This window comes from Kribbella sp. NPDC003557, assembly GCF_040610805.1.
Taxonomy (GTDB): Bacteria; Actinomycetota; Actinomycetes; order Propionibacteriales; family Kribbellaceae; genus Kribbella.
Genome location: NZ_JBEXMY010000002.1, coordinates 114,588 through 171,196 on the forward strand (window position 1 = coordinate 114,588; position 56,609 = coordinate 171,196).

Consider the following 56,609-nt stretch of genomic DNA (forward strand, 5'->3'; position numbering starts at 1 on the left):
CGCCGCCATGCCCAGAGCCGACAACCCGAACAGGCCGCCGACGATGTAGCTCATCTTGCCGCCACCGCCGAGCGTGGAGTACATCAACGCCATCGCGGCACCGCCCGCGAGCATCGGCACCATCATCACGTACTGCGACAGCTGCCGACCGGCAGGCACCGGCAACGCCGGCGGCGGGTCCAGCGTGACGTCGCCGGTGGGCAGCGCCGGCCCGTCGCGCCGTGGCGGCCTGCTGACGATGACTGTCGACATGCTCCAGGACGTTAGGTGGCGCCGGCGCCGTGGAGCGGGGTGCGGCCACTAGCTGACTGGCCGCAAGCTGCAAGCCCGCGTCCCGTGCCGGTTGCCGCGTGTCACGGTGACGGACGTGAGCATTCGCGGACTGGTCAGGGTCACCATCGACGCACCCGAACGCCGCATCGACCTGGCGCTTCCCGAGCGGTCGACGGTGGCCGAGGTGCTGCCCGGCATCCTGCGGCACGCCGGTGACGACCTCGCCGATCTCGGCGCCCTGCAGGGCGGCTGGATCCTGCGCCGGCCCGACGGCGAGGCGCTGGAGACGCACCGGGATCTCGCCGGGCAGGAGGTCCGTGACGGCGAGGTCCTGCACCTCGCACCGGCACACCAGCACTGGCCGGAGCTGGAGTACGACGACCTGGTGGACGCGATCGCCACCGACGCACGGGCCGGCGGCCGGGCATGGAGCGCAGGTGCGACCCGCTGGTGCGGACTGATCGCCGGAGCGACCGCCTCGCTGACCGCGCTCGCCATCCAGTTGCGTGGCGGGCAGTCCTGGGACGACGTCGCGTCCTTCGCTCTCGTCGTCGCAGGAGTGTTGATGGCGGTCGGCGTCGTCCTGTCGCGAGCTGTTGGTGATGCGGCCGCCGCTGCGTTGACCGGCGCGATGTCGCTGGTGTTCGCGTTCACCGGTGGAGCATTGTTGCCTGGCGCAACGGTCCTTGGCGCTCCGCAGCTGACCGCGGGCGGCGCCGTACTGCTGCTGTTCGGCGTGATCGGGTATGTCGGGATCGCGCGGCACACGGCTGTCTTCGTCGCTTCGGTGACCGCCGGCGCGCTCGCGGTGGCAGCAGGATGGTTGGGCGGCGGGCTGGACGGCACACGATCCGCCGCAGTCGTCGGAGCTTTCGCGGTCGCGTTGATACCGGTCGCTTCTCCGCTCGCGATGCGGCTCGGCCGGCTACCCAAGCCCGTACTGCCCACCAGCACGGCGGATCTGCTCGCGGATGCTCCCCAGCCGCCACGACGGCTGGTGTATGCCGCCGTACTGCGGTCAGCCGCGATCTACACGGGCATCCTCGCCGGGCTGGGCGTCGGACTGGCCGGATGCCTGTCAGTACTGGCCCACTCGACGTCCACGCCGGCCCGCATCCTGGTGATGCTTGTCGTGGGGACCTGCTTGTTGCGGGCGCGGCTGCTGCCGGTGGTGGCGCATCGGCTCAGTCTCATCGGCGCCGGCCTCTTCGGCCTCGGCTGGCTGCTGGTGCTGACGCCGTACTCGTTGCTGCTCTTCGCAGCCGTCGCAGCGTTTCTCGGGCTCTGGTACGCGCGGCACAAACCAGGGGCTTACCTGGGCCGGTACGCCGAACTCGCAGAGCTGGTCCTGGTGCTGTTGATCGTGCCGGTGGTGCTGTGGGTGCTCGGCCTGTACGCGTACGTGCGCGGGCTGGGTGGGTGACCGATGGCGTCCAAGCGGGATCAGCTGCAGTCGCACCAGTTCGTCCAGCAGCGCATGACACATGCCTTGCTGTTGCGGGAGACCGATCCGGAGTTCCCGCCGTTCCGCCGCGGCATCGTCGCGATGCTGGTCGGTATCGGGCTCGCGGTCCTCGTACTGGCGGCGGTGGGCGTCTACGGCCAACTGGCGCCTGGCGGTAAGACCTCGTGGAAGAGCGGTGACCGGGTCATCGTCGAGAAGGAGACCGGGACTCGGTACGTGTACCGCGACGGCGTGCTCTACCCCGCAGCCAACTACGTGTCGGCGTTGCTGCTCGCCAACAAGTACAGCGCGCCACTCATGGTCTCCGCGAAGTCCCTGCTCGGCGTACCGCGCGGACAGCGAGTGGGTATCCCGGACGCGCCGGACTCCTTGCCGGCCAAGAGTCGGCTGCTCGAGAGTGGCTGGTCGTTGTGTGCCCGGCCGGAGGTCGACTCGTCGGGCAGTCCGATCGTGCGGTCGGTCCTGCTCGTGGGGACCGAGCAGTCTGGCGCAGCGGCAGAGTCATTGCTGGTTGTCGGGCCTGATGGCCGGAGGTACCTGATCTGGCGCGGCTACCGGCACCTGATCCAGCAGCAGGCAACAGTCGCTGCGGCGCTCGCACTGAACAACGAGGCGTGGCTACGGGTCCCGTCCGTGTGGCTGGACCTGGTTCCGTCCGGTCCGCCGCTGGGACCGATCTCTGTCCCGGGAGCGGGTACTCCGTCGTCGCTGCTCCGTCCAGGGCGGATCGGCACGCTGTACGTCGTACAGACCTCCACGGGGCAGGGACAGTACTACTTGTTGCAGCGGGACCGGCTGGTGGCGATCAGCTCACTGCAGTACGACGTGCAGCGCACTGCGCCGGGGACTCGCAAGGCGTACCCGGGGTCGGTGCCGGAGGCTGTCGCGCTCGACCCGGCCGTACTGGCTCAGGTCTCGGGTGGGATGGGTACGCCGACGACGGACTCGGCGCTGCCGGCGACACGGCCGACGTTCGCGCGCCCTGAGTCGTCCGGGGATTCGGTGTGTGCGGTCTTCGGAAGTGGTGAGTTCCGCCCGCGCTTCACGCTGGCCGGATCGTTGCCCGCCGCAGGAGACGCCGGGGTGACCACTGGGCGTGGGGCGGGTGGGCTGCCGCTGGCTGACGTGGTCGTCGTACCGCCCGGGCACGGGGCCGTCGTGGAGTCGATGGCGTCGCCCGGTCAGGCGGCCGGGTCCGGGGCGCTGTCGTTCGTGAGCGATCTCGGGCGGCGCTACCAGTTGGCGAGCCGCGACGTACTAGGTGTTCTCGGCTACGACGGGCCGCCTGTCGTACGGCTGCCCGCCGAGCTGGTCAGCAGGCTGCCTGCCGGTCACGCGCTGGATCCAGAGGCGGCGCAGTACCCGATCGGCCCGTAGCTGACGTCCGGTGACCTGATGCGGTCGGGCCGCCGGGATCCCTGATGTGGTGCAGAAGACGAACCCGAGGAGGAAGTATGGACATCGGCACGCTGACCGTGGTGCCCGACGAGCTGCGCCAGTTCGCGACGCTCGCGCCCCTGTCGACCGTCACCCCGGTCTCCGGAACGGTCCAGGCGACACCGCCGCTGGCCGGCCCGATGCCGGAGAGCGCGACGGTCGAGGCACATGTGCGTTTCTGCGTCGAGAACACCGGCCAGGTCACGTTGCAGGCGACCAGCGGGATTGCCTCGCTGATCGACTCGGCGCTGTCGATCGCCGGCCTCTTCGAGTCGACCGACCTCGCGAGCGCGACCGCGCACAAGGCGCTCGCCGATGAGTTGCCGACGGCAACGGATTGACGGGGCGATCATGGGTGCGTACTTCGGGATGGAACTGAACGCGATGGCGTCGATGCTGTACGGGCAGCGCGCCGAGCCGTGGCACGCGGGCGCCGACATGTGGGGCTCCGCCTGTCAGCAGCTGCTCGCGACACACGGCGACCTCGGTGCCGCCAACAGCGTCATCGGCACCTGGCCGCAGAGCATCGGCTCGCTGTCGCAGGTGGCATTCAACGGGCAGGTCGTCGGCAGCCTCGCCTCGCTCGGCGAGTGGGCTGCGTACACCGGTGCGATGTCGGCCGCGCTGCGGCTCGGCGGTACGGCGCTGAACGCGGCGCAGGCGGTGATGCCGGCGCTGCAGAGCGGGTACGACACGGCGGTCGCGCTCAGCGGCGTACCGATCATCGGCCCGTTCGCGGCGCAGGTCGCAGTCGGTCTGCAGCAGGTCGGCGCCGGGATGATGGAGGCGGTCGGGGTTGTCATGCAGGCACCCACCGCCGTACCGCAGCCCACGCAGGGCTGGCAGGGTCCTGGTGAGGGTGGAGCGATGCCGTCGTCACCGGTGACCGCCGCGTCCGTCACGGAGGTGCTGGACGCCACGGACAAGCTGTTCGACGTGATGACGAAGGGCACCAGTCTCGTCCAGACCATCACAGGTCTCGCGCAGTCCGGAAGCCTGGGTGACGCACAGGATGCGCTGGACAAGCTGCCCGGCTACGAGAACCTGCCCGGCACGCTGATCCACCCGGACCTGCCGACGCTGGCGGGCGGGACGACGACGCTCCCGACGCCGATCGCCGACCCGTCGATCGGCGTCCCGCTCAACCCGGCCGGGTCGCCCGGCGGGATCCCGGCCGCAGTCCTGGCCGGCACGCTAGGCGCGACAACAAGCTCCCTACGCAGTACGCCGCTCACCGCTACCGCTGGTGCCCGAATCACACCCGGCAACGAGCCCGCACTAGCCGGCACCACCGCCCGCGCCGCAGCAACAACCCCCAAACCGACCCCGGCGATCGCACCCCCCATGTCCACCCCCTCCGGCGGCACCTCCAACGACCTCCGCAACAACACCCGCAAACGCCCCCGGCAGGACGACTCCGCCAGCCAAACCGGAGTCCAACCCAACCTCCAAGGCCGCACCGCCCACCCCTCCCCCACCCAATTCACCCTTCCCCCCACCCACCACCGCCCCTCCGGTCCCCTCCTCGACGACGAGCTCTTCACCCCACTCTCATGACCCCACCCCCCACCACCCCAACCCCCAGCTCACCCGCCGTCCCAACCACGCCGCACCCCGCCCCGCCCTCTGCTACCACCCCAGTCCCCCCACCCCACCCAGCCGCCCCGCCGGCCCTAGCCGGCTCACCCATCCCAGCCGGCACGCCCAGCCCAGCCGGCACACCCACATCGCCGGGCGAGGTGACCCCATCCGGCACGGTCGCCTCGTCCGGCGCAACCGCCGGACCCCGCGCAGCAGCTCAGTCCGGCAAGTTCGCGCCACAGGGCCCCGTCACCCCGCCGGGCACGGTGACCTGGTCCGGCGCTGCCGGCTCACCCGGTACAGCCATCCCGTCCGGCACAACCCCAGCGCCCGGACCCGTCACCCTGCCCGGCGCAGCCGCGTTCCCCGGCACCGTCACCTCGCCCGACACGGCCGCCGCGGCCGGCATGGCTCTCGCGTCCAGCCCGGTCACCTGGCCCGGCACAGCCCCCGGCACAGCCCCCGGCCCGGTCGCCCTGCCCGCGGCAGCCGCCTCGTCCGCCACAGTCACCTCGCCCGGTACGGGCACCTTGGCTGGCACGGCCGTCCTGTCCGGCACACCCTCCGCGCCCGGCCCGGTCGCCCTGCCCGGCGCAGCCGTCTCGTCCGGGAGTGCCACCTCGCCCGGTACGGGCACCTCGGCAGGCACAGCCCTCGCGTCCGGCGCAGTCGCCTCGGCCGGCGCAGCCGGGGCGGTGGGGGCGGGCGGGCGGTCGTACCGGTCTGGGTTTGCGTCGCCGGGGGCTGGACAAGCCGGGGGGCCGGTGTCGGCTGGTCCTACCGGGCCGGCTCAGCAGCAGGTGGTGCCGCCTGTGGTGGGGGCGGTGCGGTTGCGGGTTCGGGTGGCGCAGGTGGTTTGTTGGCAGGTGGTGCTTGGGGTGGTGGCTGGGTTGGTGGGGCGGGGGCTGGGGGCGGAGGTAGTCGCCGGGGTGGTGCTGGTTGGCGTTGGTGGTGTGACGGCGATCGGGTGGCGTGGGTTGTGGTGTTTCGAGTGGGTCTGGCTGGCTCTCGGCTACCTTCTGCGCGGGCCGCGGTTCGTGGCGGTCGAGGGGTATCGCGGGCGGCTCGAGCTCGGCGACTTCGACGCCGGTACGATCGTCCGCCCCGACGGCGTGACAGTCCTGCTCGAAACCGACCTACCACCGGACGCGGCACCCGTCGACCTGATGGAGGACCGGACGGGCCTGCGCATCAAGCTGATCCGCCGCCCCGGTCGCGCCTGGATCGCCCTCACCGCGGTCCGGTCCGTCGACCGTCGCGACGACGCCGAGCTGAACCTCCTCCTGTCCAACACAGTCCGGCGGCTGACCAAGCGCCTCCGCCGCCAGGGCCTCCGCGCTGAGCCGCTGGACCCGGACGACCTCACCGGCCTCCTCACCTCCCTGACCCCGAAACAGGTCTCCGAGGAGTGGGACGCCCTCGACCTCGGCACCGGCCGCTACCGCCTGTACGCCGTACCTGCGCACCTCGCTCTACAGCAGGCAGGAGCCACCACCGTCACCACCTCGACCGACCGCGACCACGCCCTGGTCGTAGCCCGCGCCGACGCCCCACAGAGCCCGGCCGCCGTCCACCAGACCGGCCGGCAACGGGCCGCCTTCCTGGCCGCACTCCCGTGATCAAGCCTGGCTGGAGCCCCGCTGGACAGCCGCTGTATCGGCTGTACCAGGCGTGGACATCCGCAAGATCCCCGCTGGACGGGCCCTCGCGATGGTTCTGGTGTTCAGACCGAGTCCCAGCGACTCACCGAATCGAGCGAGGTGTCCCGTGTACCAGTCAGAGCCCTCCGAAGGCGCTTCGTACCCCCGTGCGGCTCGTTACCCGCGAGCCGTGAAGTCCGCACCGCAGGTCCGCACCACCGGGCTGCGGCTCGCCCATCTGGGCGTCGACGCGACCGCCGAGCGCATGTACCTCGTGGTCCTCGAGCGGCCCTCCTGGACCCCGGCCGAGCTCGGCGAGCGACTCGGGCTGGACGAGACCGCGATCCGCGAGGTGATCCAGCACCTGAGCGGTCTCGGCCTGCTCGCCCGGGACAGTGCGGGCGATGTGGTGCGGCCGCTCAACCCCCGGCTCAGCCTCACCGCCCTGCTCGCCGAACGGGAGGCCGACCTGGCGCGCGTCACCCGCGACCTGGAACGCAGCAGGGTCGCCGCGGCCGAGATCGCCGGCGAGTTCGCCCGCCGCCACCCGGCGCCGCTCGGTGACGGCAACAGCGCGCTGGACTGGGCCGGCAGTCCGGCCGCCGCACAGCGCACCATCGAGGGTCTGCTGAAGGCGGCCGCCGGCGAGGTGCTGGTCAGTACGCCGGCCACAGCAGCGCTGTCCGACCCGATCGCCGGTCTCCGCGAGCTGGGCACGGCCGTCCTGGCTCCGCCTGTCCGCTACCGCATCCTTGTTCCGGACGCCGCCCGCACGGACCCCATGCTGTCGCGACGGCTGCAGCAGCTCAGCCGCAACGGGGCCCAGGTCCGTACGGCGCCGACCGTCCCGCTCTGCGCCCTGATCGTCGACGCGGCGACCGTCGCGCTGCCGGCCGACCGGACCGGTCGTGGAGCCGTCAGCATCCTCCGGCTGGCCGCTGCCGTAGGTGCTGTGACCGAGCTGTTCGAACGGGTTTGGCACACCGCCACCCCGCTGCGCCAGCCGACCGGTCTGGGCGACGCATCCGGGCTGACGGTCCGCGAACGCGAGGTCCTCTCGCTGCTCGGCGACGGCGGCACCGACGCGTCAGCTGCCGCGCAGCTTGGTGTGTCGGTCCGCACCGTCCGCCGGATGGTCTCGGAGATGATGGCGCGCCTCGGCGCCCAGAGCAGGTTCCAGGCCGGAGTGAAGGCGGCCGACCGCGGCTGGGTGGGCACGCGATGAGCCGCACGCTCCTGGTCGCGCCGGACCGCCCGGGCGCCTACCCGACGATCGGTGCCGCAGTACTGGACGCTCCGGACGGCGCCGTCGTCTCGATCGCTCCCGGCGTCTACCGAGAGACCATCGACCTGGCCGACCGCTCGCTGACCCTGACCGCCGACGCAGGTGAGGTGGTCATCGACGCCACAACCGCACAGAGCCCTGTACTGCGCTCCGCGGCCGGACGCCTCGTACTGCGCGAGCTGACCATCCGCGGCAGCGACGCACCCGCCGTAGAGCTGAACGGCGGGACCCTGCGCGCCGAACGCTGCAGACTCGCAACCGCCTTCGGCCCCGTCGCGCTTGTCACCGGCCCGGCCGAGGTGTCGCTGTCGCACTGCCAGATCGACGGCGGCGAACACGGCCTGGTCCTCGAGGACTGCACCGCGCAGATCGAGCACACCAAGATCGCCGGTGCCTCCGCGGACGGCGTCATCGTCCGCCTCGGCGCCGCCGTCGTACTCCGCGACTGCCAGGTCAGCGACTGCGGACGGCGCGGCATCTACGCGTACCAGCACGGCCGGCCGACCATCGAGAGCTGTGAGGTCACCGGTACCGCAGAGGCCGGCGTACTGATCGCTTACGAGTCCACCGCGGCACTGCGGCACACGCTCGTCCGTGACACCGCCGGATCGGCTGTGGTGTTCGGACGCCGCTGCCGGGGCGAGGTGCTGTCCTGCCGTTGGGAGAACACCGCGGAGCCGGCTCTCGACATCGCGGAGCCTGACCTGGTCTCCGTGACCGCTGCCGTGCAGGCCGAGGCGCGGGCGACCACGGACGAGCCTGCCGTCGCCGACGTGGAGTCGCTGCTCGCGGAGCTGGACGCCATGGTCGGTCTGGCCGGCGTGAAGGACGAGGTGCGCAGTCTGATCGACGAGATCCAGGTCAACGAGTGGCGGCGGAAGGCGGGCCTACCAGTGGGGAGTCTGAGCCACCACCTGGTGTTCGCTGGTGCACCCGGTACCGGCAAGACCACGGTGGCGCGCATCTACGGCAAGCTGCTCGCGGCACTCGGCGTCCTGCCGAAGGGGCAGTTCAGCGAAGTGGCCAGGCGCGATCTGGTCGGGCAGTACCTCGGCCACACCGCGGAGAAGACCACGGTCGTGTTCCAGGAGGCGAACGGCGGCGTGCTGTTCATCGACGAGGCGTACGCGCTCTCCCGGGCCGGCGCCGAGAACGACAGCTTCGGGCAGGAGGCGATCGACACCCTGGTCAAGCTGATGGAGGACCATCGCGACGAGGCCGCGGTCATCGTCGCCGGGTACAGCGCCGAGATGCTCCGCTTCCTGGACGCGAACCCCGGACTGGCTTCCCGGTTCTCGAAGACCATCGACTTCGAGAACTACTCGGCCGACGACCTGACGCTCATCGTGCAGCGGATGGTCGCCGCGAACGAGTACGACCTGGACGACGACGCGACGCCGATCCTGCAACGACACTTCGCGGTCGCCTCGCAGGCTGCGAACTTCGGCAACGCCCGCGACGCCCGCCGGCTGTTCGACCGGGTCCGGAAGGCGCAGTCCCAGCGTCTGCGCCGGCTGGGCGGCATGCCGAGCATCAGCGACCTGCGCATGTTGCAGGTCGAGGACGTGACCGCGGCCGTGTCATGACACCGTGTCCAGCACGACGACGGACTCCGAGAGCAGTGTGGACAGCCCGTCGAGGACGGTGCCGAGCTGATCGGCCGGTACGCCGGGCTCGCCCGCGACCTGCTCGCCGATGGTCGCGAGTACTTCGCAGTGCGCCCAGAGCGACGGCGCAACCCAGCCCCACTGCCACAACTCGTACGTCGTGGGGTCTACCGTCGCCAGCGGCTCCAACCCCGGCACGCCGATCGCGAAGCGGCCGGGGTCGTCGGGACGGTTGCCCAGCCCGACGAACAGCGGCCGTAACCGGTGCTGCTGCGCGAACGCGATCGTGTCGTCGGCCCGAGCCAGTACGCCGCGACGCAGCAGGACTTCTACGTGCTGATCCGCGTCGTCAATGTGGGCGGCTTCGCACGCAGCCAACAGGTCCGTCACGTCGGCCGAGCGGTGCGCCAGGTCCCAGACACGGAGCTCTGCTTCGCTCAGGAGCTCCGTCGTGCGGCCGACGCGGACGACGTGCCGCACCGGGTCGCCTGCGACGTGCGGCCCGGCGGCATGGCCGATCGGAAAGAGCAAGGCACTCACGCTCGGCCCTCAGGTACGGCGATGTCGAGACAGGCGGCGCTCAACGCCAGCAGCGGGTGCAGCGCGGTCAGTACGGCGCTCACATCCGCATCGCGCTCTGTGCACGCGGCCAGAAGACTGGGAGACAGGTGACACCACAACCACACGTCGTAGAGGGTCCGGGTCATCCCGACGAACGGTTGATTGGCTGTCCCTGCCGTGAACATCGTGGTGGCCTCAGCAGAGCTCCCGCGGCCGATGTGCAGCGGGAGCAACCGGTGGGACGCCGCAAAGTCCGACGGGACGTCCACGTCGACCTCGGCGAGCAGGCGCCTGCTCAGCAAGCTCTCGATCAGCACGTCGGAGTCCTGGATCCTCCTGCCGGCCAGGAGCGCAACCATGCGGGCCCGGTTCCAAGGGCCGCCCTCGTCAGCGAGACCGTGAGCGAGCGCCCAGACCGCGAACTCCTCGTCGTCCAGCTCGACGATCTCCCAACCGAGGCGTACTTGCTGGACATGGATGCCCCCGGCGTCGGCGTAGTACGTCCCGAGGCACTGGCCGATCGGGAACATCCGCGTGCTCATACCGTTCACGCTCCCAGCCGCACCGCGGTCCGCGGCGCGCCTTGCAGCATGTGGCCAGTGTCTGGCCGCAGCCGCCGCAAGGCCTCGGACGACCTGGTCGCACGGGAAGATGGGAGACGTGACAGACATGGCAGGACCTGACTCCGTCCCGGCGCTCCCGGGGTGCACGGACGTGGTCCTGGTCCGCTCCGGGATCCCGAGGGTGTACCGATGCCTGCGGCAAGGAACAGCGGCCGGTGCGTTGGTGTATCCGGTCCGCGTCGATACAAGTACTGCCGCAGCGTTCGGCAAGCAGGCCAAGGCTTTGCAGGGCGTGGACCATCCTCACGTGGCGCCGGTCGTCGAGTCGGGTGTCGTCGACGGCTTCCCGTACCTGATCAGCATCGCCGACACCGGGACGCTCGCGGAGCAACTACGCAGTCAACTGCTCTCTCCCGCTGAGCTCGCCGTGCTCGGTCGCCAACTCGCAGAAGGCCTGGCCGCGCTGCACGGCGCAGGGCTGGTTCACGGCGGCCTCACGCCAGGTGCGGTGGTTCTGCTGCCGGATGGGCGTCCGCAGCTGTCTGCACTCACCCTTGGACTCGGCCAGCACACCGGCCACGCCGCCCTGAACTCACCGAGCCAGCTGTACGTCGCCCCGGAGACGCTGCGGGACGGGACGCTGACTGCGTCGTCCGACCTGTACGCATTGGGTGCCGTGCTGCACGCAACAATCAGCGGGAAGCCGCCTCTGGCCGCACGGATGGGTGAGACGGCCGGGGAGCACATCCTGCGTGTGCTGAACGAGCCGCCGGAGCGTCTCGACGTCCTGCCGGACGCGTTCGCGGAGGTAATCGCGCGGCTGCTGGAGAAGGACCCGGCGAAGCGCCTGGTGTCTGCGGAGGTCGTCGCTGCGGCCCTTGCGGCGTTGGCGACGCCGCCGATGCCTTCCGTGCGTCCGGTGACTGCCACACCGGCTCCTGCGGCCCCGAAAGCGCCTGTTCCTTCGGGTCCCAAGGCGGCACCTCTACCACGGCCGGCCGTGATGTCCCGAGCCCTTCTTCGCTCGTGGCCCACGGCCCAACAGCCGGCCACCACCCCCACGCCACCTCCTCCAGCGCCCCCAGCAGCGCCGGTACAGCCGGTTGCATCGCCGGCCGCTCCTGCGCCGACAACCGCAAGCGCACCGGGCGCTCCTGCTCCGACGACCCCCGGCGCACCGACCGCCCCAACTCCACAAGGACACTCAGCGCCCGCGTCGGTCGCGAGCAAGCGACGCAACTGGCTCCTTGTCGCAGCGAGTGTTGTCGCGGCAGCCGCGGTCATCACGACCTTCGCCGTGGTCAACCGCAGGGGCCAGACCGACACACCTCCGCTCAGCGCTCCGACCCCGACGACCGTCTCCACACCCGCGTTCGCGGTCACGCTGAATCCGCCCGCCGACCACAGCACGTACGTCGACCTCAGCTGGAGCGGACCGCCCGACGTCAACTACGTGGTCGTCGTCGCCCAGGCCGGCAAGCGCGCCGACACCAAGCTGGTCTACAAGCGGACCAAGGACCGCGTGGCGGTCGTGCCCGGGATCCAGTACTGCTTCGCGGTGCAGGCCACCGACGGCGTCAACCAGATCGAGACCGACCCGCGCCCGATCCGCGACGCCCAGTGCGAGCGCTGATCACCCGATCAGGCTGCGTACGCTGAACGTCGTACGGACCCGCTCCGACAACCGTCCCTCGGCCAGTCCGCGCTGAGCCTTGCGTACGGCGGACCACGCGAACTCCCGGTCCGGGTCGGAGTCCTGCCCCGACCACAGCGCCCGGTCCAGGCACCCTGCCAGCAGCGTCATCGCCTGCGACACAGGCCCGTCCGAGTCACGCGCCAGATCGCGCGCCGTCGCGGCCGGGGTCACCCGCAGGCCGTGGTCCCGCAGCAGATCACGGGCCTCGGCCCACGCTCCGAGCGTGCCAAGCCGCCTGCGCCGGCTCCGCCGTACCGCCTTCGCCAGGGGCACACCGACGATCCACAACACCAGCAACGCTCCGACCGCGGCGGCGACCACGATCAGCACACCCCAGCCCGGCCAGTGGTACGTCGTCTTCGGCTCGGGCACCGGCAGCGTCGGCTCGGACTGGTGTTCGCGCTCGATCTCCTTGGTGGACGGCAACTGCTTCCGCACCGTCTCCGCAGCACCGGCCAGTCCGCCGCCCGCTTTGGACACAGCCGTTCCGGTCGGGTCGAGCGCCACCCACCCGACGCCGGTCACCGCGACCTCGGGCCAGGCGAGGACGTCGCGGTTCCGGATCACGGACGTGCCGTCCGGGCTCGGCGTGTCCGGCTGCTTGAAGCCCACCACGAGCCGCGCCGGCAGCCCGAGCAGCCGCGCCATCACGACGTACGCCGCGGCGAACTGCTCCGATGTGCCGCGCTTGCTGCGCAGCAGGAAGTGGTTGAGCTGCGGATACCCGTGCCCGGTGGGGAGGTTGTCGCCCGTGGCCAGCTTGTAGTTCGTCCGCAGGTACTTCTCGAGCACCAACGCCAGCTGGAACGACGGGCGTACGTCGCCGGCGATGCTGCGCGCCAGCTCGTCGATCCCGGCCGGCACCTCACCGAGGTCGGCGCCGCTGCCCGCGTCCGGGTCGATGCCGGACGACGCGAGCCGCTCCGCGTCGACTGTCGGCTCGGCCCAGCTGACCCGGTACTGCGACGGCCGCTGCTGCTCGGCCAGCAGCGCACCGGACGCGGGATCGACCAGCAGGGGCACGTCGTCTACGACCGACACCGTCCGCGCTTGGCTCGGCAGCCACGGCAGCGACCAGTCCGCGAGCGCGACATCCGCGGACTGCCGTCGTACCGGCACTGTCACGCGGGGGTCAAGCGACAGCTCCCGCCCGAGCCGCTGGAACTTCGGGGCGGCCGTCCAGGTCACACCGTCGAAGTTGTCCAGGGCAATCACCGGCCAGCGGTCCACCGGGCCGTCAGCGCGCGCAGTGAACACCACGGTGTCCGGGGAGCGCAGCCGCGCGGCAACCTCGGTCAGTGGATTGCTGAGCACAGTCGGCGAGTCAGGCGGACTCGGCTTGGCCAGGTGAACCGCAGCTGACGTCGGCAGCGCTAGCCCGAGAGTGGTGGCACCAACTGCCATCGCAGCGAGCGCAGCGACCAGACGGACCCAGGCAGCACGCTCACTCGGCCACTGCAGCAGAACCAAGGCAAAGCAACCAGCGAGCGCCAGTCCGACCAGTACTGCGTCCAGTCCGGTCACTGTCACATATGCCTGCGACAGACCGGCAACTACCACCGCCGGGAGCAGCGCCAGCAGCCGAGAGCGTTGCAGAACGCGCACACCGACCAGGCAGGCAAGCAGAACGAGCGCTGGGACGAAGGCGACCAAGTCCGGCGACGGGCTCGCCGGCCACGTCGACTCGAGCGTGCGGCGCCAACCGGACGTCACGGCCTCCCACAACGACAGCGGCCGGCCCGCAGCACCAGGTATGACGGCCAGCAGTGCGACGACGCCGCCGGCAAGCGTCAGCGGTACGCGTCCGCGAGCCAGCCGCGGTCGCCGCAGAATCGCTTCCTCGACCAGGAACGCGACAACGGCGACCGCCAGCATCGGCCACAGCACAGCCGACGTCCCGAACAGAGGCGCGAACAACAGGCCGGCCACCACACCGGCAGCGAGCACACCGAGGACCGGTAGACGTCGGCTCATACCGGGACCGAGTTCCAAGCGTCGACCGCGGTCTGTGCTGCCTCGGCGCGGATGACATGAACGCCCGCGCCGGTGTGCACCGACGGCTCGTCGTGTGTCAGGTCGATGCAGACGACAGGGCGGTAGCTCGCGCTGAGATTCGGCACCTCGGCCAGACCCGCAGTGTCGCCGGTCAGGACGACCAGTGCGCCACCGTCACGCGCAACAGGCAGGGCCTCGAGCAAGTTGGTCGTAGTGGTCGACTGCACCACCGTCGCAAGCTCGTCGAGCAGATCGCTGACGGACTGTACGTCGTGGTCCGTGCCGCACTGCGTGGTCAGCCGAAGCCGCTGGCCGGACTGTGCGGCAACCACCAGGATCGACGCCGCGACCGACACAGCGGTGTCGAACTGGTCCGCCGTCAACGCGGTCGACCGTGTGTCCAGCAAGACCTGCAGCCGTGGCTGATCCGGGTCGACGTACTCACGCACCATCAACCGGCCCGCACGTGCGGACGCCTTCCAGTGCACGTGGCGGACCTCGTCGCCCGGCACATACTCGCGCAACCGGCGCAGGTCGATCGAGCCACGCAGCGGGCCGGCCGACACCGGCCCCTCGAAGTGATGGCGTTGCCGGATACCAGCAGCCGTACGAGCGGCATACCGCTTCGGGTGAACGAGGAGCGTAGCCGTGTCACCGATCGACACCTGGCAAGAGACCAGCCCGAAAGGGTCGGACCGGCGCAGCAGCAACGGCCCTACGGGCAGCGGTCCCCGCCGGGCGGTCGGCAGCTCGTAGTGGTACGTCGCGACGCCGTTGGGCGCCAGGGCTGTGACCGCCACCTCGGACTGGTGCGCACCAGCGGTGTCCGCCGCGACGAAGGCCGGCTGGCGGCGTGTGGACTCGTTGCGCACCATCAGCCGCGCCAATGCGGGCTGCCCGCACTCGACGCGGTCCGGGTACAGCACACGCTCCACAGTGACCTTGGGTCGGCGTACGACGGTCAGCACGCTGACAAGTACCGCCGCGAGCCCTGCACCGGCGAGGACTCGCAGCATCGGGTAGCCGAGCAGCTGACCCGCCACCAGCAAGGCGACGGAGCCGGCCATCACTCCCCAGGCTCGTAGCGTGAGCCTGGTTCTCATGGAACGACGCCAAGAGCCCGCTTGAGGTCACGCCGTACCGGGTTGCCGGGCGCCGGGGTGTCTTCGAGTACGTCGTCCACAACGCTCTCGGCCGTACGGCGGGCCAATGCGGCCTCCGCGGTCAGCACCAGGCGATGCGCGAGTACCGGATGCGCGATGCCCTTCACGTCGTCCGGTGTCACGAACGTCCGTCCGTCCGTCGCCGCGATCGCCCGGGCCGCGCGGATCAGGGCGATGCTGCCGCGCGGGCTCGCGCCGTACCGCACCGCGCTGTGCAGGCGGGTCGCCGCGGCGAGACGGACGGCGTACGCCATCACCGCCTCGTCGACGTACACCGACCGGACCGAGGCGATGACAGCGCTCAGCGTCTCCGGGTCGATCACCGGCTCCAGGTCGTCCGGGGTCGGTCCGGCGCCGTCCAGCGCGACGATCTCCACCTCGGCGTCCAGGTCCGGGTAGCCCATCTCGATCCGGAGCAGGAACCGGTCCAGCTGGGCCTCGGGCAGCCGGTACGTGCCCTCCATCTCGATCGGGTTCTGCGTGGCCAGCACCATGAACGGGTCCGGCACGCGATGGGTTTCCGCGTCGACCGTGACCTGCCGCTCGGCCATCACTTCGAGCAGCGCGGACTGGGTCTTCGGCGTACCGCGGTTGACCTCGTCGGCGAGAACGACGTTCGCGAACACGCCGCCGGGATGGAACACGAACCGGCCCTGCCCCTGGTCGTACACCACCACGCCGGTGATGTCGCCGGGCAGCAGGTCGGGTGTGAACTGGATCCGGCTCCAGCGGCCGCCGATGCTGCGCGCCAGGCTGCGGGCCAGGCTGGTCTTGCCCAGTCCCGGCAGGTCCTCGATGAGCAGGTGCCCGCCGGCGAACAGGGTCGCGACCGCCAGCCGGACGACCTGCGGCTTACCGCGGATCACCCGCTGGATGTTCGTGGCGATCAACTCGTACGCCTGCTGCGGTTCCATCCCACGCTCCGAGTCCCGCATCACCACTGCGCATCCTTCCGTCGCCGCGACGTCCGTCGTACCCGTGCGGCCGGCGTACTGGCCGGAGGCAGCGCCGGGGCTCCGGCGGCCGGAGCAGCCGTGGTGGAACCGGCTGCACCCGTGGCCGTCGGACTGCTGCTGTTGTTGCGCTCTCGCGTGATCGCCTTGACCGTGAACGTCAGCTGCAGAGCAGTAAGGCCGGTGTAGCGAGTGCTGGTCGTTGTCACGGTCCGGTCCGCCTGGCCGGTTGCGGAGACGACGTAGTGCACCAGCTGACCGCCGTTGAGGTTCGGCGCAGTCCAGGTGAGCGACACCGAGCCCCTGCCCGGAGTGGCAGTCACCTTCGGGGCTGCGGCCGGAGCGTACGGGTAGACCGTGCGCGTGGCAGCAGAACGCGGTGAGGTGCCTGCACTGTTCTTGGCGGTCACCCGATAGCTCACGCCCTTGCCGAGCGCCGGCTTCAGTGTCGTCGACGTCATGTACGTCGGCACCTGCGTCGTCGACCCGTCCGAGCCAAGCACCGTGTAGCCGGACAACGTGTAGTCGGAGGTGCTGGGCGACGTCCAGGACACCGTGACGGAGCCGTCAGCCTTGGTGGCCGCAGTGACCTTCGTCGGGGCGTCCGGCGGCGAGGCGGTCCCGCCGATCGACACCACCTTCGTGTCCACAGCCGGTCCGGTCCCGACACGGTTGGTCGCAGCCACCGTGAAGATGTAGCCACCGCCGTTCAGCAACTGGCTGAAGCTGTGGCTGCGGGAGCTGCCTCCGACGGTAACCGAGCCCGACGCCGGCAGACCGACGACAAAGGTGCCGGGTGCGACCCGGAAGCTCACCTTGTAGCCGGTGATCGCGGCGCCGTTCGCACGAGCCGCCTTCCAGCTGACAGTCGCCTTGCCCTGGCCCGACTTGGCGGTGACCGACCCGGGCGCTCCCGGCGCGGCCGGCGGCGGGGCGGTCGGCTTGTTGGTCGGCTTGACGGTCGGTTTCACCGTCGGCTTCACCGGCGGCGGTGTGGTCGGCTCCGTGGTCCGGGTCGGCTTGGTCTCCTTGGGCTCGACCGTCTCGGTCCGGCGGGGCTTGTCCGGCCCGACAGTGACATGGATCGGCGGCAGGATCGGCCGCCGCGTCGGCGGTGTGGAGGTCGGTGTCGAAGTCGGGGTCGAGGTCGGCGTGCTGCTGGGTGTCGGAGTGCTCGGGCTCGGGGTCGGCTTCTCGCTGGCGGACGGCGACACCGGCTTGTTGCCGCCGTCGACGTCGACCTCGCTCACGGTCCCGTCGCCGTCGACCACGGTCACGACCTCGCCGGTCTCGTCGTCGATGTAGATGCGGCCGTCCTGCCCGGCAGTCACCCGCGGGCCGTGCTTGTGATCGCCCTTCTTCTTGCTGAGCTCGTGCGTGTGCAGCGGCTTGCCGTCCGGCGCGAACGTCCGTACGACACGCTTGTCGGCGTCGAGTACCGCGACAGCGGCACCGGTCGCGGCGACCGCGTCGTACTTGCCCGGCGGCAGGCTGATGCTCTCGGCCGCCTTGGTGCCGGCAGCGTCGACAAGCAGCAGCCGCTGCCCGGCCAGGATCGGGATGCGGCCGTTGACGTCGGACTGCGCCACGACGGAGTTGACCGGAAGTGCGCCAGGGACGTCCATCGGCGCCGCGCGGCCTGCCGTGTCACCGGTCAGCGGCGTCAGGGTCCGCTTGGACAGGTTGGCGAAGGCAGGCTTACCGGCCACGCTCAGCAGCGCACCTGCGTCACCGGTCTGTGCCGGCAGCTCACAGGCCAGCGTTGTCGACGCCGGGGCCAGCCGGCAGAAGTGCTCGGCGTTCCGCAGCCAGAGCGCGCCGTCGGCAGTGGCGATCGCGCTGGACACCACGCTGCCCACGGTGATCGTCTGCTGCTGGTCGCCGAGCCGGACGATCTGCCCGTGCTGCCGGTACACCAGGTACGGCCCGCTCTGCGCCTCGATACCGATCGGTTCCTCAGGAATCCCGATCCGGACCGTGCTCTTCACGGTCAGGTCGGACTTGCCGAACACGATCACGCCATCCGCGCGGACGACGTACCCGTTGGTGCTGCCCTGGACGACCTGACTGCCCGCCCCTGCCTGGACGCCGCGGACCTCGGCGTCGACGCTCTTGCCGCCGCCGTCGACCCGGAAGACCGCGCCGACAGTCGCGTTGTAGACCCAGTGACCGGCCTGCTGGAAGGCGACCGCCGGAGTTCCGCGGCCGAGCGCGGACAGACCGACGAACGTCCCGAGGATCAACGCCGCGACCGTCCACCAGGCAACCGGCCGACGGATGGCACGGGCAATACGAGTCATGCGGCTACGGTGCCTTTCATCTGTCCAGCTGCGGTACAGCGGCGATACATCCGGCCATGAGTCGTCCGGAAGCGGTCGTCACGAGGCCACCGGGGAGCGTGCCGGGTTCTCGGGCTCGCCCAGGTCCGCCAAGGCCGCGCGGGCCTCCACGGCGGTCGGCGACTCCGGCAGCAGCCGCAGCGCGCGCCGCAGGTACTCCGCGGCCTGCTGCCTGGCCCCGGTGCTCGCCTCGGCCAGAGCCAGATTCACCAGCACAGTGCCCTCGGCGTCCCGGTCGTCGTGCACAGAGGCGATCCCCAGAGCGGCCGTGAACTCGGCTCGCGCGTCGTAAACCCGACCGGTCCGCGTCAGCGCGATGCCGAGGATGTTGCGGGTGATGAGTTCGCCGTACCAGTCCTTGCCGGCGCGGGTCGCGGCTGCGACGTCAGCGACCAGCGGGGCCCAGCCCGGCACGTCTCCACCGGTCTCGATGAACTGGTGCACCGCACTGGTCAGCAGCCACGCGTTCGACACGTCATCAGCGGCCAGCAGTTGACTGATCGCCATGGTGAACTCGGCGTGCCGCGTGGTGAACCAGTGTCGTGCTGCGGCGGCATGCTGGCCGTTCAGTGCACCCGCGGCTTCCAGCACCGTCCGCACGTACGCATCAGGTCCGGGCGGCTCGGCCTTCGGCTCCTCGGGTACGTCGGTCAACAGTTGCTGCTGTAGTCCACGCAGCTCGGGGCCCGGCTCGGTGCCCAGCTCGTCCACCAGTGCGGACCGTGCCTTCTGGTACGCCGCCAGCGCGTCAGCCCGGCGCCCAGCGTTCCGGTACGCGACGAGCAGCCGTACCCAGTTCGTCTCCCGCAGCGGGTCCTCGGTCGTCAAACTCCTGCACAGGGCGATCGCGTCGGCGAACCGTGACGTACCGATCAACGCGTCGGCCAGCCGCTCCCGGACAGACCAGTGCAGCTCGGCCAGCCGCGCCACCTCGGGCTGGTGCCCGTCAGTGACCAGCCCCTCGTACGGCGTACCTCGCCAGAGCGCTTGTGCAGACTCCAGGTGCTTCACGGCCGCGGCTGCGTCGCCCGCATCCAAAGACTCGTCCCCTGCGGTCAGCAAAGCCTGCAACCGGTCGGAGTCCAGCTCGCCGGCCTCCACCCGGATCCGGTACGCCTTGGACCGACTCTCGATCCGCTGGCCGTCCGCACCGAGCGGGGGCAGCGTTCTCCGGAGCTGCCAGATGTACGTCCCGATGTTGCGCTCTGCCGACACCGGAGGCGTCTTGCCGGCCCAGACCGTGTCGATCATCTCGCCCACAGCGACCCAGGTGTTGGCCTTCACCAACAGCAGCGCCAGCAGCGCCCGGGGCTTGTCGGCACGGATATAGCTGACCGCATCGGTGCCATCGATCTCCACCGGCCCCAGCACCCGGAACAACACCGCCGCACCACCTCCACCTGCGCTGGACTCACACCGAACCACTCCGACGCAACGACCCACGAGGCGGTTCCGTACCCACCGCCCTCGTTTCGCTACAGAAGGTAGTTACCCGCCCCCACCCCGCGCCACCCCCATGAAACCGGAATCGAAGGGTCAGCCGCGTCATCACGCAATGCGATTTCCTGGGTACCAGAGGTGTGTAAAGCTCATCCGACAGGCATAGGACGATCGACTCAGACAGGAGTGGCGACGATGGCGCAGAGGTGGTGGACAGCCGCCCTGGCCTGCTGCGCCACGCTCCTACCGGCGTCGTGCGGCACCCCCGGCTCGCCCACCCCGACGACCACCGTCACGTCCGTGACGACCCAGACCGCCTCCCCGTCCGTCCAGACCGGCGTAGTGCCCAACGTGGTCGGCCTCAACCACCAGCTAGCCCAGGACACCATGCAAGCCGCAGGCTTCTACTACCTCGCCGAAGAAGACGCCACCGGCCAAGGCCGAGCCCTCCTCAACGACCGCAACTGGGTAGTAGTCACCCAATCTCCCACCGCAGGCACCAGCGCGCCCCCGGACACCAAAATCACCCTCCGCTCCAAGAAGATCGGCGAGTAACACCCGCCGCACGCCGGGGGCACGGCGCAGCGTCAGGTTCCGCGGGTGACGGGGATGATTCCGGCGTCGACTGCCGCGGCGAGGCGTTGGTGGTCCTCGTCGTTGGTGTCGGCATACGTGAGAGCGAAATCGGCGATGGCCTCGTCGAAGGTCTCGGCGGATCCGAGGTAGCCGGCGATGGCGATCTCGTCACCTCCTCGGCCGTGGGCGCGGGCAAGCGTCCAGCCGCACATGCCGCCGTAGATGCCGAGACCACCGGGAGTGAGTTTGGAGGGGTCGATGGCGCCCTTCATGTCCCACAGTTGGCGCACGTAGTAGTCGAAGCCCCGGGGTCCGGTGGTCCAGCCCAGGAAGATGTCGGGCAAGGATTGCAGGAGCCGTTGCCCGACGACGACGCGCTCACCGTGGTGTGGGAACTCGCTGGCGCCGAGGTGCGGCTCGAGGACGCTGGCCTCGGCTTGTTTGACCTGGATGAACAGGAGGTCGTGCGGGCCTTTACCGCGGAGCAGTACGACGTAGCAGCGAGTGCCGACGCTGCCGACACCGACGACCTTGCGCGCGATGTCGACCATGTCGAACTGGTCGAACAGGTCGCGGCGGTGGTCGTCGAGGCTGAGCCGGTAACTGTCGACGGATTCCTGGATGCCGTTGGCGACTCGCTCCGCGTCGGGGCCGGTCAACAGTTCGCGGACCGGGACAAGGAGTGGCGGGTGGCTGGCCAGTCGTACCCCGGCCCTGCTGTGCTCACAGAGCTTGGCGAACGCCCGCAGGTTGTCGTGCGCCTTGGCCTTGGCGAAGACCTTGTGCAGCCGGGCGGGCGTCAGGTTGGGCGCGGTGGTCCCGAACTCCTTCTCCAAACGTTTGATGATGCCGGTCACCTGGGCGGCCGACAGGTGCAGATACCACAACTCGAGGGTCGCCAGGTCGGCGAAGGCCAGCATGGCTTCGCGGTACTCACGGACCGTCTCGCGCGCCGCCTCGCGTTGCTGGTCGAGCGTGAAGCCGTTCTGCCGGGCGGCGACGGCAACGCTGGCGGCGAGGCGTTTCACGTCCCATTCCCACGGCCCTGGCAGGGTTTCGTCGAAGTCGTTGACGTCGAAGACGAGGTCGCGTTCCGGTGTACCGAACAGGCCGAAGTTGACCAGGTGCGCGTCGCCGCAGGCCTGGACGGTGATGCCGCTGGTCGGCGTACCGGCCAGGTCGTTGGCCATGATCGCCGGGGCGCCGCGGAAGAACGCGAAGGGCGAGGCCAGCATTCGGCCGTAGCGCACCGGGACCAGATCCGGTTCCCGGCTGGCGGCCTGTGCATGCAGCACGTCGAGCGGGTCCGGCCGGTCCGGTGAGGGCTCCCACCGTGCATGCGCACGGCGCGGCACTCTGGCGCGAGCAGCCTTGCCTTGAGCCTTCCGCTCCCGTTCTCCGGGAGCCAGGACATCCTGCTTCCCCCTGACCATGACTTCAGACTCCGCGAGCCGCGGGTTGATGTGCAAGACAAGGCCTGCAGCCGGCCGAAGGTCAATCGTTCGAGTCGTGAGCGTACTGGGTTCCTCCCGTTACACAGGTGGCTTCGGGGCGAGGAGCAGTAGCACGCACGCGAACACAAGGATGACCCCGCCGACGCCGACCAGACCGATGCGCGCCGCACGGACCCGGAAGTGGCCACTGATGCCCGTCAGGAACAGGACCGTCGCCAGGTAGACCGTGGTCCGCACGTAGTTGTCGGAGTTGTTGCCGGCCGCCTGCCCGGCGGCGTAGTGGCTGTCCGCGCTGGCGTCGAGCCGGTGCGCCTCGTTCAGCTCAGGCTGGTGGTACTGCGGCATGTAGGTCGGACCCTTGGGTGCGTTCGGGTTGGTGAACGGGTCCGTCTTCAGCCAGGCGTTGAACGCGGTCAGAAACACCGGGCGGAACCGGTACTGGGCCACCCGCATCGCCTCCTCGTTGCGCCCGATGTAGGCGACGTACCAGGCGTTGAAGCTCAACGAGTCGAAGTTCCTCAGGTCCGCGGCCTCGTAGGCTGCTCGGTTCGCCTGCGTCCTTGCTGCCGACGCCTGAGCAAGTTGGAGAGAGGATTCGGTGCCCCATCTCGCCGCCGCGAAGCCGGACCAGGCCGCGAGCACCGCCACGACGGCAAGCAGGATCGCCTCAATGATGGTCAGCAGTCGGTCCCGCTCAGAGAGGTGACCTTCCTTCGCCCGCGCGCGGTGCTCGGAGATCTCCTTTCCGACTTCGTTCGGCGACAAGCCCTCCGGCATCGCGTCCCCCCTCAGCCAGCTCAAGACCGGCAGCGCGGAGACATCCGCGCCGACCGAGGTCCGCTGTCTGCCTTTGTCCAGAGTTTTGCCGATCCAGCAGACCCTGACAAGGTCAGGCTTCGTTGAGGGTGTGACCTCCGCGCGACGAGGGTTAGAGTCCGCACATGGGGGGCTGGTACCAGACCCATATCGCCGGAACGGGGCGGTCGGCGGCACTGTGGGTCCTGATCGGATTCTTGCTGACGTACGGCGTGGCACGGTGGATCACCCGGCGTATCCGCGCTCGCGCCACGGGCCAGGTCGACCACGGCAAGCCCGTACTACATGACCTGCAGCTCGGCGGAGTACACATTCACCACCAGATCTGGGGGATGCTGCTCGTCCTGCTCACCGGCCTGCTGGAGTTCCGCTTCAACCCGGCTTCGCCGTGGCAGGAGGTGCTCGCCGCACTGTTCGGCGCCGGAGCGGCACTGATGCTGGACGAGTTCGCGCTGTCTCTGTACCTGAAGGACGTCTACTGGACCAAGGACGGCCGCAAGTCGATCGACGCGGTCATGATCGCCGCCGTCGCCGGCCTGGCACTCCTCCTCGGCACCTCGCCGATCGGGGTAGACGCACAGGAAGTCCACACCGAGGGACTCACCGCCGTCTCGATAACCCTCGCTATCAACCTGGTCTTCACAATGATCTGCCTACTGAAAGGCAAACTCGTCACCGGCCTACTAGGCCTCCCCATCCCCCTCCTAGCCCTGATCGGAGCAACCCGCCTGGCCAAGCCATCATCCTTCTGGGCCCGCCGCTGGTACTCCACCCCCAAGCTAACCAAAGCCCAAACCCGCTTCGGCCCCCACTACCAGGCCCGCCGCGACCGCCTACGAGACGCCTTCTCAGGCGGCCGAAAACCCTGGACAACACCCCCGCCCACCCCGAACAAGCCCACCAAAGAACCAAAAACCGAACCACCCGAAAACCCAGACCACTGACGACCTCACCCGGCGCACCCCCGCCATCCATCAACCGAGGCTATACACACGATCAGTAGGCCCCGTGGGACTCGAACCCACAACCCGCGGATTCCCCCAGCTTGGTTCCTGACGGTGCCCTTCACGTCCTCAACTTGCTGCGTGACCTGCGGATACGCCTGATCGGGCACGCCGTCCTTTCCTGACAGTTCCGGTCGATCCCCGTCAAAAACCATGGGGTAACTCATGGGTCGCGGCACTGACTCTTCCGGTCGCTGCAGAGGCCAACTCCCCCAATGTTTCAGCGCCGCTGGCTAAGGCTGAAAACGGAGGGCGAACGCCGTCTATGCTGCTGCGGTGGTAGTCAAAGCTCGGCTCAATGGCGATGCCTTCGACCTGGAGACTCTCGCGAACCTGTTCCGACTGGGCGATCCCTCGGTTGGCAAGGACGAGGTGGGGTACTACGTCGCGTCGGCGGCCTTCGACGCCGTGCTGCCCGACGCCGTGCGACTGGCTGAGATGTCCGAGTCCGTCTTGCGCCGCATGAATGGGATCGCTCGCGCTCTAAACGACAACTTCCACCCCGTGAGGTTGGCCGACAGGTTCACAGACCACGATGGTTCACATCACGTCGTGGTCCGGCCCGAGTCCATCATGGTGCGGACGAAGGTAAGTGAAGTCGTGCTGAACGTCGACGGTGAGACCCAACTGCCGCCGCCCTCACCTCTCCCGGGCTACATGAAGGCCGCGGATGCGCAGCCGGACGTCGCCGAAGTGCTTGCTCTCATGGGCAAGGACGTCGCCGCTCTCGATTGGTTCGATCTGTACAAGGTGTATGAGATCGTGCGCTCTAACGTCGGCAGCGAATCTGACCTAGTCGCGAAGAACTGGGTGCCCGCCAGGGATCTGAAGGCGTTCACAGCTTCCGCCAACCTTCCGACAGTTAGCGGTGATGCCGCCCGCCACGCCCGAACGGCGGCCGGCATACCAAAGCACACGATGGACGTGCGCCAGGCGCGCGCTTTGATCAACTTCCTCGTGGTCGCGTGGCTGCAATCGCTCTGAGCCGCGAGTTCGAACAGCTGGGACAGCAAGAAGTTCGGTTGTCCCAGGACGTATGCGCAGGTGGAGGGATTCCTGGGACAGTGGGACACCTGGGACAACCCGCAGGTTCAGGCCATCTGGCTGGCGTTCGAAATGTGCCTCGTCGATCTTTGTCGCTGACTGCTGCGGTCGACATCGCATGCCATTCGACCGGTCTCAACGGAAGACCGCAACCTGATCCCGTATCGCCGGCGCAGGGCCATCACCGATCCGGGAAGAGGAAGGAACTCGGTCGTACTACACGGACGGCTGGCGACGCCGGCGCATCAGTAGAGCCCGCCGCCTCGATCCAGAGTTCATGAACCCGAGCCGCAAGCTCGTCAACTTCGCGAATGGTGCGCGCACCTAACGACTTGCTCCGAGCCCAATCGACGGACCGCCAGCCACCGTCCGATGTCCGCCTAGATGCGTTCGCCAGTGGCTTTGTAGCCACCTGGAGGTGATACTCCAGGGCTAAACCGATGTGACTTGCATCGATCCGTTTGATCAGATCTGCGGCCTCTGCCAAGTGAGACCACGCGATAACGACGATGCGCTCCCATAATTCGGGCGGAAACGTGTTCGCAAGATGATGGCTCTCCCCTACAGGCAAATCCCTCAAGCGTCGAGACGCGTCACCTGTCTGGCCGACATAGAGCAATCCCCAGTCCAGCCAAATACCGTAGACGGCTGGACCGAGGCGCAGCTTCCCGGGCAACTCGGCAGCAAGCGACTCTCCCACACGGTGGGCGAAGCGCCAACGCCTTTCCCGCCAGGCCGTCGCGGCACCCGGAGAGCTCGTCAGAACCCGAAGGCCAGCCAACCATGTTGCATAGGCATGATCTCGATCCTCCACAAACCGGACAGTACCGGCCGACTGATGGCGCACCTTTGGTCGACCAGGGCTAGAGAGTCTCGGACCTCCATCTCGCCGCTTCCGCCACCCAACACCAGGTGTCGTCGCCTCGTCATGGCAGTTCAGCGGGAGAAGACCCCTCGCCCGGCGTGAAGCTGCTGCATCCCTGCCACCGGCAGGCGGGTCTCGCGTCACAAGAAGTCGGTCTGCCTATAGGTTGAGGGGTATCAGGAGGCTGAACCAACAAGGGGCTGGCATGGTCACGGGTCGCCGCAAGTTCACAGTCGACGCTCGGCTCTTACGTGAGCTCGGCGAGCGGCTGGTTGGCCGCCCGCACATAGCCCTGGCCGAGTTGATCAAGAACGCCTACGACGCGGACGCGCGAACGGTCGAGATTGCGTTTGACCCAAGTCGCATCGTTGTGACCGATGACGGCCATGGTATGTCCCCGGACGATTTCGACAGCAAGTGGATGCGCGTTGGGACGACGCACAAGGAACGTACGAGGACGTCGCCAGCGCTCCATCGATCAATGACCGGATCGAAGGGGGTGGGGCGCCTGGCAGTGCAACTGCTCGCTCGCAAAACCCACCTTTCGAGCGTGGGGTTGATTGATCCAGAGGGGAATAGCCTGTCCAATCCGTTGCACAAGAGCGTCGGGTTACACGAACAGATCGATGCCTCGATAAACTGGGATGAGGCGGTAGAGTCCGGCGATCTCACGTCCGTAGAAGTGCCGGTTGAAATCGCGGCACCACGGGCAACCTTCGCAGCGGGTTCCCCACATGGAACGCGTGTTGAGCTCACAGACCTGGTGCATCGTTGGGACGCAGTGGCATTCAGGCGACTTGCTCAGGAGATTTGGAGCCTGCAGCCTCCATTTGAGGTCGCCGAGGACGACCCGAATGCATTCAATATCGTCTTTACTACTCGATTTCAGAAGGTCTATGAGCGCTTCAACCGCCAAATGAACGCGGTGCTCGACATTTGGAGTGCTCGAATTACTGGCGAACTCCGATCTGAAGGTTCACCAACAGTGGATCCGACCGATCCGCGAGCCGACCTACCTCCGACACTGCCGACGAGGCGGACAGAAGAAAGTCTCGACGATGAGGAAACAACTGAATTAGGAGAAGTACAGGTTGATGACGAAGGTGCGGATCAGACCGAGGGCGCGCCACACCGTCAGTTTCCACCTCATCCGACCATGTGGCTCGACGTCACCGTAGAGCTAAGAGGGCAAGAGCCTCGCAAGACGACGTGGCGTGTGCCTGAATGCCAAATCAGCGAAGTCTCGTTCGATATCAAAGTATTTGACCTTGTGAACCGTCAGCCAGAAGGAGTCAAAGTCGGGACAGCTCGAGAGTATCTCGAACGATTCGGTGGCGTAGGTATATACGACGAAACATTCCGGCTCCCGTACTACGGTGCCGACCACGATTGGCTCGACCTGGAACGCAGTCATGCCGCGCGACTCTCGACATCGCAGCTTGTGCCCGCGAGCCTGCAAGTGGACCGCGGTCTCCAAGATCTGCCCACGAATCGCCGGCTTTTTGGGCATGCGAATGTCTCTACCACTCGGGAAGCACAAGTCCATTCGTCGCAGTCGGGTCTTGACCCCGACGCTCTAGCTATTCAGGTGACCCGTGACCGACTGGTCGACAACGCGGCTTATGAACGTCTGCGGGTCATGATTCGCGCTGCCCTGGACTTCTATGCGATGGAGCAAGCGCGCACCCGGCTAACCAAGGCCCGGAGTAGACGGATGGGTTCCGGGCGGCCCCCGTCCAGTTCCTTCGCGGAAATTAGAAGTGCAATTCGCGACGCGAAACCAGCACTTCCGGCATCGACTTTTCAGGACTTGGATCGGGCCGTCGCGCTTGCTGTTGAGGAGGCCGAGGCACTTGAGGAGATTAGCCGTGAGCACGCGGCGCTTCTCGGCGCACTTGCGACCGCTGGGATGACAGCCCTGGCCTACGAGCACGAAATCAGCAAGCAGATCCGGACCATCGAGGACCTTGCGACCGATCTCGCGGGTGTGCTGGACGCTATTCCGCTGACGGCCAGGGCCACGGTCGGATCTGCTGTATCAGAGATGCGAGACTGGGTCGACCGCGCCCATGGGATCCGGAACATTCTGGCTGGCCTCATGGATGAAGAGACTCGCATCGCGAAGGACCGATTCAAAGCGCGCACTCTCGCGAGGAAGGTTGCCGATCAGGTTCGGGTTTTGTCTGCCGGAATCCCGATTAAGACCGACGACGTTCCGGCAGATCTGCGATTGCCGAGAGCAGCCCTACCTGCATGGTCTGCGGTATTTCAAAATCTCTACCTAAATGCGTTCAATGCACTGATTCAGTGTGATGGAGAACCAATCGTGAATGTCGATGGCGGCGGGAGCGATGCTAAAGGCTGGGTACGAGTTCAAGATAATGGGAGTGGTGTCGATCTAGCCGATTCAGACCGCTTGTGGGAACCATTCGAACGTGGCGCAAAGCTACCGCCTGAAGTTGCAGCGCTTGGTCTCGGCGGAACGGGCTTGGGGCTTACGATTGTAAGAATGATCACCGATGAACTAGGGGCTCACGTGGCATTTACGCAGCCCGAGCCGGGATATGCGACAGCAGTCACCATCTCCTGGGAAGGACGGAAATGACGCCTCAGCCGATCATCCTCATCTGCGATGATAATCCCGAACGCGCAAAGCGGTGGACAGACGCCGTGACTTCGATGCCCGGAACGGACCGATTCGATGTCAAGACATTATCGGGACAAGAATTGGCCGATGCCGTTGAAGGCTTGAATAGACGAAGGGAAGCTTTGCGGCCGGACGAGGATGGCAATGGTCCTGACGCCGCGGAGGCAAGGCGCATCCTGGCGGGCATCTCCGACGCAGCCGTCTTCGATACCGCCGCAATCGCACTTATCGATTATGACCTGACACCAGATTCGATAACATTAGGCAAACTCGAAGAAAAGACCGCTGAGCATGTGTTAGATCGACTTCGAAATCGCTCAGGCGAGTCGATCGCTTATCTTGCCCGCTGTTACTCTGACGCCGGCTTCCTCGTTGTTATTAATCAGCGTTTCAAAGAAGCCACTTTTGACATCACAATGCAGCGCTTTTCAGATTCGTATGCCGACCTCAATATCAGCCAGGCGGACCTACGTTCGAAGGCCCTGTGGTCTGGCGTCAGTGACATACCAGGAGAATTTCACCCGTGGTCGTGGCCGGTCCTCTGCAAGGCGGATCTGCTGTGGCGGGCCCGACTTGCAGCTACCGAACTTTCTGCGCCGGTGTTGGAGTCCCTGAACCTGAATGGCGAGCGATTCAGTGCGCGTCAGTTGGATCTCCTCGGCGAAGTCCTTGATGTCGAAGACGTGAAAGAAGTCACCTTCGATCACCTCGTCGACACATCGCTAGGCCTCACAGTCAAGGATGGGCAGCCGGATCCTGAATGCCGTAGGGCTATCGCAGCGTCAGTCGCTTCGAGATGGCTTGAGCAGACCGTTCTCCCAGGTCAAAACGCACTTGCAGATCTCGCTCATCTGGTCATCCGTCACCCTCAGCTCGGCGGCTCAGCCGCGCGCGCGGCTGAGGAATGGAACAGGTTCGCGACCAAGCAAAGCAGAGCAGAGATAGTGGCGAACGGTGGTGCCGCGGCGGAAGCCGTCGAGCTCTTGCAGTCGATTGAGCCGGCCGCCGAACAATACCTGTCGAGACCGGCTTGGTCGGCCACGAAGGTTAGAGGTCTGGCGGCGGGCCTTCCCGAGCCCGATGAGTGGCCCGATTTGGCATTCTGCGAGGACACGTCGAGATTTATTCCACTTGATAGCGCACAAGAGGTCGAGACCGACGTTCCAGGCCCGTATGCTCGACGGTTCGTCGAGGCGGTGGAAGGCGTGAGGTACGACCCACTGCGGCGCATGCTGTGAGCGCCTCGCAGACCGTTGGGAGCAACATCTCAGCCATCTCGTCCATAGTCGACGCCTGGACTGCATATGAGGGTGCAACGGTTCCTCAAGGTCCACTCACTCGACGTCTCGACGGATTTCCGCGTATCGGCACGAACGGCGTAAATAGATGTAAAGCGCGTCTTGAAAAGGTGAACTGGCTCGCGGTCGACGATGGGTTCGTAGTCGGCGCCCCGATTGTTGTCGCGGAGCCAGCACTTGTTCCCGTGGCGTTGATCCTGATGCGGAAGCCAGGCGACACGCTGGAGATCTCTATCCGGGTTGCCACGTACTTCGTGCGCTCCGGCGAGGTGGACGTCCACGGCTGGCGCTTCGACATGGGCGACCCAATGCCGAAGTCTGGACCTGAGAAGAAGCCTTCGCCGCGCGCTCACTACTTTCCACACGCTCAACGCATCGCAGGCTGGAGCATGAATGCGCCGGCTGGCCTTGGGTATGAAGACTTCTACGCGCACGCGAATGCTGTTGCCGATGAGTCGCTAGAGGTTGAGGGGGGAAGCGAGGACGGCGATATCAACGAGACCCGGCCCGCGTTTCCGCTGAGGAGCCGGTCATCGCCCGGACTGCTGGTCTGCGCGCTTGCTGCGCTCTACGGATCTTCGGTGACCAGGGAGATACTTGAGGCTGCTCCGAGTCTTCCAAGTTGGCTCCTGGAAGAAAGTCGCCACATCATCGGCATCTAGCGTGCGTCTGCATCGGTGCCGTGCGTCGGAGGTTCGCCTGACCAAGGTACGTCGCGAGTGAAGCGTTGAGGAGCGGCGGGCCGGGCGGCATGGCGGCGAAAACTGTCGGAGTCCGCCCGGTAGGCTTCCCGATGTCGGGATGCGGCGGACGAGGGGAGCGACGCGTGAGCGGTGCAGGGACGGTCGTTGGACTGTTCGCAGGCATCGGTGGGGTCGAGCTCGGGTTGCACAAACATGGGTGGTCAACTGAGCTCCTCTGCGAGATCGATCCCGGTGCTCAGGCTGTTCTGAAGGCGCACTTCCCAGACATTGCCCAAACTCCCGATGTCACGAAGCTGCGGGCCTTGCCCCAGAACACTGAGCTGGTCGCCGCGGGCTTCCCCTGTCAGGACCTGAGCCAAGCGGGACGAACGGTCGGTATCGGTGGCGAGCGCTCGGGTCTGGTTGATCACGTGTTCCGATTGATCACGCGGAAGCGCGGTCCGCGGTGGCTGCTCCTGGAGAACGTCCCGTTCATGCTGCAGCTAGACCGTGGACGCGGTATGCATCACCTAGTGACCGAGTTGGAATCGTTGGGTTACGCGTGGGCTTACCGCGTCGTAGACGCCCGTTCATTCGGGCTGCCACAGCGGCGCCTCCGGGTCCTGATGCTGGCATCACGCACGGAAGATCCGCGTGAAGTTCTCTTCAATCAGGATGTTGGCGAGCCTCCGAGTGACGACCCCGATCGCCGAGCATGTGGCTTCTACTGGACCGAGGGCGTGCGCGGCCTGGGCTGGGCTGTAGATGCAGTGCCGACCATCAAGGGTGGGTCCTCGATCGGGATTGCTAGTCCGCCGGCCATTCGATTGACAGGCGGTCGGGGAATCGTCACTCCTGGGATCACGGATGCCGAGAGGCTGCAAGGCTTCGCAGCCAACTGGACGCTGCCAGCGTTGGAGGTTCCGGGTGCTCGAGTGGGCCACCGTTGGAAGCTTGTGGGGAACGCAGTAAGCACATTGATGTCAGATTGGGTCGGAGCCCAGCTCGCGAATCCACAGCCTTACAGCGGGTCGGCGGATCGGCCACTCACGCCAGGTGAGGCCTGGCCGGTCGCGGCATGGGGCAAGGATGGCGTCGCCTACGAGGCGAACCTAACTCGGTGGCCGCAGCAGATGCCCTATGAGCACCTCGAAGAGTTCATCCGTGAACCGAATCAGCTGTCTGCACGGGCAACGGCTGGCTTCCTGCGGCGTGCGCGGGCAAGCACGCTTAGGTTTATCCCCGGATTCCTGGACGACGTCGAGAAGCACTTGTTCCAAATGGGCGGCGATCCTAGGCAGGTCGTCGCGTGAGGGGTCCTGAGATCATCGCTCGGACTCTCAGCGTCCCGAGCGTGGGCGACAAGTTCGGACATACCTGGCAATATCACTCTCGCTCGGACAGGCACTCAAAAGTTGCCTGTTGGGCCGTTCTTTTTGACTTGCTTCAAGCAAGCAGCCTTCTTCAACGACATGTCCGTGATGGCAAGGTCGCATTCGGTATCAATCGACAGCTGAACGACTGGGAGACCGGAAAGAAGAAGGACCTCGACCTCGTCATCGCTCGGACACCTGGGCCCGGAGGGCAACGCGTTGGACACGCGTTCGATCTGACTGACTTAGGCGTCAAGTACGGCATCGAGCTTGTCGATGAAGAGCGACGTACACTCGCTGGCCTTCCCACGGGGCAAGCCAGTACAGCTGGAGCAACCGTCCTAGTCGCTCTTGAGGCAAAGGCCTGCATGACAGCTCACATCAAGGCACTCCCGCGCCTCTACGACGAGCTTTCCTCAAGTCACGCCACAGTGCACGGTGACAACCCCAATGCGCTCGCTGTGGGGTTCGTAATGGTGAACGTCGCCGAGACCTTCGTGAGCCCGGATCTTCACCGGCGCGAGATCACACATGACGCTCCGGCCGTGCCATCGGTTCACAACCAGCCTCACGTCACCGAACGCACAGTCGAGAGACTTCGCGAGATACGTCGACGGCCGGGGCCGGGGTCGGGACGGGCTGGCTTCGATGCGCTAGGCATCATGCTTGTCTCAATGCTGAACGATGGGAGCCCGGTCCACGTCGTTACCTCCGCTCCCGCGCCGGCTCCTAGCAGCGAGTTTAACTACGCACAAATGATTGGTCGGGCGGCGCATCTCTACGACTCCAGCTTCGGTAACGTCTGACCCACGCTTTGTGATGAGCCGTCATGCGCACGGCCTACCTGCCGGTACGCCGATGCTGGACCACTTATGTTCCGACCTCATTTGAGGTGGTTAAGAACCCACTCCCAGCGGAAGTCCACCGCAACGTGATGGCCTGTGCCGGATTCCACGGCTCGGAGCGAAGTTATCGCTCCATCATGGGGGTCGGAGATAACAACTCCCGCGTAACGCAGCACTGCGAGAGATGCGAGCCAAGCGGGATGACCAGCTAGGTCAGACTTCGCGAACGGCACCGCTACAGTTCGCGTCCGCGACCCGAGCGCAGCACAGAGAACCGTCAGTGGGTAGGTGTGCGCGTTGCCGTTCGCCCAGGCATTGAGCGTGTTGAAGGTTGCAGGCACCACAGCTACTGCATCGGGCCTCGGTGCGCGCTTCGACTCGTTAGGGGCGCGATTGCCGGTGATGATGGGCGCATCTCCGAGGTCTTGGTCAGCTAGCCAGGGCATAGCGGCGTCGGTGGGGATGACAAACGGCTCCCAGCCGTGCTCGCGAGCTACTCGTACGCCATCGCCGGCGCGGGAGGCCAAGGGAGCGCCGCAGACGACTATGAAGAGGGTCTTGCTGGTCAATCGAGGACTCCTGCTCGGGTCGCGATGGCGGTTAGGGCTGGGGTGGGTTTGCGGGAGCGGCGGAGGAGTTCTCGGACGAGCTCGCGGGCGATGGTGTGGTAGCGGATCGCCTCGGGCGCCACGCGTTCGGCTTGCTGGAGGTGGAGGATCGCTTCCATGTCGTTCTTCGCCTGGGTCTGTGCCCATGCGAGGTCGATGTGGAGGCGGGAGCGGCGGCCCTGGAGGCCCGCCGGCAATGTGCTGGAGTCGATTTCGGTAGCTGCCCGAAGTACGTCGTACGGGTCCCCGAATTCAGATGCCACCGAGGCGCGGTGAATCTGGACGTTGGTGGGGCCGAATGCCGTCCACCAGTGGTTGCCGTCGTGGCCCAGGAGGTCGGCAAGCTGCCCCGCCGTATCGAGGCGCTCGGCGGCCGTGGAACGGTCAGTGCGGCGGGCAGCGATGACCGACGAGATGAGCCACAGTGAACCGGCGAGCGAGACGGTGTCTGGGGTGTCGGAACCGATGAGCGGCATGAGGCCCTCGGCGGACCGGATAGCGACCCGCTCGGCATCGTCGATGTGCTCGCTTCGCAGGAGCGCGATCACGACCTGGTATGCGGCCATGCCTTGGGCGGCCTTGGAGTCGGCCGCGAGGGCTGCGTGGGTTGCGCGGTCGGCGGCCAGCCAGCCGAGCTGGTGCTCGCCCACCTTCGTGAGGAGCTTTGCGGCGGCGACGTAGACCGAGCATCGGGCGAGATGCGTCTCTCGGTCTTCGCGTCCCTGGTAGCCGTCGAGTGCGTCGGCCGCCTCGATGAGCGCGGGCAACATCTCGGTCGCGCGGTGGTACTCCGCCGCCTGGTACGCCTGGTGGACCTGCACGGCCCCGGTGCGGAGCTGAGGCAGCGGCCACGGGGCTGCCTGCTCGCCCAGGAGGTGGTGGTAGCTCGCGAGCTGGCTTCGTACGGCATCGACGGCGGTTACTTGCTCTGGGGCGTCGGGGGCTAGGACCCAGTCGCGGCCGATCAGGTCGGCAACATCGATGCGTAGGACGGTTGCTAGGTCGTTCAGGGTGGACAGTCGATCGACACCGCGAATCCCGCGCTCGACCTGTGAGAGCCAAGACCGCGACATTCCGACGAGGCCAGCCAGGGCGTCCTGCGACATACCGCGTCGCTTGCGGTACGCCCCGATGCGCTCACCGATGTGCATCTGCACTTCCCCTCGTTGATCTGGTCCCTCTAGTGAACCGTGTGCCCGGTCGGGTAATGCGCACAAAAGTGCGCAGCCTGCCGAGTGCACGTCGCCAGCCGGATTCGGCTTGAGGCTGAAGCCATGGACGAACCGACCACTCAGGAACTGACCCGCTTGGGGCCGGGAGGCGCGGGAGGCACCCCCTCAGCGCGGGCCTTTCGGCGGATATACGCCGACGTGAACGGCGACAGCCGCTCGACCTCGGTAGGGGTCACTCCCGCACGCAGAGCGGCTAACGCGGCCGCTAGTACTGCTTGCCGCGCCTCTTCGTGGGCGGATTCGGTCTCTCGATACCTCGTGGTAGCGGCCGAGAGCGCTTCCCTGGGATCACTCACCGAACCAGTGTATCGCTCCTCCATTGCGCAACTCTCGCTGAAGGCATATGGTGTTGCGCAACACGGTATCGCTTCAAGTTTTGGTTCGGCTTCCAAGAGCGACGCCCCGGCGGCTGGCACCGCCGAGGCGTCAGGGCCGCACCAGTCCCTCTACGAACAGGAGCAGAACCCAATGAGCATCATCCACCTGTCGGCCGTCAGTAGCGAGGAACCGTCCCCTGCGGACCTGGCCGGTATCGAGCAGGAGTGGCCGTTGATCTCGGCCGAACTGGACCTGCTGGATGCGCAGATCGCGTTCATCAACGCCGGTCCGTACGCATCGGAACTGGAGACGCGCCGAATCCGCCGCGCGCAGCGCCGAGTGCTGGAGATCGGTCGGGAGCTGGCCGACCGCGAGCCGGACACGGAGGTCGTGGCATGACCGCGCAGGTTGCCGGGTTGCCAGCGTCGGACCTCGTACAGGTCGACCTCGGCTGGTGGAAGCTCGCCGGTTACGACCTGCTCCAGGTTGTCTCGCCCCGGACGGCGCTGGGAACGGCGTGGATCGTCTGGCACGGCGATCACGTCTTGCACACCGCCGACACGCTGCCGCATGCCGGCGGCTGGGTCGCTAGCCACCTGACGGGAGGTCAGGCGCGATGAGCACTCCACTGCGTACGTCGTACCCGGTCCCGGTAGAGGACCTGATCCCGGTCGCCCGCCGCCTCGCCGCCGAGCTGGGCGAGATCCCGTCGCAGAACCGGCTGATGAAGCACCTGCGGATCGGCAAGGACAAGGCCAAGGCCGTGCATGCCGCCCTGACCGGCGAGTCCGCCCAGAACCACCCGGAAACCCGGCTCCATTCGGTGCCAGACCCGGACGAGACCGGCACCGAGACCGAGACCATGACGGAGGTCATGGAGACGGCTCGTGAGTCTGCTGAGGATGAGTTTCCGCAGGTCAGGGAGCCTGTAGCGCCGGTTTCGGTGAAGCGCGCGGGCTGGCCGCAGTGGTTCCCGCGGCTGGTCCGGCGCGGGGGCATCTCCCCGGCTTCCGTGGCGACTCCGGACACCGAGGCTGAGACCGGGGACGAGATGCGCCCGGTTCGGGCGTGGCCGGTGCTGCTGCTGGCGCTGCCGGCGTTCGTCGCGGTCTGGTCCGGCTGGGTCGGACTCGGGGAGCTGACCGGGTTCGGTGTCGTGCACCCGCTGCCGGGGATCGCGGACGGCTTCACGATCAACTCCGCGATCACGCTGCCGATCGGCGTCGAGACCTACGCCGCGTTCGCGCTGCGAGTGTGGCTGTCCGACCGCGTCCCGGCCAAGGCACGGAAGTTCGCCAAGATCTCCGCCCTGTCCGCGCTCGGACTCGGAGCCCTGGGACAGGTCGCCTACCACCTGCTCGAGGCCGCCGGCGTCACCGCCGCCCCGTGGCCCATCACCACCGCCGTTGCCTGCCTGCCCGTCGCCGTGCTCGGTATGGGCGCCGCGCTGGCCCACCTGATCCACACCCGCGAGAACGGGAGCCACTGACGATGACCGAGCCCATGACCAACCCGAACAACGAGCTGCCTGACCCGATCGACCTGGACGCGCACCGCTTGGACCGTGCCCGCCGCGACGACGACACCAAGCCCACCGACGAGACGGCCGGCGTACTCGTCCCGCTGTCGGCGGGGGAGGTGGAGTCGATGGACACCGCCTACGAGATCGCGTTGGACGACACCGACGACGACCCGGCCACCGGCAAGGTCATCGTTCCGGTGGACACGCCCGGTCTGCCGGTCCCGGTGAGCGAGGGTGCGCGGCTGCCCATCATCCCGACCCACCTGCACCCGCAGAACCTGCGCGCCACCACCACCCGCGCCCTGGCCCGCGCCAGCCACGTGACCGCGTTCCACGCGGTCCGATCCCCTTGGTACGCAACGAAGTTCGGCTGGTTCGCCACCCGCGGGCTGTCGCGGCTGATCGGTCGGCAGATGCGCTGGTGGTGGGTCCCGAACTCGGTCGTGCTGGAGCAGAAGGCCGCCGACGCGGGCGAGCTGAAGGAGTGGGAGAAGATCCACCGCCAGCTCAAGGCCACCCGCATGTGGCGCGGTCTCGTCCTCGCAGCGCAGAACCTCGGTCTCCTGATCGGGCTGCCGATCGCGTGGAACGCGGCCCCGGCCGCCGGTCTCGCGATCGCGGGCGCGGCGGCGGCCGCCGGACTGGCGCACTACGGCAGACCCGCAGGTCAGACCGTCCTCGGTACCGCTGTCGTCGCGCCCCGATACCGCAAGCTGAACTCCGACATCGTGCTGCGGGCGTACTACGCGGCCGGTCTCGGCAAGCCCGACAAGGCCGACCAGGAGGTCCGGTTCGGGTCGCCCATGTCCCGCGACGCCAAGAACACCGGCTCCCAGGTCGTCGTGGATCTCCCATACGGCAAGAGCTGGTCCGACGTGGTCGGCGTCCGCGAGAAGATCGCGTCCGGTCTCGACGTGCACCTGAACCAGGTGTTCCTGACCCCGGACAAGACCAGCTCGCGCCGGCACACGCTGTTCGTGTCCGACCGCGACCCGCTCGCGGTACCGGTCGGCCGCACCGACATGCTCGACTGCAAGCCCCGCAGCATCTGGGACCCGGTCAAGCTCGGCAAGGACGAACGAGACGCGCTGGTCACGCTGTCACTGATGTGGAACTCGCTCTTGGTCGGCGCGCAGCCGCGTAAGGGCAAGACGTTCTTCGCCCGCCTGGTGGCCCTGCACGCCGCACTGGACCCGTACGTGAAGCTGATCGTTGTCGACGGCAAGAACTCCCCGGACTGGCTGGCGTTCAAGAAGATCGCCCACCGCACGGTATTCGGGACCCACCCCAACCCGAACGACAACAACCCGATCGAGCGCCTACAGGCGATCCTGGACGAGGTGCTCGCGCACATCGACCGCGTCAACAGCATCCTGACCAAGCTGCCGGTCACGATGTGCCCGGACGGCAAGCTGACCAAGGAACTCGCCCGCGACCCGCGCTACCCGGACCTGCGCGTGCTGGTGCTGGTGATGGAGGAGTTCCAGGTCTACTTCGAGACCGAGGACCAGGCCGTGAACAAGGAGATCGCGGCCAAGCTCTCCCGCATCCAGGCCGTGGGGCCGAGTGCCGGCGTGATCATCGAGTCCAGCTCGCAAAAGCCCTCCGGTGTCGGCGCGGGCGACGTGGGCCGCCTGTTCAACCGGTACCGCGACAACCACTCGGCACGCTTCGCGCTCAAGTGCGGCAACCGGATCGTGTCCGAGGCCGTGCTCGGTGGCGACGCCTACGCGGAAGGCTTCGACGCCGCCGCACTGCCGGTTGGCGACGAGTACCGCGGCGTCGGCTACCTGTACGGCGTCACCGACAACACGCCAACCGTCCGGTCGTTCCTCGCGGACGCGGCCGACGCGGACAAGATCACCACCGCCGCAAGGAAGCACCGCGAACAGCTCGGCACCCTCACCGGCGAGGCCGCAGGGGAGGAGCTGGAGCGCGCCACCCGCGACGTACTGGCCGACGTACTGACCGTCATGGGCCCGGACGGCAAAGCGCACTGGGACACCATCGCCGGCCGCCTGGCGGATCAGATGCCCGAGCAGTACGACGGCACCACCCCGGAAGCGATCAGCGCGCAGGCCCGCGCCCAGGGCGTCCCGAGCGTGAACGTGAAGCGCGACGGCGTAGTCCGCAAGGGCGTCTCCGCCGACGACCTGCGCGCCGCCATGGCCCGCCGCGACAACACCAAATGATCTACAGAGAGTAATCGCAACAACCTAGGGTGCGGGACGGCTGCAGTAGCGGCCGGAACGCTACCGGTAGCGGCTGCGCTACCCGTCCCGCTACCCCGCAACCCGAACCTGACCAGGCCGTTCACTCACGCGTAGCGAGTAGCGGCCACGGCTCCTCACGCCCAAAAACAGCCCGTTGGAGGCACCCCGTGTCCCACCACCCCGCTACCGCTATCCCCGCTGCCGCTACCCACGGTAGCGACCACGCCGCTATCCTCTCCGCGAGCATTCACACCGCCGGACAGGTCGCCACGGTCCTACTGATCGTGACCGTCGCCGTCGCGTTCTACCTGTTCACCTGCCTCGTGTGGCCGTTCGGCAAGTGCCGCAAGTGCAAGGGCGTCGGCAAGTTCAAGTCCCCGTTCGGCAACGCCTACCGCCACTGCCCACGCTGCGACGGCTCCGGGCTGCGGGTCCGGCTCGGCCGCCACGTCATCAACCACATCCGCGCCGTCCGCGGCGCTGGCCAGAACGCCACCAGCAAGGGCAAGCGCTCATGACCGCCCCGATGACTGAGACCAACGACGGTCTACAGCTCGTGTCGCTGTGCGCCGGCATTGGCGGCATCGATCTCGGCTTTCAGCGCGCCGGTATCTCCACCACAGCGGCTGTCGAGATCGACGCGCAGGCACGGGGCGTGCTGGCCGACCGGTTCCCCGGAACCGTGCTGTTCGAAGACCTCACGAAGGTGACCGCCGATGACCTCATCGCAGTTGGAGTTGTTCCCGACCGAACCGTCCTCGCTGCCGGGTGGCCCTGCCAAGGAAACTCATCTCGCGGCCGTCGTGGCGGCCTGGCAGATCCACGCTCGGGTCTGTGGCTGCACGTCGCGAGACTGCTGGGTGAGCTACGGCCCCGTTGGTTCCTTGGCGAGAACGTCCCTGGCCTTCTGTCCGTCAACGACGGCCGCGACTTCGGCACCGTCCTCGCGGACCTGGCCGACCTCGGGATGGACAGTGCCTGGCGGGTGCTGGACGGTCGCGGTTTCGGAGTACCCCACCGACGCCGCCGCCTCGTCCTTGTCGGACATTCTGGAGACCGGACCGCACCTGTCCGCGTACTCCTTGAACCCGACCGTCTGCCGGGGCATCCTCACCCGCACCACCCGCCGACGCCGCAACCTCCCACCACCGCTGCGGGAGGCGCTGGAACAGGTCGCGGCGGCGGACAGCGAGGCGGCATGACGACCTGGGCACCGGCGTACGCGCACTCGCTGGTCAGCCACGGCGGCAACGACAAACAGGACCCGTCGATGGTCACCTACGTGGTTCAGTCCCACACCGGGCCGCGTCGGCTGACTCCGCTGGAGTCCGAACGCCTGCAAGGGTTTCCGGACGGTTGGACTGCCGCCTCCCACGGCATCCCACAGTCCGATCGTGACCGGTACGCGCAGCTCGGCAACAGCGTCGCCGTCCCGGTCTTCGAGTGGGTCGCCGGCCGCATCGCCGCCGTACACCACGCCAACGACGAGGCGGGGGTGACGGCATGAGCACGGCCTTGGACCGCGCCACGTTGCACCCGGCCGCGTCGCGCTGGATCGAGCTGTGGAACGGCCAACAGGCCCTCGGCTGGGACCACTACGGAACCCCGGTCTTCCGGTTCAGATGGGCGCCCGCAGGGCTCGCGACCCGCCGTCAGCTCCGGGCGATGCGGATGTGTCCGGGCCGGCAGGAGCCGTACGCGCTGCTGGTCTGGCGCAACGGCAAACGCTGGGCCTGGCTGTACCGACTCGACCTCGCCAAGCCCTCCCGCGTCCCGTCGCCGGCACAGCTCAACGCCCTGGACAAGGCGATGCAGGCCCGCCGCACCTGCGGGCTGTGCCGCGCCGTCACCGACTACTGCATCCCGACCTCGGACGGCCGCTGCGTGGACTGCATCGACGCCGCCGGCTACCCGCACGCAGCTTGACCCATCTCGGAGGAGGAACCGCCGATGAACGACCTGCTGACCGCCGCCCTCACTGCTGCATCGCGAGGCTGGCACGTGTTCCCGCTCGTCCCGGACGGCAAGCGGCCGGCAATCGGGGATTGGGAGCACCGTGCCACCACCGATCCGGCACGGATCGAGCGGTGCTGGTCGTCCAGCCCGTACGGCATCGGCATCGCGTGCGGACCGTCCCGTCTGGTCGTGGTCGACCTGGACCAACCCAAGCCCGGCCAGACAGCCCCCGCGTCGTGGCGCACGCCCGGCCTGACCTGCGGTGCCGACGTTCTGGCGGACCGCGCAGACGCGGCCGGGGCGACCTACCCGTGGAACACCCACACCGTTCTCACGGGGCGCGGCGGGGAGCACCTGTACTTCGCCGCACCGCAAGGGATCCAGCTGCGGAATACGCAGGGCCGGCTTGGTTGGCTGGTCGACACCCGCGCCCACGGCGGATACGTCGTCGGTGCCGTTTCGGTGGTCTCAGGACGCCGCTACCGCACCGTGTATGACGTCTCCCCGGCCCCGCTGCCCCAGTGGCTCACAGAGGCGCTGACGCCCGGGCCGGTGCCGGCTCAGCAGGCCACGCCGATTCGGTTGGAGAGGGGTCGCCGCTCGGGCTATCTGGATGCGGCGATCCGGGCCGAAACCGAACGCGTCCGCACCGCGTGCGAGGGCGAGCGCAACCACGTGCTCTACACCGCCGCTGTCGCGTTGGGGCAGTTGGTTGCCGGGGGCTCTCTGACCGAGCCGGACGTACGCGCCGTTCTCACCGACGCGGCCGCAACGCAGATTGCGACCGGTGCCTACACGGCCTGGGAAGCTGACAAGACCATCACGTCCGGGCTGCGCGCCGGGGCCAAGCGTCCGCGTCAGGTAGCCGCCTGATGACCACACCCGACCCGTACGACGATCAGCCGGACCGGATGGCGGAGGTCATCTATCCCGGCTGGCCGCCACCGCTCGAGCAGACACCGCAGCCCGAACCGGCGCGGCCGCGGAAGGTCGATCCGTTCGCAAACGCCTGGACAGCCGACCGGCTGATGGCCGAACAGTTCGCGCCGCCGCGCTGGGCTGTGCCAGGCCTCATCCCCGAAGGGCTGTCCCTGCTGGCCGGTGCGCCGAAGGCAGGCAAGTCGTGGCTGTCGCTCAACCTCGCACTCGGCATCGCGGCCGGTGCGCCGGTGCTCGGTGAGGTCAACGTGGATCCGGGCGAGGTGCTGTACCTGGCGCTGGAAGACACCCCGCGACGGTTGCAAAGCCGCATGGGCAAGATCCTGGACGGCAAGCCAGCGCCTGCTGGGCTGACCTTGCTAACCGAGTTCCCGACCTTGCCCGCCGGCGGGGCGGACGCAATCTGCGGATGGCTCGACACTCGGCCGAATGCGCGCATGGTCGTGATCGATGTCTTCGCCAAGATGCGGGGGACCAGCGCACCTGGCGTAAATCCGTACGACGCCGACTACGCCGCCATGGGCCGCGCAAAGCGCATTGCCGACACCTACGGGATCGCGGTCGTGCTCGTACACCACCTGCGCAAGATGGCCGCCGACGACTTCACCGCTGAGCTATCTGGCACCAACGGAATCGTCGGCGCGGCCGACACGATCATGGCCCTCAAGCGGCCCCGCGGCGAGGCAGACGGCGTACTCCACATCACCGGCCGCGACGTGGACGAAGCCGAACGCGCGATGCGATTCGACCCCACTACGGGCACGTGGACGCTGCTGGCCGGTGCCGCCGTGGACCACACGTTGCACCGCACCCGTGCCGGGATCCTCGCCTACCTGCGTCAGTCTCCCGGCGCGACCCCGAAAGCTATCTCTGACGCACTCGGAGAAGACCGCGACACCATCCGCCGCACCTGCTCCCGGATGGCCGACGACGGGCAACTCCGTCGCCGCGATGGCGGCCGGTACTTCCCACCCGACACCGGAACTGTCCCAGCTGTCCCAGAGTCCCAAACCCTCGTCTGACCTGCACGAACACCTGGAACAGACACACGGCGGACCTGTCCCACCTGTCCCTCATCCATCACGCAACCTCAACGAGAAGGGCCAGCACACCACCCATGGCACTCAACACCGAACCGCGCTGGGGCGTGGAAGACGTTGCTCGGTACCTCGGCATTCCGGTGAAGACGCTCTACAACTGGCGGACCGAGAACTACGGACCTCAGGGAGTTCGCGTCGGCAAGCACGTTCGGTACGACCCGCAAGACGTCGTCGACTGGTTCGACGCGCAGAAGCTCGCATCCTGACGAACTGAAAGGACTCACCCAAAGATGGCGCGAAAGCCTCTGCCGCTTGGTACCTGGGGCAAGTTCCGCACCTACGTCACACACACCAACGAGAAGGGCAAAGCTGACGGCTACCGGTCGACGGCGTACTTCAGAGACTTCGATGGTCGGACTCGGCAGGTTGATGCGTACGGACCGAGCAAGACGGCTGCAGAAAACAACCTGCAGCAGAAGCTGATCGAACGCCGCAACGGTGGCCGGGGCAACAAGCTCACGGGATCGGACAAGTTTTCGCTCGCCGCAGATCTGTGGCTTGAGAAGTTCCGGCAGATGGTGAAGGACGGCAAACGCTCCGCTGGGAGCCTCGACACCTACAGACGTCATCTCGAAAGGACCATCCTGCCTGGGCTGGGCAATCTCCGCCTCGGCGAGATGAATACGCCATTGCTCGACAAGGTGATCTGTGGCATTCGCGACGAGGTCGGTCCTTCCACAGCGCGCAGCTGCCGGAGCATCATTTCAGGAATCCTGGGGCTAGCTGTTCGGTTTGGGGCGATCCCGGTAAACCCGGTTCGCGACGTTGAGCGCGTCGAGGGACAGCCGAAGCGAAAGCCGCGCGCGTTGACACAGGCCGAGCGTGAAGCATGGTTCACACAGATCAGCAACGATCCTGCGGCGGTTCGGGCGGACCTTCCAGACCTGACTACATTCATGCTCGCGACGGGTGTGCGGATCGGAGAATCCCTCGGGCTGCTGTGGTCACAGGTGAACCTGCAGACGGGCGAGGTCGAGATCACCCACCAGATCATCCGGGTTACTGGTGAGGGACTGATCCGAACACGCACCAAATCCCGCGCTGGCGAGCGGGTGTTGATTGTGCCCTCCTGGTGTCTCTCGATGCTGCAGGCGAGAGCGGCACAGGGCATTCGGCTGGAACAAGCGGTATTCCCCGACTCGCGCGGCGGATTCCGTGACCCCTCGAACGTCAACACGGAGCTACGCAAGGCACGCTCTCCGATCGGTGGTGTGGTTCGGCGAACGCTGAGCGAGCAACTGCGAAAGGCGAGGCGAGACGCTGGCATAACGCAAACGGAGGTGACGAAGCGCCTCGGCTGGTCCCGCTCACGAATCAGCCTCATCGAGTGCGCGCGGCTCAAGGTCACGCGAGAGGATGCGGCGGGGCTGCTGGATCTGTACCGGCTACGCGGTCAGCAGAGGGCTACGCTGCTCCGTCTGGTCGATGAAGCCTCGGCGCCGAGCGAGACTGACGCGTTCTCGTGGCTGACCTCCCACGTGTTCAGGAAGACCACGGCAACGATCCTCGACGACGCCGGCCAAAGCGCCCGGCAGATCGCAGACCAACTCGGGCACGCACGGCCGTCGATGACGCAGGACGTCTACATGGGTCGGAAGGCCAAGAACCCGGCCGCGGCGAGCGCCCTGGAGAGGGCTCTCAACGGTGACCCGGAGAGCAAAACCATGGGGTAAACCATGTACTGCGGTGACTATAGACCCCGGGTCAGGCTCCTGACCTGGGGTTTTGTAGGCCCCGTGGGACTCGAACCCACAACCCGCGGATTAAAAGTCCGCTGCTCTGCCAGTTGAGCTAGAGGCCCTCAGGTGGTGTGGGGAACAGTGTGTCAGGTTTGGTGGGGGTTTGCTTGGTGGGGGGTTGGGGTGAGGGGTTGTCTGGTGACGGGGAGTGGTGGTATAGATCGGAACTCGTGATGGCTTGCCTGCCGCGGGGGGAACCGTTGGTGGGTTGGGGGGAATTGTGCGTGCTGTGGTGGGGGCGTTTGTCCTTTTGGTGGTTGTGGGTGGGTGTGGGGCGGAGTCGGGGGCGTCGGGTGAGCCGGCGCGGGTTTTGGGAGGTAGTGCGTCGCCAGGGGCGGCTGTCACTCGTGGGTCTGTGGCTCCGATGACGCCCTTGCCGCCGTATAAGACTGCGGGGCCGCCTGCGTTGACGGTGACTGCTCGGCCGGTGGTCACGACCAAGGAGGTCGTGGAGGTTCGGGTGATTCCGTTCAAGAAGAAGACGGTGACGGATGACTCGTTGGCCAAGGGTGAGCGGGTTGTTCGTACGGCGGGGGTGAACGGTACGCGGCGGCTGGTTTATCGGGTGACGTTTGTGAACGGCGTGCAGACGGGGAAGAAGCTGGTGCGGCAGGAGGTGGCGAAGGCGCCTCGGTCGCAGGTTACGGCTGTGGGGACGAAGGTGGAGGAGCAGGCCGGCGGCGGGTGCGATCCGAACTACAGCGAGTGTGTTCCGATTGCCAGTGATGTCGACTGTTCGGGTGGTAGTGGCGATGGGCCGGAGTACGTTGCCGGACCGATTGATGTCATCGGGTCCGATATTTATCGTCTCGACGCCGACCACGACGGCGTCGCCTGCGAGTAGCCGATCGGGCAGCTGACCGAGGATCAGCTCGAGGAACGGACCCCGAGCAGCTGGCCGAGCAACCGAACCGGATGGCCGGCGCGCCGAGACGCCCGAGGAGCCGGCCCGCGGAGCCGCCCGTGGAGTGGGGCCCAGGATCCGACCCGACCATCCGACCCTGCGGATCCGACCTGCGAAGCCGGCCTCGAGAGCCGGGCTACAGAGCTGCCGCAGAGTGGGGCCCAGGATCCGGCCGTGCGGAGCGAGGCTGCGCAACGGGCTGCGGAGTGGGGTTCAGGATGCGGCCCGGGTTCTGCCTGCGAGGCCGCCCGTGGAGTGGGCCGAGGATCCGGCTCGCGGGTTCGGCCCTGGGATCCGGGTTACAGCGTCGGACTGCGGAGCCGGGCCGGCGAGTCGAGCGTGCGGTGGGGGTCAGGCGGGTCGGGGTCAGGTGGGTGGGTGGCGTTTGGCGGTGAGGGATAGGTCTAGTTCGACGTTGGGGTGGATTAGGGCTGTGGTGAAGGCGTTCCAGTTGGCTTGCCAGGTGTGGCGGTTGATGGTTTGGGAGGCTTTGAAGTGCAGCTCGTCGCCGGTGTCGGTTACCGAGAGGGGCACGGTGAGCGGGTGGGTTGTGCCGCGGATCGTTAGGTTGCCGGTGACGTCGAAGGAGCCAGGCGCTGTCTGGGTGATGGTGGTGGCGACGAAGGTCATTGCGGGGTAGGTCGGTGTGCCGAAGAAGTCCTGGCGTAGCTGGTTGTCGCGGCGGGGGTTGCCGGTGTTGACGCTTGACGTTTCCACGGTCAGCCAGGCTGTCGACGCGGTGGGGTCGGCGGTGTCGATGTGGAGTGCGCCCTCGACGGCCGGGAAGTGGCCGCGCACCTTGCCGCCTACGCGGTGAGCGGCCACGAAGCCGATCCGGGTCCGGTCCCTGTCGAGTACATACTCAGTCATACCCATTACGACGACGCAGGGCGGCCGACTGTCAGCCGATGACCCCGGTGGTGATGCGGCGTGGGGTGATGTCGAACATCGCGTCCTCGGGTGGGTCGGCGACGTACGCGGCGCGGTGCTCCTCCGGCAGGTACTTCTCCACCGTCGCGTTCAGCAGGTCGGCGTCGAGTGGCTGGAAGCGCGCCACACCCTGCATGTTGACATATCGAGCCGTTGAGCCCTCGACCGTCTGGATCGAGAGCGACAGCTCGCCTGTGCCGGTGCGATGCAGTCTGGTCTTCTTCGACCGGGTCGGAGTCATCACCTGGAACCGGCCCGAGTCCGGCAGGTACATGAACCACACAGGTGTCACGTGCGGCGACCAGCCCGGGTCGTCGATCGCCAGGACCGCGATCAGGGGCTGCGCCAGGAACTCGGCCATTTCCTCGGTGTCCATTCTGCGAAATCCCATGGCACCGACCATCGCATGCGCCACCGACAGCCTGTCGATTTAGGATCTGCCTACATCGACGAAGGGATCGGGGTGCTCACCTATCAGCTGACGTCGCAGGACCTGGCGGACGTCCGGTTCGCGGTGTCGCCGGTCGCGGAGATGGTGCTGTCGTTGCGGGCCCTCAGGGATCCGGGCCGCTTCCCGCTGCAGCTGGCGTGGGTCCGGGCGGTGCAGCCGTACGTCGCGGAGCTCGACTGGGACGTCCTGCGATGGCTCGTCAACGACACCATGGGCAGCCCGGACTTCCTGACTCCGCGCCCGTCCTCGCCCCTCACGCAACTCGAAGACGAGCTGAACCTGATCGCCGCCGTCGACACCGCCACGTTCGAACGTCAGATCATCGCGGTCAACCAGCAACTCCCCGAGGACCTCACCGTCGACAAGGTCGTCGAGGCGCTACGCCAGTACTGGGACGCCGTCATGGCGCCGTACTGGAGCCGCATGCGCACACTGCTGTCCGCAGACATCAGCTACCGCGGCCACGTCCTCACGCAACAGGGCACCGGCGCCATGCTCAACGGGCTGGGCCCTGCCATCACGTACGCCGACGGGCTGCTCAAGGTCGACCGTGTCGCCGAACAGAGCCGCACCGAGGACGTCGCCGGCCGCGGACTCGTACTGCAGCCGACGCTCTTCGGCCCGCACGCGGTCATCCCGTTCGACCCTGGCGCCGAACCGCTGCTCGGCTATCCGCCACGCGGTCAGGCGCACCTGTGGTCGGTCGTCGAGCCACCGTCGCGCCATGACCTCGCTCAGTTGATCGGTACGCCGAGAGCGCACATCCTCGAGCTCCTCACCCATCCCCGGACAACGACCGACCTGGCCGGCGAGCTGAAGGTCACCCCGTCCGCCGTGAGCCAGCACTTGCAGCTACTCCGCCGCACGGGTCTCGTCGAACCGGAACGCACCGGCAAACAGGTCCTCTACAGACCGACAGAGCTCGCTGCCCTCCTCACCGGCACCACCGTCGACTGACCCGTCAGCTATAGTCGAAGCGTCCGCGGGAGCTTGCAGCGAGTGGGCTGAGAGGGTGACTGGGCCGTCACCGACCGCTGAACCTGAATCGGGTAATTCCGGCGTAGGGAGGAAGCGATGGAATCCGTCTGGGTGAACGGTACGGCGATCGACGGGTCGGCCGGCCGGTCCGTGGCCGAGCTGATCGCGGAGTACTCCGACCGCAGTACGGGGATCGCGGTCGCGGTGAACCAGAACGTGCTGACCAGGGCCGAGTGGGCGCAGACCACGCTCGCGCCCGGCGACCGGGTCGAGATCGTCAGCGCGACCCAGGGAGGCTGAGATGGACGATCCACTGGAGCTCGGCGGGCGCACGTACACCTCCCGCCTGATCATGGGGACCGGCGGTTCGGCCAACCTCGAGGTGATGGAGGAGGCGTTGATTGCCTCCGGCACCCAACTGACGACGGTCGCGATGCGCCGCCTCGGCACCGGCCACGAAGGCTCGGTGCTCGATGTGCTGAAGAAGCACGGCATCGACGTCCTGCCGAACACGGCCGGCTGTCACACCGCGGCCGAGGCCGTGCTGACCGCGAAGCTGGCCCGGGAAGCGCTGGAGACCGACCTGATCAAGGTCGAGGTCGTCGCCGACGACCACCTGCTGCTGCCGGATCCGGTCGAGCTGCTCGACGCCGTGGACGCGTTGGTGGCCGACGGTTTCACCGTGCTGCCGTACACGAACGACGACCCGATCCTCGCCCGTCGCCTCGAGCAGGCCGGGTGTGCGGCCGTGATGCCGTTGGCCGCACCCATCGGTTCGGCGCTCGGCATCCGCAACCCGCACAACATCGCGCTGATCGCCGAGGCGGCGAACGTCCCGGTGATCGTCGACGCCGGCATCGGTACGGCGAGCGACGCCGCACTGGCGATGGAGCTCGGCTGCGACGCGGTGATGCTCGCGACCCCGGTGACCCGCGCGGAGAAGCCCGCCCTGATGGCCGCCGCGATGCGCGACGCCGTCTCCGCCGGGCGGAACGCACGCCTGGCCGGCCGTGTGCCGAAGCGCTGGCAGTCGGCGCTGGCGTCGTCGCCTACAACTGGTCTGCCAACGTTTTAGCCTCAGCCGCGTCCACTGCCCTGTCCAGCAGGAGCGCGGTGAGCGACAACGTCAGGTCCTGGTTGGGCTGCAGCGTCAACGGATGCTCCCAGGCGAGCGCAGGGCACGCGCCGACGTACTCCGCGGTGCGCAGGAACCACGGCCACACCTGATCCGGCTGCAGCAACAACAGAGTGACATCGCCCTGGACCAAGGCGAGCCACGGACTGTGAGATCCAAAGGCAGTGTCGCGCCCGTCACCGTCGGCACAGAGGACAGTCGTCGACGCAGAGGGCAACCGCCAGAAGATCCCGCCGTAGCCAGCACCCGCGCGTCCACACGTCGCCGGGCTGTCGATGCGGACCGAGCCGTAGCGGGCTGTCAGCACGCTGTGCCAGTCGAGGCGCCAGCCGCCGAAAGCGAGGTCCCCGGTCAGGCGCCGCCGTTCGACCAGTTGGGGTCGACCCTGTTCGTCGTACCAGGTGATGTCGTCGATCAACGAGCGGCCGTCGACCGTGACGCCGCGGCTGCGTTGCTGACCGTGGTTCGTGAGCAGGGTCGGGCCTTGGCCGCGCACGTAGGTCCGACCGCCCCAGTGCGACGTGCCGTTGACCTGGGCGATGGACAGCGAGAGTCCGTAGTGGTGCCGATGATCGACCGGGTTGACCTCGGTCAAGGGGTGCCCGCCGAGCGTCCGAACGGGATGCAGGTACGGCCGCGGTGCGTGCACCTGCGGCATCCGCCGCCCGAACTCGTACCGCGCGAGCAGCCCCGCCGAACTCCCGAGCGCGTAGATGTCGCCCTGTCGCTGCCACCCGACCTGGTCCGCGGCGCCGTCCCCGCTCCACCGCGGCTCCGGCGGCACCGGACCGGTACTCGCCCGCACCGCCAGCCGCAGCTCGGGTACGGCGTCGGCCTCGCCCGCTCCGGCCGTGATCGCCGCATGCAGCCGCTGCCACGCGAGCTCGCCGAGGTCCTTCTGCGGCACCCGCACCGTCGTCAGCGACGGTACGGCGAACCGTGCCAGCCCGATGTCGTCCATCCCGGTCACCGAGAGGTCCTCGGGGACGGCGACCCCGACCTCGTTGAGCCGCGCCAGCAACCCGAACGCGACCAGGTCGTTGAACGCGACCACTGCGGTGGCCTGCGATTCGAGCACCCGCTCGACCGCGGCGTACCCGTCCTCGATCGACCAGCCGCACTCGAGCCGGACCAGCTCCAGGCCGGGGATCTCCCGCTCGGCGAGGTCGAGTGCCGCCAGCCGCAGCTTGTTGGACGCGCTCGCCGCCGGGCCGGACAGGAACGCCAGCCGCCGGTGCCCGAGGCCGACCAGGTGGTCGACGACGATCCGGGCGGCACGGCCGTAGTCGACCACCACCGACGCCACCTCTGCCGGGCCCTGGCGGTTGACCAGGATCACCGGCTGCGCCTGCGGCAGCAGCTCGAGCAGCCGCTCCTCGTCCATCCGCGGCGAGACCATGATCAGCGCGTCGCAGCGGCGCCGGGCCTCGATCGCGATCGCCGCCTCGGCGTCGGGGTTCTCGGCGGTCTCGGCGACCAGCACCTTGTAGCCGGCCGCCGCGGACGCGTTGGTGATCCCGCGCAGGATCTGCTGGAACAGCGGGTTGCCGAGGTCCGGCACGACCAGCGCGACCATGTTCGTCCGGCCCAGCGACAGGCTGCGGGCCAGGTCGCTCGGCCGGTAGTTGAGCCGTTCCGCCGCGGCGCGCACCCGGGCGACGATCTCGGGTGCGACACTGAGCCGACCGTTCATCACCCGGGACACGGTCGCCCGCGACACCTCCGCCGCCCGCGCGACGTCGGCGATCGTGATCGAGTCCTTCGGTGTCCGTCCCACGCTCGTATCCTCTCGCGATGGAAACCGGTTTCTCAACCCTGGCCGGGGTATATCTGGTGCATGACTGAGCTGGAGTATCCGCAGGTGGCGGGCGTTGCACCGGGCAACGGGTACAGCCATGTGGTGACCGGAACCGGCCAATGGGTCGCGATCTCGGGGCAGGTCGCACTGGACCCGGACGGGAGGTTCGTCGGCGTCGGCGATCCGGCCGCGCAGGCCGAGCAGGTGTTCGCGAACCTGGAGCGCTGCCTGGCGACGGCGGGCGTCACGTTCGAGAACGTGGTCAAACTGACGTACTTCGTCACCGACATCGGCTACCTGCCCGCGGTCCGCACAGTCCGCGACAGATACATCCCGGGGCCGAAGCCCGCGAGTACGGCGGTCCAGGTGGCCGCGCTGTTCAGCCCGGACGCGATGCTCGAGATCGAGGCGTTCGCAATCGTCTAGCGCAGGGCGTCGACCGCCACCCGGGCGGCCTCGCCGATCGCGGCGTCGACGCGCGGCTGGCGGAAGTCGCCGCGCGCGGCCAGCGTGAGGACGGCGATCGCGAACGCCGCCCCGCCGGGCAGCGTGACGACACCCGCCTCGTGCCGCAAGGCGCCGAACGTTCCGGTCTTCCCCGCGACGCGGACGCCGTCGTGCGGGAAGCCTGACGCCAACCGGTGCAGGAAGATCTGCCGGTGCATCGTCGCCTGCACGAACGCAGTCTGCTCGGCCGACAGCAACTCCCCCGCCCACAGCCGCCGCAGCAGGAGGGTCAGATCGCGCGCGCTGGCCGCTGACCCGTTCGCCGCCTCGTACACCCCGACGGGATCGGTCCGGTCGTTGTCCGCGAGGACGGCGAGCGCGGCGTCGGCGTCGTCCGCGCCCGTACGCCGTTGCAGGTCCCGCAGGTTGGCCGCCGTACCCCGGCGGACCCAGGTGTGGTGCAGGCCGAAGGACTCCAGGATCGCGGCCAGCCGGCGCAGACCGACGATGTCCAGCAGCGCGTCGGCCGACGCGTTGTCCGAGACGGTCGCCATCGACAGCGCCAGATCGCGCAGCGACACCGTCACCGGGTCGGCGAACACGGACAGCCCCGTCGGTCCCGCGGTCCGCTCCGACGGCTCGAGCGTCACGCGCTCGCGCGGATCGAGTTCACCCTCGTCGACCAGCCGGCAGAACCCGGCGAGCAGCGGCAGCTTGTAGACCGACGCCAGCGGTACGACCATGTCGGCGTCGAGCTCGACGGTCGCCCCGGGGTCGTCGAGCGAGACCGCGTGCAACCAGCCGCGGACGCCGGCGTCCTCGAAGATCCCGCGGATCCGCGCGTTCACGACGCCAGCGCTTCCGTGAGCTGCGCCATCACGTCGTTCGGCCGCAGGAACGGTGTCCGCGTCCTCGACCAGACGAGTCGGAGCCGCAACGGCAGCGGATCGTCGGCCAGCCGATGCCGCGCGACGCCTGGTGCGATCAGGGCCGGGTCGGCGGTCACCACGATCGCCTGGCCGGCCGCGGCCATCGCCAGCCCGGCGCGTTCGTCCGTCACGACGACGGTTCCGCCGTCCGGCCGGTGCAAGGCCAGCGTGTCCAGGAACAGGTCCCGAGCGGCCGGCGCCTCGGCCCGCGGACGGACGGCGATCGGCAGGCCCTCGAGCTGTCGCAGCGCCACGACCTCGTCGTGCACGGTCGACGCCGGCACCAACGCCCAGGTCGGCAGGAGCGAGACCGGTCCGGCCTCCAGACCGTCCAGTACGGCGGGATGCTGTACGGCGGCCAGGGTCAGGCGGCCCGTGCCGACCTGGTTGACCAGGGAACTCGTCGGCGCGGTCACCACCGTGACTCGGCTTCCCGGAATGATCGAGCCGCAGGCGGCGGCGACGGCCGCACCCGCGGACGGCGGTACTTCGGGCGCGAGGCCGAGCCGGATCTCGGGGCCTTCCGGATCGCGGGCCACGGCTGCCTGGTGTAGCTCCTCGATCGAGGTCAGGGCGCGGCGTGCGTACGGGAGGAGCGCTGCGCCGGCGGGGGTGAGCTCGACGTTTCCGGCGCCGCGTTCGAAGAGCTTGGCGCCGACCAGGGCTTCCAGGCGGCGCAGGCCTTGGGAGAGCGGGGGCTGGGTGATGCCGACGACGCGTGCTGCGTCGCCGAAGTGCTGTTCCTCGGCGAGGGCGATGAAGATCTGGAGGTGTCTTTCGGTCAGCATGGACCTGGCTGACCTGCGGTGATATCTCCAGACAATCGGGTCATGCGTAAGAGCATATTCGACATCGCCGGAGCGCTCGCCTTGACTGGCGGAAACGAGAGGAGACAGCGTGAAGGTGAGTCGGAGAGGGATGCTGGCGGGCGCGGCGGCGGCCGGCGCCGCGGGCGTGGCGGGGGCGATCGGCCTCGAAAACCGCAGCGAGGCAGCAACTTCAGGGCAGGCAGGTCAGGCAGGCTTGGCCGGTCAGGCGGAGAAGGCCGGGCAGGCGGGCCAGGCCGAGCAGGCTGGGCAGGCCGGGCAGACGCAGCAGGAGGCTGTCGAGCTGACCTGGTTCGGGACGCATGCGTGGCAGATCCGGTGCGGTAAGAGCGTCGTGTTGACCGATCCGTGGCTGACGCGGTTCCACACCGGGACGTTCACCCCCGAGGGCGCCGACCCGAAGACGAAGCTCGTGATCAAGCCGGACGTCATCGACAAGCACCTCAGCACGGCGGACGCCATCCTGGTGCACCACGGCCACTACGACCACATGGCCGACGTGCCGTACGTCGCGAAGCAGACGCAGGCCACCGTGCTCTGCACCGAGACGCACGCCAACCTGCTGCGCGCGATGAAGACGCCGGACGAACTGCTGTCACCGGTGCGCGGCGGCGAGTACCTGCCGTTCGAGGGCTTCACGATCGAGGTGTTCCCGTCGCTGCACTCCTGCGGCGGCAAGCGGCACACCTACGCGTACCCGGGCTACCGGTACGCCGTCCCGCCGCGCCCGCGCGTGATCGAGGACCTGGTCGAAGGCGGCACACTCGCGTTCGTGATCACGATCGGCGGCAAGCGCGTCCTCAGCCTCAGTACGGCGAACTTCGACCCGAACGCGCTGCGCGACCTCCAGGTCGACGTCGTCCTCGCGGCCCCGGGCGGCGAGCCGGGCATCACCGACCGCCTGCTGCGGACCATCAAGCCGGTCAAGAAGGTCATCGCCACGCACTGGGACGACTTCGACAAGCCGCTCGACGAGCCCGGCATCCCGTGGACCGACCTGACGCCGCTCCGCACCTCGGTCGAGAAGACCGGCGCCGAGTTCGTCGTCCTCGATCACCTGCAGAAGGTCACGCTCTGACCCGGTAGTGGTAGCGCGAGACGGTCCGGAAGCCGAGCCGGTCGTACAAGGTCCGCGCCGGCGCGTTGTCCTCCAGGACGCTCAGCCAGACCCACTTCGCTCCCCGATCCGTTGCCGCCTGCAACAAACCGTGGATCACCGCGGCGGCCAGGCCCTGGCGGCGGAAGCGTTCGTCGACGGCGAGGCAGTAGAGCCCGGCCGTGTCGTCGACGAGCGCGAGCCGGCCGATCGCCTGCGCGCGCTGATCGTCGGGAACCGCCGCGTACAGCGCGTTCCCGCGGACCAGGAGCTCCTCCGCGGTCGCCCTGGTCTCGGCGCCACGCCCGTCGACACTCCACCAGAAGTCGGTCCAGCCGACCGACGGCGTCGTGGATATATTCACCGGCCGCGTCGGCGCGGGCAGCGTCGCGAGGATGTCGGAGATCGCCGCACACTGCACCAGCGTCGGGTTGCGCACCTCGTACCCACGGGCCTCGAGCCGTGCATCGAGGTCGCTCGGCTGAACCGCCGGGCTGATCTGGAACGACGGCCTGATGTCGTGCGCGAGATACAGGTTCTCCACGTACTCCAAGGCCCTGTCGAGGTCGAACGGCGCACTCGCGGGCAGCACCGAGTTCGCTCGCAGGGTGACTCCGGCGTTGCGCCGGACCAGCCAGCCGTCCAGTTCGGTGCTGTGGGCGGCCTGCCAGCCTTGGTTCATCAGAGCGTCCATACGCGCTTCGGCGATCACTCCACCCAGCGTAGGACCGCTCGGATCGAATTGCAATGAAACGGATACTTATTCATCCACCGCGGATCTCGGCGACCGCGTCCGCGAGCAGGTCGATGCCCTCGACAACTTCTTTCCGGGACAGCGAGCCGTACCCGAACACCAGCCCGGCCGGACCGGTTCCGGAAACCCAGTACGGCGCCAGGCCGTACACCCCGAGCTCACGCTTCAATGCCGCCTGCCGCAGCGCGTCCTCGCCGAGGTCCGGCGGCAGCCACGTCATCACGTGCAGCCCGGCCGAGATCCCGACCGGCTCGAGTTCGGGCAACCGCGCCGCCAGCCGCTCGACCAACGTGTCCCGCAGCGCCCGGTACCGCGGCCGCATCCGCCGCAGGTGCCGGTCGAACTCACCCCGTGCCACGAAGTCCGCGAACGCCAGCTGATCGAAGACCGGCGACCCACGATCGTCCATCAGCTTGGCCTGCGCCATCGGCTCGACCAGCCACGACGGCAGGATCAACCACCCCAGTCGCAGCCCGGGCGCCAGCGTCTTACTCGCCGTGCCGGCGTACGCGACCCGATCGGGTGCGAGGCCCTGCATCGCCCCGACCGGCTCCCGGTCGTAGCGGTACTCCGCGTCGTAGTCGTCCTCGATCACCAGCCCGCCCCACGCGACGAGCGCCGCCCGGGTTTCCGCCGAGGCCACCGCGCCGGTCGGGAACTGATGCGCGGCGGTCACCAGGACGACGTCCGCGCCGGACCGCTCCAGCGCCGCCACGTCGATGCCGGTCTCCAGCATCGGTACGCCGACCACGTCGAGACCGGCTGCTTCCGCGACCTCGCGCAGGTCGTTGTCGGACGGATCCTCCACCGCGAGCCGCTTGCGGCCCTGCGCGGCCAGCACCTGCAGCAGCAACCGTGAGCCCTGCGCGAAGCCGTTGCAGATCACCATGTTCTCCGGGCGCGCCGCCGTCCCGCGGACCCGGTTCAGGTAGTCGGCGAGCGCGGTGCGGAGCTCGATCGTGCCGCGGCCGTCGATGTAGGCCAGGCTGCGGTACGGCGTCTCGTTGAGCACGCGGCGGATCGACCGGAGCCAGGCGGCGCGCGGGAACTCGGAGACGTCCGGGCGGCTGTAGCGGAAGTCGATCCGCGGCGGGCCGGCAACTGCCGTCGGGGCGGCCGACGGCGAGACCACGGCGATATCGGCGACCTGTGTGTACCCGCCGCCGCGGCTGACCAGGTACCCCTCGGCGACCAGCTGCTGGTACGCCTCGACGACCACGCCGCGCGACAGCCCGAGGTCCTGCGCCAGCGCGCGCGTCGACGGCATCACGGTCTCGGCGCGCAGCAGGCCGGCCCGGATCCTGGTCCGGATCCCGCTCTCGAGCTGCTGGTGCAGCGGTACGCCGCTGTCCCGCTGCAGCTCGACCAGGAGTTCGCCGGTCCCGGAACTGGTCCTCATTCGGCTCACACAACTGGACCTTATCGGTGGACCGCTGCGCTGTCAGGGTTGTGGGACAGACCAAAACATCCCAGGAGAGCCGAGATGACCGAGTTCCTGCGCACCGGCGACGCCGGCTACGACGAGGCCCGCACCGTCTGGAACGCCATGATCGACCGCCGCCCGGCCGTCATCGCCCGGTGCGCCTCGACCGAGGACGTCGCCGAGGCGGTGCGCTTCGGGCGCACGGAGGGCCTGGAGATCGCGGTCCGCTGCGGCGGGCACAACATCGCCGGCCTCGCCGTTCCCGAGGGCGGGCTGATGATCGACCTGACGCCGATGAACGCGGTCCGGGTGGACCCCGTCGCGCAGCGCGCGTGGGTCCAGGGCGGCGCGCTGCTGGGCGAGCTGGACAAGGCGTCGCAGGAGTACGGGCTGGCGACCACGGCCGGGAACGTCTCGCACACCGGCGTCGGCGGACTGACGCTCGGCGGCGGGATGGGCTGGCTGGCGCGGCGGTTCGGGCTGGCCTGCGACAACGTCGTGTCGTACGAGGTCGTCACCGCGGACGGCGCCGTCGTCCGGGCGAGCGCGGACGAGAACGCCGAGCTGTTCTGGGGTCTGCGGGGCGGCGGCGGGAACTTCGGGATCGTCACGTCGTTCGAGTTCCGGCTGCACCAGGTCGGGACGCGGGCGCTGATCGTCGAGTTCAGCTACCCGCTCTCGGCAGGGTTCGACGTCCTGCGCGGCTG

Annotated in this window: 54 protein-coding genes, 1 tRNA gene, 1 pseudogene and 1 riboswitch (2 of these 57 cut by a window edge); of the genes and pseudogenes, 35 read left to right on the top strand and 21 right to left on the bottom strand. The window is 68.0% G+C overall.

Annotated elements, in window-relative coordinates:
- Nucleotides 1–252 carry the 5' end (the start) of a type VII secretion protein EccCa gene (gene eccCa / locus ABZW60_RS06465; protein WP_355474679.1) on the bottom strand. 3,633 nt of this gene lie to the left of the window's left edge, so only the first 252 of its 3,885 coding nucleotides appear in the window; it begins with the start codon at nt 250–252; its stop codon lies off the left edge, out of view.
- 115 nt (nt 253–367) lie between these two features.
- Here eccCa and eccD point away from each other — a divergent pair, with 115 nt between their 5' ends.
- From eccD to ABZW60_RS06485, 4 genes are all read left to right on the top strand, one after another.
- A complete protein-coding gene (gene eccD / locus ABZW60_RS06470; protein ID WP_355474681.1) occupies nt 368–1,696 on the top strand; it encodes a type VII secretion integral membrane protein EccD in 1,329 nt (442 codons plus the stop codon).
- Between the two features lie 3 nt (nt 1,697–1,699).
- Nucleotides 1,700–3,115, top strand: a complete 1,416-nt coding sequence (gene eccB / locus ABZW60_RS06475) for a type VII secretion protein EccB (RefSeq protein ID WP_355474683.1) — start codon at nt 1,700–1,702, stop codon at nt 3,113–3,115.
- A 77-nt stretch (nt 3,116–3,192) separates the two neighbouring features.
- Complete coding sequence (locus ABZW60_RS06480; protein WP_355474685.1) at nt 3,193–3,516, top strand: hypothetical protein; 324 nt, start codon at nt 3,193–3,195, stop codon at nt 3,514–3,516.
- Between the two features lie 10 nt (nt 3,517–3,526).
- Nucleotides 3,527–4,732 carry a hypothetical protein gene (locus ABZW60_RS06485; protein WP_355474687.1) on the top strand — a complete coding sequence of 402 codons (1,206 nt, stop codon included), beginning with the start codon at nt 3,527–3,529 and terminating at the stop codon, nt 4,730–4,732.
- 241 nt (nt 4,733–4,973) lie between these two features.
- On the opposite strand, the gene ABZW60_RS06490 is transcribed toward ABZW60_RS06485, so the two are convergent.
- A complete protein-coding gene (locus ABZW60_RS06490) occupies nt 4,974–5,405 on the bottom strand; it encodes a hypothetical protein (protein WP_355474689.1) in 432 nt (143 codons plus the stop codon).
- Nucleotides 5,406–5,709: 304 nt separating this feature from the next.
- Between ABZW60_RS06490 and ABZW60_RS06495 the strand changes: the two genes are divergently transcribed.
- From ABZW60_RS06495 to ABZW60_RS06505, 3 genes are all read left to right on the top strand, one after another.
- Complete coding sequence (locus ABZW60_RS06495; RefSeq protein WP_355474691.1) at nt 5,710–6,375, top strand: type VII secretion protein EccE; 666 nt, start codon at nt 5,710–5,712, stop codon at nt 6,373–6,375.
- 211 nt (nt 6,376–6,586) lie between these two features.
- Complete coding sequence (locus ABZW60_RS06500; protein ID WP_355474693.1) at nt 6,587–7,621, top strand: LuxR C-terminal-related transcriptional regulator; 1,035 nt, start codon at nt 6,587–6,589, stop codon at nt 7,619–7,621.
- Nucleotides 7,618–9,267 carry an AAA family ATPase gene (locus ABZW60_RS06505; protein WP_355474695.1) on the top strand — a complete coding sequence of 550 codons (1,650 nt, stop codon included), beginning with the start codon at nt 7,618–7,620 and terminating at the stop codon, nt 9,265–9,267. The genes ABZW60_RS06500 and ABZW60_RS06505 overlap by 4 nt, the downstream gene beginning before the upstream one ends.
- Here ABZW60_RS06505 and ABZW60_RS06510 read toward each other — a convergent pair.
- Entirely contained in the window at nt 9,262–9,828 is a 567-nt protein-coding gene (locus ABZW60_RS06510; RefSeq protein WP_355474697.1) for a hypothetical protein, read from the bottom strand. The genes ABZW60_RS06505 and ABZW60_RS06510 overlap by 6 nt on opposite strands.
- The gene (locus ABZW60_RS06515; RefSeq protein WP_355474699.1) at nt 9,825–10,391 is read right to left on the bottom strand and encodes a hypothetical protein; all 567 of its coding nucleotides are present in this window, start codon (nt 10,389–10,391) and stop codon (nt 9,825–9,827) included. Before ABZW60_RS06515 ends, ABZW60_RS06510 begins: the two co-directional genes overlap by 4 nt.
- Before the next feature lie 127 nt (nt 10,392–10,518).
- On the opposite strand from ABZW60_RS06515, the gene ABZW60_RS06520 reads away from it, so the two are divergent.
- Nucleotides 10,519–12,045 (top strand): protein kinase, encoded by a 1,527-nt coding sequence (locus tag ABZW60_RS06520; RefSeq protein ID WP_355474701.1) that lies wholly within the window; start codon nt 10,519–10,521, stop codon nt 12,043–12,045.
- Here ABZW60_RS06520 and ABZW60_RS06525 read toward each other — a convergent pair whose 3' ends face one another.
- The 5 genes from ABZW60_RS06525 to ABZW60_RS06545 form a co-directional block, all read right to left on the bottom strand.
- The gene (locus tag ABZW60_RS06525) at nt 12,046–14,082 is read right to left on the bottom strand and encodes a DUF3488 and transglutaminase-like domain-containing protein (RefSeq protein WP_355474703.1); all 2,037 of its coding nucleotides are present in this window, start codon (nt 14,080–14,082) and stop codon (nt 12,046–12,048) included.
- A complete protein-coding gene (locus tag ABZW60_RS06530) occupies nt 14,079–15,206 on the bottom strand; it encodes a DUF58 domain-containing protein (protein WP_355474704.1) in 1,128 nt (375 codons plus the stop codon). The genes ABZW60_RS06525 and ABZW60_RS06530 overlap by 4 nt, the downstream gene beginning before the upstream one ends.
- The gene (locus ABZW60_RS06535; protein WP_355474706.1) at nt 15,203–16,180 is read right to left on the bottom strand and encodes a MoxR family ATPase; all 978 of its coding nucleotides are present in this window, start codon (nt 16,178–16,180) and stop codon (nt 15,203–15,205) included. The genes ABZW60_RS06530 and ABZW60_RS06535 overlap by 4 nt, the downstream gene beginning before the upstream one ends.
- A 20-nt stretch (nt 16,181–16,200) precedes the next feature.
- Nucleotides 16,201–18,519: a fibronectin type III domain-containing protein gene (locus ABZW60_RS06540; RefSeq protein ID WP_355474708.1), complete on the bottom strand. Its 2,319-nt coding sequence runs from the start codon at nt 18,517–18,519 to the stop codon at nt 16,201–16,203.
- Nucleotides 18,520–18,597: 78 nt separating this feature from the next.
- Nucleotides 18,598–19,941 (bottom strand): BTAD domain-containing putative transcriptional regulator, encoded by a 1,344-nt coding sequence (locus ABZW60_RS06545; RefSeq protein ID WP_355474710.1) that lies wholly within the window; start codon nt 19,939–19,941, stop codon nt 18,598–18,600.
- A gap of 252 nt (nt 19,942–20,193) precedes the next feature.
- Here ABZW60_RS06545 and ABZW60_RS06550 point away from each other — a divergent pair, with 252 nt between their 5' ends.
- The gene (locus tag ABZW60_RS06550) at nt 20,194–20,553 is read left to right on the top strand and encodes a PASTA domain-containing protein (protein ID WP_355474712.1); all 360 of its coding nucleotides are present in this window, start codon (nt 20,194–20,196) and stop codon (nt 20,551–20,553) included.
- A 32-nt stretch (nt 20,554–20,585) separates the two neighbouring features.
- Here the strand turns inward: ABZW60_RS06550 and ABZW60_RS06555 are convergent, their stop codons facing one another.
- Both ABZW60_RS06555 and ABZW60_RS06560 read right to left on the bottom strand, forming a co-directional pair.
- On the bottom strand, nt 20,586–21,869 hold the full coding sequence (locus tag ABZW60_RS06555) for a DUF2252 domain-containing protein (protein WP_355474714.1): 1,284 nt from the start codon (nt 21,867–21,869) through the stop codon (nt 20,586–20,588).
- A 237-nt stretch (nt 21,870–22,106) separates the two neighbouring features.
- Complete coding sequence (locus ABZW60_RS06560; protein ID WP_355474716.1) at nt 22,107–22,805, bottom strand: hypothetical protein; 699 nt, start codon at nt 22,803–22,805, stop codon at nt 22,107–22,109.
- A 164-nt stretch (nt 22,806–22,969) separates the two neighbouring features.
- Between ABZW60_RS06560 and ABZW60_RS06565 the strand changes: the two genes are divergently transcribed.
- The 7 genes from ABZW60_RS06565 to ABZW60_RS06595 all read left to right on the top strand — a co-directional run bounded on the left by ABZW60_RS06565 (nt 22,970) and on the right by ABZW60_RS06595 (nt 32,564).
- A complete protein-coding gene (locus ABZW60_RS06565) occupies nt 22,970–23,788 on the top strand; it encodes a hypothetical protein (protein WP_355474718.1) in 819 nt (272 codons plus the stop codon).
- A 336-nt stretch (nt 23,789–24,124) separates the two neighbouring features.
- The gene (locus ABZW60_RS06570) at nt 24,125–24,832 is read left to right on the top strand and encodes a hypothetical protein (RefSeq protein WP_355474720.1); all 708 of its coding nucleotides are present in this window, start codon (nt 24,125–24,127) and stop codon (nt 24,830–24,832) included.
- A gap of 1,130 nt (nt 24,833–25,962) precedes the next feature.
- Entirely contained in the window at nt 25,963–28,362 is a 2,400-nt protein-coding gene (locus ABZW60_RS06575; protein WP_355474722.1) for an ATP-binding protein, read from the top strand.
- Complete coding sequence (locus tag ABZW60_RS06580) at nt 28,359–29,642, top strand: hypothetical protein (protein WP_355474724.1); 1,284 nt, start codon at nt 28,359–28,361, stop codon at nt 29,640–29,642. Before ABZW60_RS06575 ends, ABZW60_RS06580 begins: the two co-directional genes overlap by 4 nt.
- The gene (locus ABZW60_RS06585) at nt 29,639–30,364 is read left to right on the top strand and encodes a hypothetical protein (protein WP_355474726.1); all 726 of its coding nucleotides are present in this window, start codon (nt 29,639–29,641) and stop codon (nt 30,362–30,364) included. Before ABZW60_RS06580 ends, ABZW60_RS06585 begins: the two co-directional genes overlap by 4 nt.
- A 164-nt stretch (nt 30,365–30,528) precedes the next feature.
- A complete protein-coding gene (gene dcm / locus ABZW60_RS06590) occupies nt 30,529–31,698 on the top strand; it encodes a DNA (cytosine-5-)-methyltransferase (RefSeq protein ID WP_355474728.1) in 1,170 nt (389 codons plus the stop codon).
- 41 nt (nt 31,699–31,739) lie between these two features.
- Nucleotides 31,740–32,564 carry a hypothetical protein gene (locus ABZW60_RS06595; protein ID WP_355474730.1) on the top strand — a complete coding sequence of 275 codons (825 nt, stop codon included), beginning with the start codon at nt 31,740–31,742 and terminating at the stop codon, nt 32,562–32,564.
- Nucleotides 32,565–32,641: 77 nt separating this feature from the next.
- On the opposite strand, the gene ABZW60_RS06600 is transcribed toward ABZW60_RS06595, so the two are convergent.
- Together ABZW60_RS06600 and ABZW60_RS06605 are read right to left on the bottom strand one after the other, a co-directional pair.
- Nucleotides 32,642–33,172, bottom strand: a complete 531-nt coding sequence (locus ABZW60_RS06600) for a flavoprotein (protein ID WP_355474732.1) — start codon at nt 33,170–33,172, stop codon at nt 32,642–32,644.
- A complete protein-coding gene (locus ABZW60_RS06605) occupies nt 33,169–34,362 on the bottom strand; it encodes a helix-turn-helix transcriptional regulator (RefSeq protein ID WP_355475841.1) in 1,194 nt (397 codons plus the stop codon). Before ABZW60_RS06605 ends, ABZW60_RS06600 begins: the two co-directional genes overlap by 4 nt.
- Nucleotides 34,363–34,485: 123 nt before the next feature.
- On the opposite strand from ABZW60_RS06605, the gene ABZW60_RS06610 reads away from it, so the two are divergent.
- The 12 genes and pseudogenes from ABZW60_RS06610 (at nt 34,486) to ABZW60_RS06665 (ending at nt 44,164) form a co-directional block, all read left to right on the top strand.
- Nucleotides 34,486–35,160: a DUF6284 family protein gene (locus tag ABZW60_RS06610; protein WP_355474734.1), complete on the top strand. Its 675-nt coding sequence runs from the start codon at nt 34,486–34,488 to the stop codon at nt 35,158–35,160.
- Nucleotides 35,157–35,381: a hypothetical protein gene (locus ABZW60_RS06615; RefSeq protein WP_355474736.1), complete on the top strand. Its 225-nt coding sequence runs from the start codon at nt 35,157–35,159 to the stop codon at nt 35,379–35,381. The genes ABZW60_RS06610 and ABZW60_RS06615 overlap by 4 nt, the downstream gene beginning before the upstream one ends.
- On the top strand, nt 35,378–36,250 hold the full coding sequence (locus tag ABZW60_RS06620) for an ABC transporter permease (RefSeq protein ID WP_355474738.1): 873 nt from the start codon (nt 35,378–35,380) through the stop codon (nt 36,248–36,250). Before ABZW60_RS06615 ends, ABZW60_RS06620 begins: the two co-directional genes overlap by 4 nt.
- Nucleotides 36,251–36,252: 2 nt before the next feature.
- Nucleotides 36,253–38,475 (top strand): cell division protein FtsK, encoded by a 2,223-nt coding sequence (locus tag ABZW60_RS06625; protein WP_355474740.1) that lies wholly within the window; start codon nt 36,253–36,255, stop codon nt 38,473–38,475.
- Between the two features lie 305 nt (nt 38,476–38,780).
- Complete coding sequence (locus ABZW60_RS06630; RefSeq protein WP_355474742.1) at nt 38,781–39,014, top strand: hypothetical protein; 234 nt, start codon at nt 38,781–38,783, stop codon at nt 39,012–39,014.
- Nucleotides 39,015–39,022: 8 nt separating this feature from the next.
- Nucleotides 39,023–39,502: pseudogene (gene dcm / locus ABZW60_RS06635) on the top strand (DNA (cytosine-5-)-methyltransferase); the annotation flags it as partial.
- Between the two features lie 192 nt (nt 39,503–39,694).
- Nucleotides 39,695–40,003, top strand: coding sequence for a DNA cytosine methyltransferase (locus tag ABZW60_RS06640; protein ID WP_355475843.1), 309 nt, complete (start codon nt 39,695–39,697; stop codon nt 40,001–40,003).
- Nucleotides 40,000–40,422: an RRQRL motif-containing zinc-binding protein gene (locus tag ABZW60_RS06645; RefSeq protein ID WP_355474744.1), complete on the top strand. Its 423-nt coding sequence runs from the start codon at nt 40,000–40,002 to the stop codon at nt 40,420–40,422. The genes ABZW60_RS06640 and ABZW60_RS06645 overlap by 4 nt, the downstream gene beginning before the upstream one ends.
- Before the next feature lie 24 nt (nt 40,423–40,446).
- Entirely contained in the window at nt 40,447–41,325 is an 879-nt protein-coding gene (locus ABZW60_RS06650) for a bifunctional DNA primase/polymerase (RefSeq protein ID WP_355474746.1), read from the top strand.
- Nucleotides 41,325–42,413 (top strand): AAA family ATPase, encoded by a 1,089-nt coding sequence (locus tag ABZW60_RS06655; RefSeq protein WP_355474748.1) that lies wholly within the window; start codon nt 41,325–41,327, stop codon nt 42,411–42,413. The genes ABZW60_RS06650 and ABZW60_RS06655 overlap by 1 nt, the downstream gene beginning before the upstream one ends.
- Before the next feature lie 95 nt (nt 42,414–42,508).
- Complete coding sequence (locus ABZW60_RS06660; protein ID WP_355474749.1) at nt 42,509–42,697, top strand: helix-turn-helix domain-containing protein; 189 nt, start codon at nt 42,509–42,511, stop codon at nt 42,695–42,697.
- A gap of 24 nt (nt 42,698–42,721) precedes the next feature.
- On the top strand, nt 42,722–44,164 hold the full coding sequence (locus ABZW60_RS06665; RefSeq protein ID WP_355474750.1) for a tyrosine-type recombinase/integrase: 1,443 nt from the start codon (nt 42,722–42,724) through the stop codon (nt 44,162–44,164).
- Between the two features lie 55 nt (nt 44,165–44,219).
- Here ABZW60_RS06665 and ABZW60_RS06670 read toward each other — a convergent pair.
- A tRNA-Lys gene (locus ABZW60_RS06670) sits at nt 44,220–44,292 on the bottom strand.
- A gap of 365 nt (nt 44,293–44,657) precedes the next feature.
- Here ABZW60_RS06670 and ABZW60_RS06675 point away from each other — a divergent pair.
- A complete protein-coding gene (locus ABZW60_RS06675; RefSeq protein ID WP_355474751.1) occupies nt 44,658–45,074 on the top strand; it encodes a G5 domain-containing protein in 417 nt (138 codons plus the stop codon).
- Between the two features lie 426 nt (nt 45,075–45,500).
- Here ABZW60_RS06675 and ABZW60_RS06680 read toward each other — a convergent pair whose 3' ends face one another.
- Together ABZW60_RS06680 and ABZW60_RS06685 are read right to left on the bottom strand one after the other, a co-directional pair.
- Entirely contained in the window at nt 45,501–46,004 is a 504-nt protein-coding gene (locus tag ABZW60_RS06680; protein WP_355474752.1) for a YceI family protein, read from the bottom strand.
- A gap of 31 nt (nt 46,005–46,035) precedes the next feature.
- Nucleotides 46,036–46,455, bottom strand: a complete 420-nt coding sequence (locus tag ABZW60_RS06685; RefSeq protein WP_355474753.1) for a pyridoxamine 5'-phosphate oxidase family protein — start codon at nt 46,453–46,455, stop codon at nt 46,036–46,038.
- A 72-nt stretch (nt 46,456–46,527) separates the two neighbouring features.
- Between ABZW60_RS06685 and ABZW60_RS06690 the strand changes: the two genes are divergently transcribed.
- The 3 genes from ABZW60_RS06690 to ABZW60_RS06700 all read left to right on the top strand — a co-directional run bounded on the left by ABZW60_RS06690 (nt 46,528) and on the right by ABZW60_RS06700 (nt 48,568).
- Entirely contained in the window at nt 46,528–47,472 is a 945-nt protein-coding gene (locus ABZW60_RS06690; RefSeq protein WP_355474754.1) for a DUF5937 family protein, read from the top strand.
- 15 nt (nt 47,473–47,487) lie between these two features.
- Nucleotides 47,488–47,599: riboswitch (TPP riboswitch) on the top strand.
- Nucleotides 47,590–47,793, top strand: a complete 204-nt coding sequence (thiS, locus tag ABZW60_RS06695; protein WP_355474755.1) for a sulfur carrier protein ThiS — start codon at nt 47,590–47,592, stop codon at nt 47,791–47,793. (Overlaps the previous riboswitch by 10 nt.)
- Nucleotide 47,794: 1 nt before the next feature.
- Nucleotides 47,795–48,568: a thiazole synthase gene (locus tag ABZW60_RS06700; RefSeq protein WP_355474756.1), complete on the top strand. Its 774-nt coding sequence runs from the start codon at nt 47,795–47,797 to the stop codon at nt 48,566–48,568.
- Here ABZW60_RS06700 and ABZW60_RS06705 read toward each other — a convergent pair.
- Complete coding sequence (locus tag ABZW60_RS06705) at nt 48,543–50,405, bottom strand: DUF6807 family protein (RefSeq protein ID WP_355474757.1); 1,863 nt, start codon at nt 50,403–50,405, stop codon at nt 48,543–48,545. The genes ABZW60_RS06700 and ABZW60_RS06705 overlap by 26 nt on opposite strands.
- Nucleotides 50,406–50,465: 60 nt before the next feature.
- Between ABZW60_RS06705 and ABZW60_RS06710 the strand changes: the two genes are divergently transcribed.
- Nucleotides 50,466–50,852 (top strand): RidA family protein, encoded by a 387-nt coding sequence (locus ABZW60_RS06710; RefSeq protein ID WP_355474758.1) that lies wholly within the window; start codon nt 50,466–50,468, stop codon nt 50,850–50,852.
- On the opposite strand, the gene ABZW60_RS06715 is transcribed toward ABZW60_RS06710, so the two are convergent.
- Together ABZW60_RS06715 and ABZW60_RS06720 are read right to left on the bottom strand one after the other, a co-directional pair.
- Complete coding sequence (locus ABZW60_RS06715) at nt 50,849–51,721, bottom strand: serine hydrolase (RefSeq protein ID WP_355474759.1); 873 nt, start codon at nt 51,719–51,721, stop codon at nt 50,849–50,851. The genes ABZW60_RS06710 and ABZW60_RS06715 overlap by 4 nt on opposite strands.
- Nucleotides 51,718–52,590 carry a LysR family transcriptional regulator gene (locus ABZW60_RS06720; RefSeq protein WP_355474760.1) on the bottom strand — a complete coding sequence of 291 codons (873 nt, stop codon included), beginning with the start codon at nt 52,588–52,590 and terminating at the stop codon, nt 51,718–51,720. The genes ABZW60_RS06715 and ABZW60_RS06720 overlap by 4 nt, the downstream gene beginning before the upstream one ends.
- Nucleotides 52,591–52,699: 109 nt before the next feature.
- On the opposite strand from ABZW60_RS06720, the gene ABZW60_RS06725 reads away from it, so the two are divergent.
- Entirely contained in the window at nt 52,700–53,707 is a 1,008-nt protein-coding gene (locus tag ABZW60_RS06725) for an MBL fold metallo-hydrolase (protein WP_355474761.1), read from the top strand.
- On the opposite strand, the gene ABZW60_RS06730 is transcribed toward ABZW60_RS06725, so the two are convergent.
- Together ABZW60_RS06730 and ABZW60_RS06735 are read right to left on the bottom strand one after the other, a co-directional pair.
- On the bottom strand, nt 53,697–54,437 hold the full coding sequence (locus tag ABZW60_RS06730) for an N-acetyltransferase (RefSeq protein ID WP_355474762.1): 741 nt from the start codon (nt 54,435–54,437) through the stop codon (nt 53,697–53,699). The two genes, ABZW60_RS06725 and ABZW60_RS06730, sit on opposite strands and share 11 nt — an antisense overlap.
- Before the next feature lie 52 nt (nt 54,438–54,489).
- A complete protein-coding gene (locus ABZW60_RS06735) occupies nt 54,490–55,878 on the bottom strand; it encodes a PLP-dependent aminotransferase family protein (protein WP_355474763.1) in 1,389 nt (462 codons plus the stop codon).
- A gap of 84 nt (nt 55,879–55,962) precedes the next feature.
- Here ABZW60_RS06735 and ABZW60_RS06740 point away from each other — a divergent pair, with 84 nt between their 5' ends.
- Nucleotides 55,963–56,609 carry the 5' portion of an FAD-binding oxidoreductase gene (locus ABZW60_RS06740; RefSeq protein WP_355474764.1) on the top strand. 640 nt of this gene lie beyond the right edge of the window, so the window shows 647 of its 1,287 coding nt (coding positions 1–647); it begins with the start codon at nt 55,963–55,965; its stop codon lies off the right edge, out of view.

Coding starts and splice junctions, on each gene's coding strand:
- eccB (WP_355474683.1), top strand. CDS start 1,700: ATGGCGTCCAAGCGGGATCAGCTGCAGTCGCACCAGTTCGTCCAGCAG.
- ABZW60_RS06480 (WP_355474685.1), top strand. CDS start 3,193: ATGGACATCGGCACGCTGACCGTGGTGCCCGACGAGCTGCGCCAGTTC.
- ABZW60_RS06485 (WP_355474687.1), top strand. CDS start 3,527: ATGGGTGCGTACTTCGGGATGGAACTGAACGCGATGGCGTCGATGCTG.
- ABZW60_RS06505 (WP_355474695.1), top strand. CDS start 7,618: ATGAGCCGCACGCTCCTGGTCGCGCCGGACCGCCCGGGCGCCTACCCG.
- ABZW60_RS06515 (WP_355474699.1), bottom strand. CDS start 10,391: ATGAGCACGCGGATGTTCCCGATCGGCCAGTGCCTCGGGACGTACTAC.
- ABZW60_RS06520 (WP_355474701.1), top strand. CDS start 10,519: ATGGCAGGACCTGACTCCGTCCCGGCGCTCCCGGGGTGCACGGACGTG.
- ABZW60_RS06525 (WP_355474703.1), bottom strand. CDS start 14,082: ATGAGCCGACGTCTACCGGTCCTCGGTGTGCTCGCTGCCGGTGTGGTG.
- ABZW60_RS06530 (WP_355474704.1), bottom strand. CDS start 15,206: ATGAGAACCAGGCTCACGCTACGAGCCTGGGGAGTGATGGCCGGCTCC.
- ABZW60_RS06535 (WP_355474706.1), bottom strand. CDS start 16,180: ATGGAACCGCAGCAGGCGTACGAGTTGATCGCCACGAACATCCAGCGG.
- ABZW60_RS06540 (WP_355474708.1), bottom strand. CDS start 18,519: ATGACTCGTATTGCCCGTGCCATCCGTCGGCCGGTTGCCTGGTGGACG.
- ABZW60_RS06550 (WP_355474712.1), top strand. CDS start 20,194: ATGGCGCAGAGGTGGTGGACAGCCGCCCTGGCCTGCTGCGCCACGCTC.
- ABZW60_RS06560 (WP_355474716.1), bottom strand. CDS start 22,805: ATGCCGGAGGGCTTGTCGCCGAACGAAGTCGGAAAGGAGATCTCCGAG.
- ABZW60_RS06565 (WP_355474718.1), top strand. CDS start 22,970: ATGGGGGGCTGGTACCAGACCCATATCGCCGGAACGGGGCGGTCGGCG.
- ABZW60_RS06575 (WP_355474722.1), top strand. CDS start 25,963: ATGGTCACGGGTCGCCGCAAGTTCACAGTCGACGCTCGGCTCTTACGT.
- ABZW60_RS06580 (WP_355474724.1), top strand. CDS start 28,359: ATGACGCCTCAGCCGATCATCCTCATCTGCGATGATAATCCCGAACGC.
- ABZW60_RS06605 (WP_355475841.1), bottom strand. CDS start 34,362: ATGCACATCGGTGAGCGCATCGGGGCGTACCGCAAGCGACGCGGTATG.
- ABZW60_RS06610 (WP_355474734.1), top strand. CDS start 34,486: ATGGACGAACCGACCACTCAGGAACTGACCCGCTTGGGGCCGGGAGGC.
- ABZW60_RS06615 (WP_355474736.1), top strand. CDS start 35,157: ATGACCGCGCAGGTTGCCGGGTTGCCAGCGTCGGACCTCGTACAGGTC.
- ABZW60_RS06620 (WP_355474738.1), top strand. CDS start 35,378: ATGAGCACTCCACTGCGTACGTCGTACCCGGTCCCGGTAGAGGACCTG.
- ABZW60_RS06625 (WP_355474740.1), top strand. CDS start 36,253: ATGACCGAGCCCATGACCAACCCGAACAACGAGCTGCCTGACCCGATC.
- ABZW60_RS06640 (WP_355475843.1), top strand. CDS start 39,695: ATGACGACCTGGGCACCGGCGTACGCGCACTCGCTGGTCAGCCACGGC.
- ABZW60_RS06645 (WP_355474744.1), top strand. CDS start 40,000: ATGAGCACGGCCTTGGACCGCGCCACGTTGCACCCGGCCGCGTCGCGC.
- ABZW60_RS06650 (WP_355474746.1), top strand. CDS start 40,447: ATGAACGACCTGCTGACCGCCGCCCTCACTGCTGCATCGCGAGGCTGG.
- ABZW60_RS06655 (WP_355474748.1), top strand. CDS start 41,325: ATGACCACACCCGACCCGTACGACGATCAGCCGGACCGGATGGCGGAG.
- ABZW60_RS06660 (WP_355474749.1), top strand. CDS start 42,509: ATGGCACTCAACACCGAACCGCGCTGGGGCGTGGAAGACGTTGCTCGG.
- ABZW60_RS06665 (WP_355474750.1), top strand. CDS start 42,722: ATGGCGCGAAAGCCTCTGCCGCTTGGTACCTGGGGCAAGTTCCGCACC.
- ABZW60_RS06680 (WP_355474752.1), bottom strand. CDS start 46,004: ATGACTGAGTATGTACTCGACAGGGACCGGACCCGGATCGGCTTCGTG.
- ABZW60_RS06685 (WP_355474753.1), bottom strand. CDS start 46,455: ATGGGATTTCGCAGAATGGACACCGAGGAAATGGCCGAGTTCCTGGCG.
- thiS (WP_355474755.1), top strand. CDS start 47,590: ATGGAATCCGTCTGGGTGAACGGTACGGCGATCGACGGGTCGGCCGGC.
- ABZW60_RS06700 (WP_355474756.1), top strand. CDS start 47,795: ATGGACGATCCACTGGAGCTCGGCGGGCGCACGTACACCTCCCGCCTG.
- ABZW60_RS06710 (WP_355474758.1), top strand. CDS start 50,466: ATGACTGAGCTGGAGTATCCGCAGGTGGCGGGCGTTGCACCGGGCAAC.
- ABZW60_RS06720 (WP_355474760.1), bottom strand. CDS start 52,590: ATGCTGACCGAAAGACACCTCCAGATCTTCATCGCCCTCGCCGAGGAA.
- ABZW60_RS06735 (WP_355474763.1), bottom strand. CDS start 55,878: ATGAGGACCAGTTCCGGGACCGGCGAACTCCTGGTCGAGCTGCAGCGG.